Origin of the sequence: Solibacillus silvestris (assembly GCF_051967575.1) — a bacterium.
GTDB classification, from domain to species: Bacteria; Bacillota; Bacilli; order Bacillales_A; family Planococcaceae; genus Solibacillus; species Solibacillus silvestris_B.
The window spans coordinates 18,300-75,970 of the sequence record NZ_JBQCJW010000005.1; the positions used below are offsets into that span (position 1 = coordinate 18,300).

Here is a 57,671-nt window from a genome sequence, read left to right on the forward strand (position 1 = left end):
CGCCGTTCTACTTTCTCCCGCTCAAGTTCTACATTCGGCACGAAAACTTCTACTTTCCGCTTAAAAGGTTCTACTTTTTCCGCCGCGAACTCTACTTTCGGGGAGAATTGTTCTAATAACCGCCCGCCGTTCTACTTTCTCCCGCTCAAGTTCTACATTCGGCACGAAAACTTCTACTTTCCGCTTAAAAGGTTCTACTTTCTCCGCCGCGAATTCTACTTTCAGGGAGAATTGTTCCAATAACCGCCCGCCGATCTACTTTCTCTTGCTCAAGTTCTACATTCGACGCGAAAACTTCTACTTTCCGCTCCAAAGGTTCTACTTTCTCCACCGCGAATTCTACTTTCAGGGAGAATTGTTCTAATAACCGCCCGCCGTTCTACTTTCTCCCGCTCAAGTTCTACATTCGACATGAAAACTTCTACTTTCCGCTTAAAAGCTTCTACTTTTTCCGCCGCGAGTTCTACTTTCGATGAGAACTGTTCTAATAACCGCCCGCCGTTCTACTTTCTCCCGCACCTGTTCTACATTTGGCACGAAAACTTCTACTTTCTCCCGCTCAAGTTCTACATTCGGCACGAAAATTTCTACTTTCCGCTTAAAAGGTTCTACTTTCTCCGCCGCGAATTCTACTTTCGGGGAGAATTGTTCTAATAACCGCCCGCCGTTCTACTTTCTCCCGCTCAAGTCTACATTCGACGGGAAAACTTCTACTTTCCGCTCAAAAGTTTCCACTTTATCCTCCGCTAGTTCTACTTTCGGGAAAAACTGTTCCACTTTCCGCCCGCCGTTTTACTTTTTCCCGCTTCTGTTCTACATTCGGCGCGGAAGATTCCACTTTCCTCCCCAAAGTTTCTACTTTCCCCATCGCTAGTTCTGCATCCCGTCCGCAAAACTGCATAAAATCTCCTCTCATCAGGGTCTATACACACTTTTGTCACGTATTTGTCGTATTTCCTATAAATAACTTCTGTAATCATAGCTAGGCGGATGCTTTTTTTGGTAAAATGACGGTGGATTGTATGCGAAAGAGAGGGAAATGAATTGGGATTTAATAAATGGCTTCGTGCACTGACTGCAGGTGTACTGCTTTCGGCTTCATTATCGGTTGCGACAACAGCAAATGCTAACGAAGAACGTACGATTGCAGATGAAAGTATATATGATATTTTAGTGGACCGCTTTTTTAATGGGACGGGTAAAAATGATGACCATACAGTGAATGCCCAAGATTCGGCGATGTTTGCCGGCGGGGACTTTGACGGGGTATTAAAGAAAATCGATTATGTAGCAGATATGGGCTATACGATGCTTTCGGTTGGTTCCGTATTTGCGACCGAAAAATATGATGGCTCAATGCCGACAAGCTACACAACAGTGGATGCCCGTTTCGGTACGGCAGAGGAATTCAAAAAAATGGTGGATGCATATCAAAAACGGGATATGAAGATCATGGTTGATTTCCCGATTACAAATGTCAGTCCGAATCATGAGCTTGCGGCGAAATCAGGATTTGCTGCGGGCACAAATGACGGGAAATTGCAGTGGGACTTAGCGAATGAAGAAGTGCAGAACGAATTAATAGACAGTGCTGTGCAATTTGTGAATACATATCAGCTCGATGGTGTGCGTTTGACGAATATCGAACAAGCCGATACAGCGTTTTTAAATCGCATCATTGAGCAATTAAAAGCAGCGGGCGTCTATGTGATCGCCAATGCGGAAAGCGATGCGGACTTTGATGCGAAATTTTATAATGATATGGCATTAAACTATACAAACGCTTTCAAAAATGTTGATTTGAATACGACGGTGCTTGAGCCTTATATCGAGGAAATGCTTTCGGGCACACCTGTATTGACGATGACTGACACAATTTGGTCAGACCGTTTTACATTAGCTGCAACAGCGGAAGGCATGTATCCGCCGACACGGAGCAAAATATCCATTGCAAGCACACTGCTGCTGCCTGGCGTGCCGGTCGTGCAATACGGTTCTGAAATTGCGATGAATGGTAATGCCGGTGCCGAAGCACATCAATATTACAACTTCAAAACAGACTCGGAATTAGCCGATTATGTAGGACAGCTTCAATCATTAAGAAATGATTCGGAGACATTGCGCAATGGTGAGTTCAAATGGCTTGAAAACGAAGACGGCTATATCGTGTTTGAACGGAAATCCGATAAGGAAACATGGATCGTCGTTATTAATAATAGTAGTAAAACGAAGCGTGTCCATATTCCAGTAGCCGAGTTTGGTGAAGGAAAAGAGATACGCGGAATGTTCAACAGTGAAATCATTCGCGAAAATAAAGACGGCAATTATACGATTATTTTGGATCGTGAGATGGTGGAAGTGTATCAAGTAATCGATGCTCGAGGCATTAACACTTCCTATGTCGTTGCTCTTGCACTTGTCGTTGTGCTGTATGCCGCATTCATGGTAGTCATCATGAAACGCGGAAAAAAACGTCGTGCTAATTCTTCTTCAAAATAATGGCAAAACAGCCTAGAGAAGCAGCTATCCCGCTTTTCTAGGCTGTTTTTAATGGACAAGTAAGGCCGGTCCTTGCCAATTGAAGCTTCATTTTATAACTTCAGCCGATCCTGTAAAAACTTCGCAATGCCGTCTTCATTATTGGATAATGTAATTTCATTGGCGATACCCTTCAAATCATCAATTCCATTGCTCATCGCTACACCTACACCTGCATATTCAATCATTTCCAAGTCATTGTCCTCGTCCCCAAATGCGATAATACGCTCGCGGGGGATACCCATTTCCTTTGCAATATGGTCGATGCCAACCGCTTTGCTCAATCCTTTATGAACAATTTCGATGATCGGGAAAGGCGCGCCCCAGCGGCGGTGTTCGATTAACTCTGCGTGGACATCTTGAAGATGCTGGCGAATGATCGGTGTATTGACATCATCTGCTTGAATCAATAAGCTTGTCGGGTTTTGCAATAATGTACGCGTCAAATCCCCGGTTAAAATATTCGGGCTGCCCATATGGAGCATTTGGAGCATTCCTTCATCTTCGCGATGGAGATACACATCATCCATCACTTCAGCAATTAGATTATCATATTCGTATTTATGAACCGATTCCACAACATCATGGACAACGCTTAAATTTACAGTTGTATGAATTGATTGCCACATCGGATTTTTAGGATGGTGAATGAGTGCCCCGTTGAAATTCACAATCGGAGTCGTTAAGTTCAATTCATTATAGTAAAGCTGACTCGCACGATACGGACGTCCAGTCGCAATCATCACTTGATGACCTGCTTGCTTAGCTTTAAATAATGTTTCCTTTGTAAGCGAGGAAATCGTTTTATCGTCCGTTAATAAAGTACCGTCTAAGTCTAATACAATTAAATGTTCGTTCATGAGAGTAAGCCTCCTTTAGCATGGGTATAATTGTAACGTGTAAAAATAACATTCGTCAAAGTTTTGAAACAATGACAAAGTTTTGTTAAGGTAAACGAAGAGGTGAGAAATATGATAGTAAAGCAAGAGCGATGGAAGGCGATTCCATTATTGCATGTATATGATGAAACGATGGACGAGCAAACACCAGTCGTCATTTTTCTGCATGGTTTTTTAAGCGCAAAGGAGCATAATTTGCATTACGCTTATCAGTTTGTGCAACAAGGTGTGCGTGTTATACTGCCTGACGCATTAATGCACGGAGAGCGATCCAATAATTTAACGGAAGACCAGATGAATTATAACTTCTGGAAAATTGTATTGAAGTCAGTTGAAGAAGTACATACTATTTATGAAGAATTGAAACTGAAAAAATTAGTAACGAGCGACAAAATAGGGATCGCCGGAACATCAATGGGAGGGATTGTGACGTCAGGATGCTTAGCCATTTATCCATGGATTCAATCTGCAGGGATTTGCATGGGAACGACAAGCTATACAAAGCTCGCTCTTCACCAAGCTGAAGAACTGAAGCAAAAAGGGGTCGCATTTCCGATGTCGGAAGAACAGCAAATCGGCTTAATCCGGATGCTTGAAAAATTCGATATGGAAAAACATGCTGCATTTTGGGCAAACAAGCCGATCATTTTTTGGCATGGCCAGCGGGATACGGTCGTTCCTTATTGTATGAGCCGAGATTATTATGAGCAACTTGAAAAGGCCAAAAAAACAGAGCATATTATTTATTTATCAGAGTCTAAAGCAGGACATGCCGTATCGAGAAACGGAATTTTGCAAGTGACGAAATTTATGGCGCAACGTTTGGCATAAATCATTCGTTCTGATATGATAGACGTTAACACCATGTCGAAAGGGGAAACAAAAAATGGCAATTGATCAAGATATGAAAGACAGCATGCTTGGAGCTTTAGAGAACGTAATCGACCCTGAGCTGGGCATCGATATTGTCAACTTAGGTTTAGTATATGAAGTGGATTTAACAGATGAAGGCTTGGCAATTGTCACAATGACATTAACATCAATGGGCTGCCCTCTTGCTCCGGTAATTGTTGACCAAGTAACTACTGCATTAAGCGAACTGCCTGAAGTAAAGGAAGTTAAAGTTGATATCGTATGGCAACCAGCATGGTCTAAGGACAACATGTCCCGCTATGCAAAAATGGCGCTGGGTATTCGTTAAGCCTCAAAAACAGGGCTGTCCGGAAAAATCGATTTCATCGGTTTTACCGGACAGCTTCTTTTTTATATCGTTTTTTGTTGAGCGAAGAAAATAAACCACGTTTTTCTAATCTATCCTGCAAATAGCAAGCGGACAGTTTTCGCATTCGATTTCACGCTTTAAATAATTTAAATCCAATATTGTAATATAGCTTTTTTCGATTGCAATGACTTTATCCTTCCGCAAATCGCCCAACATACGGTTAATCATTTCCCGGCTTGTCGCGCATAAATTGGCGAGCTCGGTATTTGTCAATGCTATTTTTATATTCGCTTCGTTTGGAGATGGAAATTCGCCAAATGTGTTCGCAAGGCGGATTAATGTTGAGTAGAGCGCACCTTTTTTGCCGTGCAGCACTAAATCGCGAAGGCGTGTTTGATTTTTCATATTTTCCGTTTGCAGCCAGGTTAAATAAGCGGACATCATAGTAGGCTCTGCAATAAAAAATTTTTCCAGAATATCGTGATGGATTGAAAAAAGCTCCGTATTTGTTAGCGACTTTGCAGTTGTCGTATGAAATGGACATGAGCAAAAAATCAAATTTTCGCCGATTAGGCTGTTCGCTCCGCAAATGCGGAGTGTCAATTCTTTGCCGCTTTCGGATTCTTTGCTTATTTGAACATTCCCGCTTTTAATAAGGAAAAGATGATCAGAGCGCCCGCCTTCTTGAAAAATATGCATCCCTTTTTCCAGCTTTAAAGCAGTCCCTTCCGTTTGGATAAGCGACATAATTTGTTCAGGAATTGTTTGCAGCAAATGGATCATCACCTCTTCTCCCGTAATTTTGGAAACTGAATATTCCAGTTTATTCTAAAAGTATCATACTAAAAAATTAGAGTCAAACTGGTTTATTTCTAATTCTTTATGTTGATGATGGGGGCAATTTATCACGGTTCACGCATAAGCTTCTGAAATTTCTCAAAAAAGAGTGCAAAAATTTGAGATTTGACTAAATTTGACCTATAATCAAATTAGTCAATAAAGGTCAAACTATTGAAGGGGTGCACTATATGCAATTTAATCAAACACAAGATAATCGTCCGCCATTAGAGCAGTTCGGACGCAATCTAATTGAACAAGTAAAGAGCGGCAAGATGGATCCGGTCATTGGGCGCGATGAAGAAATCCGCAATGTCATTCGAATCTTATCACGCAAAACAAAAAACAATCCAGTATTAATAGGCGAACCCGGTGTTGGTAAAACAGCAATCGTCGAAGGTCTGGCACAGCGCATTGTCCGAAAAGATGTACCTGAAGGGTTAAAGGATGCAGAGCTGTATGAGTTGGATATGAGCGCACTTATTGCGGGGGCGTCATATCGGGGGCAATTTGAAGAGCGTTTAAAATCCGTGTTAAAGCAAGTGAAGGAATCTGAAGGACGCATCATTTTATTTATTGATGAAATTCATACAATTGTCGGTGCCGGAAAAACAGATGGAGCAATGGATGCAGGAAATATGCTGAAGCCAATGCTGGCACGCGGTGAACTGCATTGTATAGGGGCAACGACATTAGATGAATATCGCATGTACATCGAAAAAGATCCGGCTTTGGAACGTCGCTTCCAGCAAGTAATGGTGCGAGAACCTTCCATTGAAGATACAGTTTCGATTTTACGCGGCATTAAAGACCGCTTTGAAGAGCATCACCGCGGTGTACGCATCCATGACCGCGCGATCATCGCAGCCGCCCAACTGGCAAACCGTTATATTACGGACCGTTTTTTACCGGACAAGGCAATTGATTTAATCGATGAAGCATGTGCGATGATCCGTATTGAAATCGATTCGATGCCACAGGAGCTCGACCAATTAACACGTCGTCTCACACAGCTTAAAATTGAGCAGCAAGCATTGAAAAAAGAAAAAGACGATGCGAGCAAAAAGCGGCTTGAAATCATTACAGATGAAATTGACGCTTTGGAAAGCTCGATGAAATCAATGAAAGATCAGTGGGAAATCGAGAAAAATGGATTACAAATCGTACGGGATAAAAAAGACGAACTGAAAAAATATGAAGCAGAACGTGATAGCTTATTCGTCTCAGGCAACAATCTGGCCCGGGCAAGCGAATTGCAATACAGCAAAATTCCGAAGCTCGAAAAGGAAATTGCGGAACTGGAAAAGCAATTAAAAGAATCGGAAGGCAATCGGATGCTGCGTGAAGAAGTAACGGAAGAGGAAATCGCTAAAATCATTTCCCGCTGGACAGGCATTCCTGTAACGAAGCTTGTGGAAGGCGAGCGCGAAAAGCTGCTGCGCTTAAAAGATACATTGCATGAACGTGTAGTTGGCCAGGATGATGCGGTGACATATGTAACCGAAGCAGTATGGCGAGCGCGTTCCGGCATTAAAGATCCAAACAAGCCGATCGGAAGCTTTCTGTTCCTCGGTCCTACAGGCGTCGGTAAAACAGAATTGGCAAAAGCATTGGCTGAACAGTTATTTGATTCGGAAGACCACTTCATCCGCATTGATATGAGCGAATATATGGAAAAGCATTCCGTATCGCGTCTTGTCGGAGCACCTCCAGGCTATATCGGCTATGAAGAGGGCGGCCAATTGACGGAAGCGGTCCGCCGTAACCCGTATTCGGTTGTATTGCTCGATGAAATTGAGAAGGCGCATCCGGATGTGGCGAATATTTTATTGCAAGTGCTGGACGATGGACGCATTACGGACAGCCAAGGACGTATCGTGAACTTCACGAACACGGTCATTATTTTAACGTCGAATATTGGCTCACAGTTTTTATTGGAAGTGTCCGCGGAGTCGGAGCAGCTTGTGCAAACAGCATTGCGCCAGCATTTCAAGCCGGAGCTATTAAACCGGATGGACGATATTATAATGTTCCACGCATTATCGGGCGAACATTTCCACGCGATTGCCTGGAAATATGTAAAGCAGCTGCAAGACCGGGTTGCGGAACAGGAAATTTCATTGCAGGTGGGCGATGAGGTTATTGATTGGATTGTAAAGCACGGCATTGATCCACAATTTGGTGCGCGTCCGTTAAAACGCTTCGTGCAGCGACATTTGGAAACAGTAGTTGCACGCGAGCTATTAAAAGGAAATGTCGTGGCAGGCGGTATGCTGGTGATTACGCTCGAAAACGGCGAAATAGCCATTTCTCAAAAGTAATGTGAAAAACAGCTTGTACATCGTATATGTATGGGCTGTTTTTAACGCTGGAAGAGAGAGGACTCCAGTGAAAGCGGAATGTCTATTGAAACTAAACTGTCCATTTTTTCCAAATCTCCTTTTTTACGATAAATAACAAGGGGCTGCCCGGTATTGAATACTGGACAGCCCCTTGTTATCTATTAGTGGTGCTCTGCTTCTGCGTCTGGAGTTGATTCGTTTGGAATGATTGCAGCGATAATAATAACTAACACGCTGAATACTAATGATACGATTACGCCATTCATGAAGTTAAAATCTACACCTAATACAGAACTTACTACATAGTTTAGCATTGAAACTAATAAGAATGACCAAAAGAAAGTAATAATATATTGCATCAAATTCACCTCATTGAACATATTTAAAACGTTATTATAAAATTACATCTTCAATATCATACCACATGCATTCATGAAAATAAAAGAGGGAATGCGATTTTTCGCCAAGTTGTCATAAATACCTCGTCTCATAGGTTTTCAGCGGCTGAAGAGTTGCTTTAAAGTGAGCTGAAAAAACAGTTTCCCTTGTTTTTTCATAAATTTTAATTGTGTTCAAAATAAATTTACTTTATAATTAGTACCAACTACTAATAATAAGTGATTATTTTATCGTGGTTCAGTAAAACTTTCGGCTTTAATAAGCAAAGAGCTGACTGCGATACTGCTTTTTTTCTGCAGTTGTCCTGACATTTGCTGAACCAACAGCAGACGTTGACGGATGGTCACAAAATTTTAAAGGGAATTTCTCGTCATAAACGAAAAAGCCGGGCGTAATTATGCCTTGGCGAAATGGATCGGTATGCTTTAAAACAAGGGGGACAATAAATGAATGCTGGTATTATAGGAATGGGTAAGTATGTTCCGGAAAAAGCTATGACAAATACGGATATTGAAAAAATTTTAGATACATCTGATGAATGGATCCGCTCACGGACAGGCATTGAAAACCGTTTTATTGCAGAGGGTGAGGAAACATCGGATTTGGCTTATAAAGCAGCAGAGCAAGCAATCAAAAATGCGGGCATTTCAGCTAATGACATCGGTTTAATTATCGTAGCTACCGTTACGCAAGATCAAAACTTTCCAAGTGTCGCATGTCAAATACAGGAACGACTTGGCATATCAGGGACAGGGGCAATGGATATTTCCGCTGCATGTTCCGGGTTTATATATGCAACGACAATTGCTAAACAATTTATTGAGGCTAATAGCTATGAATATATATTAGTAGTAGGTGTAGAAAAGTTATCAAAAGTAGTCGATTGGGATGATCGTAACACTGCGGTATTATTTGGCGATGGCGCGAGTGCCGCGGTGATCGGGAAAGTTTCGGAAGGCCGGGGAATTTTGGCATTTGAACTTGGCGCTGACGGAACTGGCGGAAAGCATTTGTATTTAGATCAGGAAAATCACATTATGATGAATGGACGCGAAGTATTTAAATTTGCTGTTCGTCAAATGGGGGAGTCGGCTGTTAGCGTGCTTGAAAAAGCGGGATTGACGAAGGAAGATGTCGATTATTTAGTGCCGCATCAAGCGAATATCCGCATTATGGAGGCGGCGAGAGAGCGTCTTGGCTTACCGGAAGAAAAAATGTCGAAAACGATTCAGAAATACGGCAATACTTCAGCCGCTTCTATCGGCATTTCCATTGTGGACGATTTGGAAGCAGGGAAAATCAAGGATGATGATATTGTTGTTTTAGTCGGTTTTGGCGGCGGGCTTACTTGGGGAGCGCTCGCATTAAAATGGGGAAAATAAATGTCGATTAAATAAAAGAGAAGGGTGTTAAATGATGGAAAAAAGAAGAGTTGTTGTAACAGGAATCGGTGCAGTGACGCCAGTAGGAAATAATGCAGAGCAATCTTGGGAAAATGTATTGGCAGGCAAATCGGGTATTGGGCCGCTAACACGCGTGGATACAAGTAAATTTACAGTATCCGTGGCGGCGGAAGTAAAAGATTTTAATATAGAAGATTATATCGAACGTAAAGAAGCGCGTAAGATGGACCGCTTTACACATTACGCAATCGCTGCTTCAATGATGGCGGCAAAAGATGCGGACTTGACGATTACTGAGGAAATGGCCCCTCGGGTAGGAGTGTGGATCGGTTCAGGAATCGGCGGAATGGAAACACATGAGCAGCAATTCTTAACATTCCAAGAGCGCGGTGTTCGCCGTGTCAGCCCGTTTTTCGTCCCCATGATGATTCCGGACATGGCTTCAGGGCAAGTATCGATCTATTTGGGCGCAAAAGGGGTTAACTCGTGCTCGGTGACAGCTTGTGCATCGGGTACAAACTCAATTGGCGATGCGTTTAAAGTGATTGAGCGCGGTGATGCAGATGTGATGATTACAGGCGGCACAGAAGCGCCGATCGTGACGATGGCAATTGCGGGCTTTAGTGCAAATACTGCATTATCGTTAAATCCGGATACTGCGACGGCTTCGCGTCCATTCGATAAAAATCGTGACGGCTTCGTTATTGGCGAAGGCGCGGGAATTTTGATTTTGGAAGAATACGAACATGCAAAAGCACGGGGTGCAAAAATTTATGGGGAAGTAGTCGGCTATGGGGCAACAGGGGATGCTCATCATATTACCGCACCAGCTCCAAATGGCGAAGGGGCAGCACGCGCAATGCAAATGGCGCTTGATGATGCGTCGGTATCTCCAGAACAAGTGGGTTATATTAATGCACACGGCACAAGCACGCCATACAATGACCTATTTGAAACACAGGCGGTTAAAACGGTGTTTGGCGATCATGCATACAAGCTGGCAATGAGCTCGACAAAAAGCATGACTGGCCATTTATTAGGTGCTGCTGGCGGCATTGAGGCAATCTTTACTGTGCTTGCTTTGAAGGAAGGCATTTTACCGCCGACGATGAATTTACTTGAGCCAGATCCAGAGTGCGATTTGGATTATGTGCCAAATGCCGCGCGCAAGGCGGATGTAGAATACGCATTAAGCAACTCATTAGGCTTTGGCGGGCATAATGCATGTTTATTGTTCAAAAAATATACAGCGCAATAAGAAATATAAAAAAACGAACGTGCGAATTCTATCGTACGTTCGTTTTTCGTATAGTTGTACGAAGGATGGTGTATTGACACGTTTCGTACTTTTTTTATTTTTTTATGGCCTTTGTGTCATGTCGATCAGTAATATGATTTTATATTTAAACTATCGCACACTCGGTTATTCTTGGCATGCTGTATTAATGTATATTGTTCATGGGGCGGAATTGTATTTAGTGCTTATCGCCATTGGTGGCATGATTAGCGTCGTTTACGGCCTAAGCCCATCGCGTTCTCCATTTTCTTGACAGTTTTAGAGGCGATGGCATTTGCTTTAGCAGCGCCTTCGTCTAAAATTTCATCAAGTTCCGGGGAATCAATCAATTCGTAGTAGCGTTCTTGAATTGGTGTTAAATGTTCAATGACGGCTTGCGCAACACCTGCTTTAAAGTCGCCATAGCCTTTGCCTTCGTATTTTACCTCTAAATCTGCAATTGAAGCACCTGTTAAAGCGGATTCGATGATGAGCAAGTTGGATACACCCGGCTTGTTTTCAACGTCAAATTTAACAAGCCCTTCAGAATCCGTCACAGCTGATTTGATTTTCTTTTCAATTTCTTTTGGTGTATCAAGTAAACGAATTGTCGCTTTTGTATTTGGGTCTGATTTTGACATTTTTTTCGTCGGTTCTTGCAGTGACTTTATGCGTGCGCCTTCTTTTGGCAATTGAATATCGGGAAGCGTTAAAACATCATTGAAACGCTTGTTGAAGCGCTCTGCCAAATCGCGTGTCAGCTCAATATGCTGTTTCTGGTCATCCCCTACCGGCACGATGTCTGTATTGTATAAAAGAATGTCTGCTGCCATGAGCGGCGGGTATGTCAACAGGGCGGCGGAAACGGATTCTTTCCCCGATGATTTATCTTTAAATTGTGTCATGCGCTCCAATTCACCGATTGAAGCGACACATTGCAGCATCCACCCTGCCTGTGCGTGTGCCGGCACTTCTGATTGGATGAATAATGTGGATTTTTTAGGATCGATGCCGACCGCAATATACATCGCTGCCAATGACCGTATATTTTTGCGCAATTCTAATCGATCTTGCGGCACCGTGATGGCATGCTGGTCAACGATACAGTAAATGGCATTGTTATCGTCTTGTAAAGCCGGGAACTGCTTGATTGCGCCGATATAGTTCCCTAAAGTGATTGTTCCTGTTGGCTGTACGCCTGAAAAAATTGTTTTCATAGGTAAGACCCCCCTTTAATAAATAAAAAAACATCATGCGTCCTCTATTCGAAAATAGAAGGGACGAATGATGTTGAAATCCGCGGTACCACCCAGCTTGCCAAAATTGGCCACTCTTCTTCGTAACGTGAAGGAGACGAGCGAAACTACTGGATAACCACATATCGGGTCCGTTCGTAAAGCTAACTCGGAAGTCCATTCCATTTAACGAATGATCTGTTTGCACCAACCACAGATTCTCTATGCATTCTTGTTAAATGTACTACTCTTCGTCATCGTTTTTCATGATCTTGAAAGTGATTATAACGCAAGTAATGAAAAGAAAGCAATTATTTTATTAAAGAAACAGGAATAAAATGATGCGGAATTGGAAATAGTAGTAAGTATCATTTGATATTTATGAAATTGAAGTGCATTGTTCAGTGTTTTCTCAATTATCATTTATTAAATGAGAAAAAATATACATTTCATAGAAGTTTATATTTAGGAATTTCTGGGTAAAAAAATGCCATATAACAAAATTATGAAATACGCGTTTATTAGAGAAAATATTGTAATAAAAATTATTACGATAGTTGAATTATTTATTGACATTGTGTATTCAAACATGCGGTATTCATGTATAATAGGTACAGAATCTTAAATTAAATTAATTCTAAATTAAGTTTTATGTAAACGGTTATGCTTCCAATTGAGGAAGCAGCATATAGCAATTTAATTGAAATCAATTAGAGAGGGAGTGAGACAATGTTAGTAACATTATTTACTTCACCAAGTTGTACTTCATGTCGAAAAGCAAAAGCATGGTTAGAGGAACATGATATCCCATATACAGAGCGCAATATTTTTTCCGAGCCACTCACAATTAGTGAAATCAAAGAGATTTTACGTATGACTGAGGATGGCACCGATGAAATCATTTCAACACGCTCGAAAATTTTCCAAAAGTTGAATGTAGATGTTGAGACATTACCATTACAACGACTATACGAGCTGATTCAAGAATACCCGGGTCTTTTACGTCGTCCGATTATTTTAGACGAAAAACGTTTGCAAGTAGGCTATAACGAAGATGAAATTCGTCGATTCCTGCCTCGTAAAGTACGGGCATACCAGCTGCAGGAAGCGCAGCGCATGGTCAACTAAATATAGAAACTCATGATGTTACGGATGCATACTGTGCACTTGTAGCATCTTTTTTTTATTTTCGAACATATTATATATACATGATTAGCACTTGATTTAACATGACGCTTGCAATACAATTTCAATTATTCAAATAATTTACTCTGAATAATGTTTTTCCTTTTCATTTTAATCCAATCCGTCATACAATAGAGTTATAGATACTTAATTACGGATATTACGAATTCGGCTGCAATTACGCGGATGTGTAATTGATAAGTATCTAAGTTCCGATGCAATAGGACGCCATATTGTATGCTAATTGAAATTTATGTGACGTTCTATACAATGACTGTGAAGGGAGTTGAGGTCTAATGGACATCGAACGCATTAATGAACATACGTTAAAACTATTTATTACGTATAGTGATATCGAGGACCGTGGTTATACGCGCGAAGAGATTTGGTACAATCGCGCAAAAGGAGAAGAGCTTTTCTGGGATGTCATTAGCGAAGTAAATACCGATGATTATTTCGACTTGGATGGTCCAATTTGGATTCATATTAACGCTTCAGAAAGTGGGCTAGAAGTCGTTGTTACGCGTGCATCTGTAGGGAATGATTCCGAAACGTCTTCGATGGTTGGCAATTTTGAAGACGACCTTCATATATCAGATCAATTAAACGAAATGGAAGAATCGATTTTCAATGCAATTGGCAAATCAGCGAAAGAGGAAGAGCAGCCGCTTGAAAATGCCCGATTCCGATTTAAAGATATTGATGAGCTAGTACCTCTTGCAAAGCGCGCAGCACCATTAGGAGTAAAATCTGTGTTGTATAAATGGGAGGAATACTACTATTTATATGTAGATTTAAAAGAGATGGAAAGCCAGGAAGCGAAAAATGTCATCGCTGTATGCAGTGAATATTTGCCGGCTTCCAAAACGACGATTCACCGCCTTGAAGAATATGCGGAAGTTATCATTCCAGAAGACTGCTTCGAAACGATTCTCAGCTATTTTGAATAGTGAAGCAGCTTAAAGCAGGTCGCCTGAAATTATGAGGCGGCCTTTTTTGCATTTGCTTGGAAAAAAGGGAGGAGTTGGGACATGGGGATTCGAAAGTGGAACATTTTTTCCGTAAAGTAGAATATTTCGGTTGAAAAGTGGAAACTTGGACCGCGAAAGTAGAAAACTTTTTAGAAAAAGTGGAACTATTCCGATGAAAAGTAGAATGTTTCCGAAAAAAAGCGGAAATACGCCCAAGTTAAAGTAACGACGAAGTGATTTTTAAAACATGCCGAAAAAAACAGTTTGCCAATAGTTACTTTCCGTAAGTTGAAACACGCTCCCAAAATGCGTACGATTGATGAAAAGGAGTGGTATCGATGCTTGTTGCCATGACGAAAGAACAGCAGCTTTTTCAATTGCATGCACAGCTGTCGCAACAGGAACTGCAAACATTAAAAAAACAGCATCAATTTTTTTGCCCTCAATGCAGCGAGCAGCTTTTATTAAAGGTAGGGCAAATTAAAATACCCCATTTCGCACATCAAAAAAATAGCAGCTGCCATTCTTTATTTTCTGAAGGTGAATCGGCCGCCCATTTATTAGGGAAACAGCAGCTCTTTCAACTGTTTAAAAAACTTCAGCTAAACCCTTTTCTGGAGCCGTATTTACCCTCCCTAAAGCAGCGCCCCGACATTCTGATCCGCAAAAATGACCGACAATACGCGATTGAATTCCAGTGCAGCCCCATCTCTCATGACCTATTTCGGCAAAGAACGAATGGTTACAGGAAAGCCGATATTATCCCGATTTGGCTATTGCATACACCCGAGCAGTTTAAAACGCCTGGTATGTTTAAAATTTCGATTAATCATACAAATGCCCAGTACACCCAGCACTATAAAAGCCAAAAGTTTCTCATCACTTACGATGTGGGCAGCAAAACATTCTATTATGCAAGTAATTTAATCCATATCCATAAGCGCCAGTATTTTGCATTGGTCAATGTGTTGCCGCTTCATCATCAGCATTTTCCTTTCCTGATCCCCGAAAAAATTTCAAATGCAAAATTCTGCCTTCTCCTTTCAAGTTTTACAAAATTCCGCGACCAATATTTACGGCCGCGTCTATTACTAAGCAAAAAAGGTGTAAAGGATCGATTTTTGCGTGCGATTTATGAAATGCGATTGACGATGGCAAGTTTGCCGGCTTTTTTAGGGATTCCTGTACGAAATACGAATGCATTTGATATATTTTGTTTAGAATGGCAAATCCAGCTGTTTTATTTTATGAAATGCCACGAGCTCACTCCTGGAACGATGAATTTAAGGGCAATACCGTACTTTTTTGAGTGGAGCCGTATGGAGCTGACGAATGAACGGGAAATGGCGGTGGAACATTATATAAATATATTAAGAAAGCTTGATATTCATCATGTGCATGAAAAGATTGCCTTAAAACAATTATTTGATGTTCTATACGACGAATTGGTTGCAATTGGATAGTGAAATTGTTTAAATAGACTTATAATTTCGAATTTCGGAATAGTAGGAGGCAATTGGATGACAAAGCAAATTTTAACACGTGAAGAAGTACCGGAGCATTTAACTTGGGATTTAACATCCATTTTTGAATCGGATGAAGCTTGGGATGCTGAGCTAAAAGAAGTTGAACAATTATCGAAGCAGGCGCCGGATTTTAAGGGGAAAGTAGCAGACAGCGCCGAAAGCTTATACAAGACGCTGCAATTCAGTGATGCGTTATATGAGCGTCTATACAGATTGTACGTTTATTCTCATTTAAAGCATGACCAAGATACGACGAACAGTAAATACCAGGACTTGGACGGTCGTGTACAATCCGTTGTGACGAATGTCGGTGCGGCATGGTCATTCATTACACCTGAAATTTTAGCGCTGGATGAAGAGACATTGAACAGCTATGTTGCAAGTTATGAGCCGCTTTCTTTATACGAACAAAGTTTAAAGGAAATCAACTTAGGTCGCCCGCACGTATTATCTGCCGAAAAAGAAGAGTTATTGGCGCAAATGTCCGAAGTTGCATCAACAGCGGGCAAAACGTTCAGCGCTTTAAACAATGCAGATTTGGAATTCCCGAAAATTAAAGGGGAAGATGGCGAAGAAGTGCAAATCACGCATGGCAACTATATTACAATGCTTGAAAGCGATAATCGCGAAGTACGAGAAGCAGCATTTAAAGCTGTATACAAAACATATGGCCAATATAAAAATACATTTGCAACAACGCTGGCAGGGAATGTGAAAGCACATAATGCCAACGCGAAAATTCGCAATTACAATTCGGCGCGCCATGCAGCACTTAGCAACAACTTCATTCCTGAAAAAGTGTACGATCAATTAATTTCAACAATTCATGACTATTTACCGGCGCTTCACCGTTATGTGGAGCTGCGCAAACAAGTGCTGGGCGTCGATGAGCTGCATATGTACGACTTATTTACACCGCTTGTAAAAGAGGTGAAAATGGAAGTGACATATGATGAGGCGAAGAAAACAATGGTTGAAAGCTTCGCGCCGCTTGGCAAGGAATATCAGGAAACTGTACAAAAAGGTCTCGATAGCCGCTGGGTAGACGTGCTTGAAAACAAAGGGAAACGCAGCGGTGCCTATTCTTCAGGTACATTCGGCACAAACCCGTATGTATTAATGAACTGGCAAAATAACGTCAACAACTTATACACATTGGCACATGAATTTGGCCATTCAATGCATAGCTATTATTCACGTGAAAACCAGCCGTACCAATATGCGGATTATTCGATTTTTGTAGCTGAAGTAGCATCAACTTGCAACGAGGAGCTATTATTCGATCATTTAATGAACACATTGGATGATGAGAAGCAAAAAATTTATTTATTGAATCAATGGTTGGATGGTTTCCGCGGCACAGTATTCCGTCAAACAATGTTCGCTGAGTTTGAACATATTATCCACGAAATGGATGCAAAAGGCGAAGCGATTACGGCCGAGAAGTTAACTTCGATCTATTATGATTTAAATAAACAATATTTCGGCGAAGCGATGACAGTCGATGAGGAAATCGGTTTGGAGTGGGCTCGTATTCCGCACTTCTACTACAACTATTACGTATACCAATACGCGACAGGCCAATCTGCTGCAACAGCATTATCGAAGCAAATTTTGGAAGAGGGCGAACCGGCAGTTGAACGTTATATTAACAACTTCCTTAAAGCTGGCTGCTCAAACTTCCCGATTGAAGTATTAAAGGCGGCAGGTGTCGATATGGAATCGCCAGAACCAATCGCACTTGCATGCAAAGTATTTGAAGAGAAGCTAAATGAGCTTGAAAAATTATTATTAAATAATTAATTGTTTGTGAAAACGCATCTGTTTAAGGTGCGTTTTTTGCTCTATAGGATGATGGTTTTGCTGTTTCGAGCATAAAATTGAACGGGCTTAATGGTCATGTCCATTCCTCTTGGTGGTGACGTGAATCATTGATTTGTCAGTGGTTGAAGCGGTATTGATGCTCTTGGATTCTCCTTTTGCTTTATAAAACGGCCATTTTGATTATGGAAACGCTTACTATATGACGAATTTGTGAAAAAACGAAAGATTCATTGCAACTATTATTATTCCATGATAGAGTAATAAACGTGAAATAAATCACATAACAAACATACACCCCTTTGTTTGAACGTGAACATTTCTCCCATCCCCTTTGTGAAAAAGAGGCGTCCTATCTGTCGAGGATAGAGACGCCTCTTTTGTTTTTTTTGAGGAATTGACGCGACTGAGAGAGTGTGCATGTGCTTTCGGCATGGTTTGTTCCGCTTTCTTAAGTGAAGCGGTGAATATGAGGACGCGGATCTACTTTTCGGGCGAAGTGTTCTACTTTCGACAGGTTTAGTTCTACTTTTCTGGCAAAGTGTTCTACTTTCGGCCAACTTAGTACCACTTTCCCGATTGAAGCGCGAATATGAGGGCACGGTTCTACTTTCTCCGGTGAAGGTTCTACTTTTCGGGCAAAGTGTTCTACTTTCGGCCAACTTAGTACCACTTACCTGATTGAAGTGGCGAATATGAGGGAGCAATTCCACTTTTCCCTAAGACAGTTCTACTTTCTCAGTGAACGGTTCTACTTTCTGCATAGTTCGTTCCACATATACCAGTGAGGTGATGAATATGACAGCCTCTCCTCCGATGCCCCAATTCCACGCAACAAAAAAACCAGCTCGCTTGAATATGCAGCTGGTTGAAATAATATTATAAGTGCGATTAATTATATAATGGTGTATGGCTCTGCTTTATTTTGCGCGCCATAATGTAATATCATCGGTCATGATGCGTTCCACTTTTTGTTGAAGCATCCGTTTTTTTAATTCACGCTCGGCCAATTGTTCATTGATCGAATAAATTTCAGCTACTTCCGCTGTTGTAAGTGCACTGAAGCGATCGAATAACTCATCCAATGCTGGGATCGGCTGGCGAATTAATTTTTCCCCAAGTAATTCTGCTAAAATATGCTCATATACTTCATAATTGTAGGAGCCGCTTACTTTTAAGCCCTCATCTTCTATGCATTCATTGAAAAATACAATGCTTGGGATTTCGTCTACTTCCATTTCGCGCGTTAAGTATAAATCGCACTGAAAGGCACGGGCCGCCTCTTTGGAGCCGAAGTCAGACATAAATTCATCCATATCCAGATTAACATGCTGTGCAATTTCGATTAATGTTGCATGAGAATTGATATTGCGTGTGTTGAGAGCCGCCACTTCCTGAACTTTGTTTAAATAGCGGAATCCTGAGCGCTTACCTTGCAGTTCAGCGGCTTTAATAGCAATTGAAGGTAATGCTGGATGCGTAATATCCAATTCTGCTCCGGAAACACAGCCTTTCATTCGGCTCGTAATGCTGTTTAAAGCAGCGAGTTCCGTACTAAGGACATATCGACATGTAAAGTAATGACCATACTCCACTTGAAGCTTGCGCAATGTCATCTGCATGAGCAGCGCTTTTTCGCAAAGGGGGTCAATGAAAATATAAAGCTCAATCGGTTTATTACATGTAGACGGTGTTGCAGGTTGCTGTAAAAGTTGGACATTATTCACTCAAATCCCTCCTCATCATTCGGGGCATTGACCATATGGTGAGCAGTCATAACGAGCCGCTTATAGTAAACTTCGCGGAATTTACCATCCAAGCCGACTTCGTCCATTGCCTCCGCCATACATTCTAGCCATGCCTGGGCACGATCGGGTGTAATTTTAAAATGCATATGTCGCGCACGCATCATTGGGTGGCCATGCTCTTCGGTGAAAAGGTTGGGGCCGCCAAGATACTGCGTTTGAAATTGTATTTGTTTACGAATTGTTTCAGTTAAATCTTCTGGGAAAATAGGAATTAATAATGGATGCTTCGCCACTCGAGAGTAGAACGCGTTAATTAATTCAGAAAGCTTTTCAGCGCCGAGTTCCTCATAAGGAATCGTATAATTTCGATTCATTAGTTATACTCCTTTGTGTCTTTCTTCGTCCATTTGTGAAATACGAATGTCATGTAAGTAACGAAAAATTCATTTGGACGATACAATCATTCTAGCAACGTAATGATGTTTTAACAAATAAAGTGCCCTACAAAAAAATTTGAAGGGCATTTCACATTCATATAAAGTACGTTGAAACAGTATATATGTTAGGCTTTAATGTGCATTAATTGCGCTTTCCTGTTTGTGGAATTTCCGCTTAAATCAATGAAATCCCGGTGAAAATTGCAGCCGATTTAGGCATTGCCATGCAAACAACGAATCAATAGCTACACATTCATATAGTTCAACACTTTTTTTACGTAATTTTGAGTTTCTTGGAAAGGCGGGATGCCCCCATACTTCTTCACATTACCTGGCCCGGCATTATATGCAGCAAGCGCTGTTTCTATATTGTTGTCAAATTGGTCCAGCATTTGACGTAAATATTTGGCGCCACCCATAATATTTTGCCCGGGATCAAAGCGATCTGCAACACCTAGATAGCTCGCGGTTGTCGGCATTAACTGCATTAAGCCAGATGCGCCGGCTGAACTAGTGGCCGATGCGTTGAAGTTTGATTCCTGTTTCATCACTGCGGCAATCAGTTTTTCTGGTAAGTTGTATTTTTTTGCAGCAGCCGCAATTTCGGAGCGGTATATTTCTGCACCGGCAAGGAAATTACTCGCATCGGATTGACGTGTAAAATCCGTCATATATTGTTTGAGCTTTGATGTAAGCTCATTCGCTGGAAGGGAACTATTTGTGCCTTCCAAATTCGTCAAATTCGCCGAGTTATTCAGCATAAATGAAGCAATATAGTTGTTGGCAGCTGTACTTTGCTGCTCTGCGCTGGAAGATTGAACAGACTCCAATAAAGAGCTTACCCCACCAAGACCTTCAGCAGATCCTGCCGTTTGACTATTTAAAATATCGCTCATTAAATCAGAAAACAATGTCGAGTCGGATGATGATAATACACTCGAATTTGTTTGATTTGATGTATTTAAGTTTTGTATTGCCTGAAGCTCCAGCAATGACTTCATCGATGAAATATCCATGACAGCACCTAGCCTTTCCGATTATTTAATGCCATCATAAAACGCACAATTTTCTTTTGCGCTGTTTGTGGCTCGATTGCGTATTGTGCCAGAAACGCGGAAAAAGTATTTTTTCCAATTGTTTCATCATTTGTTTCATATTCTACCTCATAATCGTCACACTGCAAATAAAAAGAATGGTCAAACACAAGCAAACCGCCTTCATAAGGAACTTCAACCCGGTCAGTTGTCAATGTTCCGTAGCAGTGCAGCTCGTTCATAGGAATGTCAAAAAGTGCTAATCTTTCACCGACAGAATATTCCGGGATCGCTCCACCCGCAAGCATCCTATCCGCTTCTTCACGTGTTAAGCGGTCCGTTGTTTCCAAATGCTGGTGTTCCGAAGTCTTTTCTTTCAATGTACATTCGATCAACTTGTCGAATTCCCGAATGCGGAGAGCGCTTTGCCTATTTTTTAAATGGTGCTCCGGTGTATCAAAATAATGATTTACTTGACGTATAATTTGCCCGGGCCGTATTGAAAATGCTTGGAGAAGTTGCTCGTATTGCGTTTTCGTTAACATATTTTTAAATTCTATTTCGATATGCTGTGTCATTGGGTATCGTCCTTTGCCATCATAAATTTTCGGTCATTTCATTAAAACGCTTCTGCACCAAATGATTGTCCTATGGTAAAATATGAAGAGAATGCTTAAAAAAAGGTTTTTCATCATGATATGAAGTTGGTTTCAATTTCGGTCCGAAAAGCCAAAAAAAGGAGTTCAATTCATTGAGAAACGTATATTTGATTGATCAATTTGAAGCAGTACAAAATGAAATCCATTTTATTTTAAATGAAAAGAAACAACTTAGCCAACTGCAATCGACAGGGCAAGTCATTGTTGATTCGGATAATGAGGCGTTTCTTTATATCATAGAAGAAAATGATGCATATAGTTACATAAGCTTTTCACATGTTGTTTGGCCGCAATTATTGCAAATGCTAATGTCGGGACAGCAGCCTTATTTGAAAGTGGAAGACGGTACCATGCCGCTTGCGCAGTTTGTCGATGAATTAAAGGGGCTGCTGTACAATATTGAAGGCAACAGCAATTATGGCGATCATTTTGTAGAAGCTGTGGAAAAGGCGTTTGCCGATTTTTTTAGAGAATAAGAAAGCATAGGCTATTCAAGGAAATCGACATAGGAAAAGACATCATTTTACGCTATTTGGCGCAAAACATGTTTTTCTAATGAATAATGAAGAATAAGTTTTCAACGTAATCTGCAAAAATACAACATCATTTCCCGCGAATTTGGCGTGAAATGTGTTTTTTTGAGGTACAAGAAGTATAATTGTTTGAAACAACGTGTTTTTGGAATAGTGTGACAGGAAAACGCTATTTCAAGTTGGGGGGTTTTGTAAATGGGGCAGTGGGAAGTATTTTTAAGTCCATATCGACAAGCTGTGGACGAATTAAAAATTAAGTTAAAAGGGATGCGCTCACAATTTGGCATCATGAGTGCGAATTCACCGATTGAATTTGTTACAGGTCGTGTAAAGCCACTTGCTAGTATATATGACAAATCGCTTGATAAAGAGATACCATTTGAACCGACTGCGCGTTTAGGGAATGAATTGCAAGATATTGCAGGTGTGCGCATCATGTGCCAATTCGTCGATGATATTGCGACAGTAACAGAGCTCATCCGCCAGCGCAATGATATGAAGGTTATTGAAGAAAAGGATTATATAACACATAGTAAACCGAGTGGCTACCGCTCGCATCATATGATCGTCGAATACCCGGTAGAAACGATCCAGGGGCGAATTGTTGTCGTGGCGGAAATCCAAATCCGTACATTGGCGATGAATTTCTGGGCATCGATCGAGCATTCCATGAACTATAAATATAAAGGGGTCTTCCCGGAAGAAATTAAAAATCGATTGCAGAGCGCGGCTGAGGCGGCCTTTCGTCTGGATGAGGAAATGTCGTCGATCCGCAGTGAGATTCAAGAAGCACAAGCATACTTTAGCGAAATAAAAGAAGCAACGAATACAGCTATCCATAAGTCAACTGACAAAGAGGAGCGTGACAGCCAATGAAGTTTGCAATTCAATCACGCAGAGACGACCAATCAAATGAATTGATGGAGCTCGCAAAATCTTACTTAATTGATTTCGGTCTAAAATTTGATGAGGAAGAGCCTGAAATTGTCCTTTCCATCGGCGGAGATGGGACACTTCTGCATGCCTTCCACCGCTATTTGCATCGTTTGGACAAAACGGCATTTGTCGGCATCCATACAGGTCATTTAGGCTTTTATGCGGATTGGAAGCCATCTGAACTGGAAAAGCTCGTGTTATCAATCGCCAAAAAGGAGTTCAATGTAGTGGAATATCCGCTATTGGAAGTGCAAGTACATCGTCACCATTCGGAATCAAGCACATTTTTAGCGCTGAATGAAGCAACAATCAAATCACCTGATGTGACGCTCGTAATGGATGTTGAACTGAATGGCGAGCATTTTGAGCGTTTCCGCGGAGATGGTCTATGTATTTCAACACCGTCCGGCAGTACAGCATACAATAAGGCGCTTGGCGGGGCGATCATCCATCCGACATTGCAGGCGTTCCAGCTTACGGAGATGGCATCGATCAACAACCGTGTCTTCCGTACAGTAGGCTCATCGCTAGTATTGCCGGCACATCATAACTGTGTATTAAAACCTGTGAATGAGCAGCAATTTAATATGACGGTCGATCATATAAATATGACGGAAACAGATGTGAAGTCGATTACGTTCAATGTAGCGAATGAGAAGGTCCGGTTTGCAAGGTTCAGACCATTTCCGTTTTGGGAACGTGTTCATGATTCATTTGTCTCGAATGAATAGAATGGAGACATATGGATAAACGATTTCAAGTACAATTTGTAAATACGGCCGAAAACGAGCTTTTGCGCGACGCCATTGCTCGTTGGGGAATATCAAGGCGTGCCCTTACCGCCATCAAGTTTAATGGGGGTGCGATTTTTGTGAATGGCGAAGAAAAAAATGTGCGACAACGGCTAGCAGCAGGAGATGTCGTGACGATTCTTTTCCCGCTTGAGGAAGCAAGTGAAGGCTTGGTCGCGCAACATGGAGCACTATCTGTTGTATACGAAGATGAGGCATTGCTCGTAGTGGATAAGCCGGCTTTTATGAGCTCGATTCCGTCAAGGGAGCACCCAGACGGCAGTATCGCGAATTTCGTATATGGCTATTTTGAGCAACAGCAGCTTGCTTCTACTGTGCATATTGTGACGCGTCTTGACCGTGATACTTCAGGATTGATGATCATTGCAAAGCACCGCCATATACATCATTTAATGAGCGGGCAGCAAAAAAAGGGCTGTATTCACCGTGAATATGAAGCGATTGCAGAGGGCAGCATTTTAAAAGATCAGCAGTCCATTATTGCACCGATCGGACGTAAAGATACGAGCATTATTGAACGGGAAGTTCGGGAAGATGGCCAATTTGCCCATACGGATGTGACCGTGTTGGCACGCAATAACGAACTGACCCATATTCGTCTTAAACTTCATACAGGAAGGACGCATCAAATTCGCGTCCACATGGCCTATATCGGTCATCCATTAGCAGGCGACGAATTATATGGAGGCAGTCGATCATTATTAAACCGCCAAGCACTCCATTGCCGCTTCATCCAATTTGAACACCCAATAACAAAAGAAAGAATGCAATTCGAAAGCAAGCTCCCAAAAGAAATGACAACACTAATTTATTGATATAAGATGCCAATGTTTTAATTGGCGTCTTTTATTTTTTTGGAAAAGTGGGAATATACTGTTGGGAAGGATTTTACAATTTTCCTGATGCATCTTCATAAAAATGAGTAAAATAAGGATAATCAGAAACAGGGCTTGACGAGTTTCAATCATTAGGAATAGAATTATTCGTTATGAGTAGTCGAGAGGAGGGGACAAGCATGATAGAGGAAAAAAATAATGAAGTACAATACGATGAGGCGTTTTTGCGAATGCTGCTTGATGAAGAAAATATTGAAGCATTCCGCGAGCATTTTTTAGTACTACATCCATATGATCAAGCACAGTTTTATGAAGAGGTGGGCCCTGACATACGACAGATTATTTATCGTTACTTGTCTCCTCAGGAAATGGCTGTTATTTTTGAGTCGACGGAAATTGATGACGATGAATATGAAAACTATCTGAATGAAATGGATCAGTCATACGGTGCTGCAATGCTCGGCTTCATGTATACCGATAATGCAGTGGATATTTTAAACGAACTGGATACTGAGCAACGTGAAAATTACTTGGACATGATGGATGAGGAAACCGTTGATGAAATTAATGAGCTTTTAGGCTATGAGGAATATACAGCCGGGGCCATTATGACAACCGAATATGTTTCGGTGCTGGAAAGTGCAACGGTTCGTGAGGCGATGCGTGTATTACGTCAAGAAGCGCAGACTGCCGAAACGATTTACTACATTTTCGTAGTTGATAATGAACATCGACTGCTCGGTGTTATGTCTCTGCGTGAATTGATCGTCGCAGAAGGAGATTTATATATCCGCGACATTATGAGTGATCGTATCGTAGCGGTTAAAGTTACGGACGACCAGGAAAATGTCGCAACCCTAATGAAAGACTATGACTTTTTAGCGATCCCTGTCGTCAATGACTATCGGGAGCTTCAAGGAATTATTACGGTCGATGATATTATTGACGTTATTGAAGAAGAAGCAGAGGACGATTACTCAAAGCTGGCAGGTATTTCGGATATGGATGACAATGATGCGGGTCCGATTCGCGCGGCGGGAAAACGTTTGCCATGGCTTATTATCTTATTGTTTTTAGGGATGCTTACATCAGGATTGATGGGGATTTTTGAGGCGACCCTCGATAAAGTCGCACTGCTCGCAACTTTTATTCCACTTATTTCAGGAACTTCAGGAAATAGCGGAACACAAGCTTTAGCCGTCGCTATCCGCGGTATTGCGACAGGGGATATTGGCGGGAAAAGTAAGTTTAAGCTTGTGCTAAGGGAATTAAGCACAGGGATTATAATGGGATTAGTGAGTGGTGCTATCGTCGTTGGTATTATTTTCTTTTGGAAGGGCACCCTTATGATTGGTTTACTTGTCGGGGCATCGATATGCTGCTCGATTATTGTAGCCACATTAGCTGGTTCATTCATCCCGATTTTAATGCATAAGCTTGGTGTTGACCCCGCTGTCGCGTCAGGACCGTTTATTACGACGTTGAATGACGTTACAAGTATTATTATTTATTTAGGGCTTGCTTCAACTTTTATTAGTCGTATTCTGTAAGGAACGAATTGTCCCGGGTTTGCATATTGTATGAAAAAGGATGTGGAATGTGGAAATTCATCCATTACTTTTTATTGCAAGTCCGAGTTATGTTCATCCGATACAAGATGAAGAAAGTACATCGGTTTATGTGCGGCCCGCCCCTGAAAAAATCGAAAATGCCCTTGTCGCCCGTCAGCTTTACTATTTTTCCAGACCGGCAAAGGAGCCAAGGATGCTATCGTTTATATTAAATTCAGGTGAAAGAATTTATGCTTCAATCGATAAAATGAATGGTTGCAATGTATTGTTGAATTGTGTTCAAACGAAGCGTTGGATTCATGCAAATGATATTGTCATGATTCATCACACCCTTTAAAATGAGGAGCCAAAATAATTGGCTCTTCTTTTTTGTATGAACGGTGTGGTGTGGATAAATTTAAAGATAAAACTATTCGGTGGGAAAGTGTGGAAAGTAGAACAAAGTGTGCCGAAAGTAGATTATTTTGCCTGAAAAGTAGAACTAAACCTGTTGAAAGTAGAACACTTCGCCCGAAAAGGAGAACCTTTACCGGAGAAAGTAGAACCGCGCCGCAATAATCGCCGCTTCAATCAGGAAAGTACAACAAAGTGTGCCGAAAGTAGATTATTTTGCCTGAAAAGTAGAACTAAACCTGTCGAAAGTAGAACACTCCGTCCGAAAAGTAGAAGCTTCCCGGGAGAAAGTAGAATCCTCCTCCCGAAAAGTAGAACCTTCACCGGAGAAAGTAGAACCGCGCCGCAATAATTATCGCTTCCCCGGAGAAAGTGGAATCGCCGCGGCCGAAAGTAGAACGCTCCTCCCGAAAAGTCCCCTCCTTAACACATGCGAGCTTTAAAATTTCAAAATATGTAAGCTAAAGTGCCTTTGCCCTCTATTTCGGGCGAAACAGGTCACTTTAGCGATTTTCATGTACTTATACGTATTATTAGTTACAAATACCAAGATCCACATCATCAATACATTGAACCGCGCAGAAGCAATCTAAATCAACTGTGATACAGCTATCCGATGCAGCAAATTGTGTAACACAGCATACTTCACGGAAGGAGATTTCAGTACCTTCACCATTTAGTAAGTCTACTGGATCATCGTTATCGTCTAATGGTATGAGCACACGCAATGTTGCACAGCAGCCATCAAAAATGTCTTCTACACGGAAATAAATCGATACACATGGTGAAGGCGCTCCATTAGCTGTCGTAAATGTAGCAAAGAATGGTGAACCATCTTTATTTAATAATGTGAATACCCGTGTATCCGCATTCGAACGAGCTGGACTAACGATACCTCCAAGCGGCTCTAAAAAACAGTTTGTCGTACATCTAGAACACTCGTCTTGTACTGCAGCGTTTTGGATTTCTAAAATGGCACGCACAACTTCGCAAACGCAGCCCCGAGTCGATTGGCTGCCACCCTCACTATGTCCTCTTCCACAACCCATATTTTTCACCTCCTAATACTTAACTCTTTCTAAAATATGAGATTTTTTCCGGAAGAAGCGGGCGAATGATTGGTCTGCATGAAACTTCATTGTGTGATGAATAATTCAAAATACGACAGGCTATACTTGGAGAAAAATGGACATAAGGGGGGCTGTTATGAGGAAATTGCTTGTCGGAATGAGCTTGCTTCTATTGCTTGCTGGCTGCAACGAGCGCGAAAAAGTTTCGACGTATTCGATGACAGATAATGAGCAGCATCAGCATGAAGTAGAGCAGCTATTCGAAAAAGATCCCGAAGTGGAACAGGCGAATATCGTCGTTATCGAAAATGAACTTTTTGTTGCGATGCAACTTAAGCCTATGAAGAAATGGAATCGCAAGAAAATTGAGGAACGCTGGCAAAAAAAATTGGAAAAGCAATTTTCCGATAGTACAGTCAATGTTTCGGCGGATTTTAAAATGTTTTGGGAATCGTCCAAATTGATGGATGAAAAGGATCAACATAAAATGCTTCAAGAATTGCAGCATTTAAAAAAGCTATCGAAGGAGGAAACGTAATTTGAAACAGCAACAATACAATACTTTAAAAGATCAAATTACACCGAAAACACCTCTCGCAATGAATTGTCTAAAAGCATTTGCTGTTGGTGGTGTCATTTGCTCGCTAGGTCAAGCCATTTCTTACTTTTATATGATATTTTTCGATTTTACGGAAAAAACGGTCGGCAATCCGACAGTGGCGACGATGGTTTTCATCGCGATGCTTTTAACAGGATTCGGCCAATACCGGAAGCTTGGGCAATTTGCCGGGGCGGGAAGCGCTGTGCCAGTAACGGGGTTCGGCAATGCGGTCATCTCCGCGGCCATCGAACATAAATCGGAAGGGCTAGTTTTAGGAGTAGGCGGCAATATGTTCAAGCTTGCAGGCTCGGTTATTTTATTTGGGGTCGTATCCGCCTTTTTTGTCGCATTGATTAAATTATTGCTCGTGTCGGTAGGTGTCGTATCATGGTAATTGTATTTCAATCGAAGCCCGCCATTGTCGCATCTGCCACCGTTGTAGGTCCTCTAGAAAAGCGTAGTGTATTTCAAACGTATTTTGACAAAGTATTTAATGATGAACGTCTGCAGAAAGCGACGAATGAGCAAGGAAATGCAATGCTTGTTTCGGAAGCCTGCCAATTAATATTGAAAAAATCAAATTTGAATAATTTAGACATTGATTATTTATTGGGCGGGGATTTGGTCAATCAAATGACACCAACGAACTTTGCCGCACGGGAACTCGCCATTTCCTTTATCGGCATGTTTTCCGCATGTGCTACGTCTGTTTCATCGATGATCATTGCGGCATTATTGACAGAGCTTGGGGCTAGCGATTTTTCGATAGCAGGGGCGTCAAGTCAGCATAATGCAGTTGAACGCCAATTCCGCTACCCGATCGAATATGGCTCGCAAAAACCTGCCACATCTCAATGGACAGTGACAGCGGCAGGCTTTGTGCTAGTCGGGAAACATGAACCGAAGCTTCCGTATATAGAGGCGGCGACCGTCGGAAAAGTGGTTGATTACGGTGCGACGGATCCTTTTCATATGGGTGGTGCGATGGCGCCGGCTGCCTTTGATACGATTCAGGCACATTTACAAAAGCGTTCGCAAAAATTGCAGGATTATGATGTTATAATGACCGGTGACTTAGGGAAAATCGGTTTGAAAATTCTGATTGCGATGTTTGCCCAAAGCGGAGTGAAGAAGGAAGATTTATCAAGATTCCGTGATGCAGGTGCCGAATTTTACGGAGAAGATACAGCATTTTTGGCAGGTGCAAGTGGTGCGGGCTGTTCTGCTGCTGTGTATAGCGGCTATATGCTTGAGCAGTTTAAATCAGGTCGTTACAAACGTGTATTATTAGTGGCGACGGGTGCGCTTTTATCGCCGCTCTCTTTTCAGCAAGGTGATACAATTCCATGCACAGCACATGCAATTGAAATCGGGATGGGGTGAGGACAATCGGCTTTTCATTTTTATTGGCATTTGTGATTGGTGGCTTTATTTGCTTAATTGGTCAGTTATTAATGGATGTAGGGAAGTTAACTCCTGGTCATACGCTATCCATTTTAGTCGTTGTCGGCGCGATTTTGGACGGGCTTAATTTATACGAGCCTTTAATCGACCTGGCCGGGGCGGGCGCGACGATTCCGATTACCTCATTTGGGAATTCCCTTACACATGGGGCAATGGCAGAGGCGGAAAAACACGGATGGATCGGTGTTTTGACCGGTATGTTTGAAGTGACGAGCTCCGGTATAAGCGCGGCCATTTTATTTGGTTTTATTGCAGCGTTAATTTTTAAGCCAAAAGGTAAAGTAGACTAGACGATTACCCTCCTTTTTTTTGTGTGTATGCATACACTACAAATTAGAAAGGGGGGTTTAGCATGTCTGGATATGGTTGGCAGCAATGTGGCAATTATGAGTCTCCGGCATATGGTTGCAACAACAATAATAGCAGCACATTCGTACTAATCGTTGTACTATTCATCTTACTCATTATCGTAGGAAGCGTATTTATTTAAAGGAGGCATTTTGAGATGGAACGTTCGTTTTTTAAGCAAGTAGAGCGCAAAACCGGCGTTGATTTTGATGAAATTATGACGCTCGCTAATGCATTGACACATGCGAATTTCTCGGATGAAAAACAAGTTCGGAAAATCGTCAAAAAAGTGAGTCGTCTTGCAAAGAAGCCGATTACGGGTGAACTAGAAGATAAAATTGTCAAATCTATCCTCCAAGATGGAAAATCATTAGACTTTTCAAAAATCGAGAAGATGATGAAGTAGTATTTTATTGAGCTCTATTGTATTCAAAGCCAAAAGCCACCAAGCGTATTCACTTGGTGGCTTTCATTTCTTCAGCAGATGTCGCTATTTTGGATAAAAATTACTGAATAAATATAAAAGTGCGGATGCGCTTAAATCTCGCCATAAAGGATGGGCATTCTAAATATTCTTTTCCATTGCGCGATGGGGAATGCCGGCGTCCATGAATTCAGGAGATGTTACGGAAAATTCCAGTTTTTCATAGAAAGGTACAGCATAGCTTTGGGCATTCAGTTTGAGCTTTTTAAATTCCGCGTTTTTTGCGTGTTGCTCAACTGCTTCCATAATCAATACACCGAGACGTTTTCCGCGATAGCTATTTAACACGCAAACACGTTCAACCTTTCCGATTTTTGGTTCGATTTCCCGAAGACGAGCTGTGGCAATCGTATCTTCGCCATCATTCACTAAAAAATGAATGGCCGTTTCATCATATTCGTCCAACTCCAAACTTAGCGGGACTCCTTGCTCTTTGACGAAAACTTCCTTACGCAAAGCAAATGCGCGCTCGCGGTCTTCGTCGGTTGTTACTAGTTTTACTTCAAACACGTATTACTCAGCTCCAGTCAATTTGTATGTTTCATAAGTTGTCCATGAGCCATCTTCTAATTGGTATAGTAAGTGGAAACGGTCAATTACATCCTTTTCATCTACACCAACCATGCGCAGCTGACCATAAATATCATCATGCTCTGAGGCGCTCATCTTTTGTGCGATTGTAATATGCGGCACAAACACATGCTTTGTTTCACCGAAATTGATTTTTTCTTGAACTGACTGGTGAATGCTTTCTAACTGCGATGTTGGTTCAACACGGAAAAAAATAGCATTTGTCGTTGGATAAAATGAACTAATCCGGGATGCATGAATTTGTAAAGGCGCAAATTGTAATGCCACCTCTTGCAAATGTTTAGAAATATCTTCAATTTGAGATTCATCCGCATCAAATGCATCCTTTAATGTGATGTGAGGAGTAATTAAAGCATAATGCGGGTCGTAGCGTTTGCGATAAGTGTTCGCCAAATCTTGAACTTTTTTAGATGGAAAAGCAACAATACCATATTTCAAATTCATTACCTCCTAAGAATTAATCAAATTTTACTTTCATTCAACAGTCATCTGGCTAAATGCTGAATGAGGAGAAAGCCTCCGACGGATATCGCGAATTTGGAAAGGAATTATGCATGCAAGCACAAAACCGAATTCGGACACAAATATGCTGAGGCATAATTGATATAAGTATAACAGAAAAGAATGTGAATAAACATTTCCAGAACACGCCATTATCCGAAAATTTCAATTAGTGCGCGTTTTAAATCAGGCTTCCAATATGTCCATGTATGATTGCCATCAAATTCTTCATAAAATGTTTCGACACCAAGCTGCACGAATAGTTCATGCAATTCACGGTTCGGTGTTAAAAAATCCTTGACCGAGTTGTCTTTTAATACAACTTCATTTTCCTGTAACCCGATAATATGATATAAGGAAAGAATTTCAATGTTTTTCGCACTGCGAACTGCCTGCAATACATGTTCGTCTACATAAGGTGATTGCAAAATGGCTTTGCCGAAAATATTTGGATAATGGACTGCTGTCATCAGCGAAATCGTCGCAGCCATGGAATCGCCTATTAATGCACGTCCGCCTCCAATTTGTGCCGTTGAAAATTCTTCATCTAAATATGGCACAAGTTCATGCGCCAAAAATCGCATATACGCATCAAATTGATCGCCTTTTGGAGTATATTTGCGCTTGCGGTCTTCATAATTTTTGTATGGAACACCGACGATTATTGTATTATCAATCATATAGCCATCAATAAGTTCATCCGCCAAACGCGGGATTCCGCCTAGCTGGAAGTAATCTTTGCCATCGGATGCGATTAAAACGTTATATTCATATAATGGGGAATAATTTGCTGGAATATAAATCAACAGCTCTAATTCTTCATTTAGTGCATTACTAAAAAAAGCTACGTCCTTTACTATGCCTTTTTCCAATGTTGTCACTCCTGTCTATTGTTGTACCCAAAATTGTATCATAAAGAAAAATAAAGGTGTAATATAGAAAGTGGGCAAGTAAATGTGCGCTTAATATAAATAAAGGTGAGGATTAATTCATGCATAATAAAAGAATTCGTGTACACTCTGATGAGGTGACAAAAGCCACGCGCGACGCATTGGAACGTCGCCACGTAACTATTGATGATATTGCTGAAATCGTTTATACGATGCAATCACCATATAATGAAGGATTGACGATTGAGCATTGTGTTCAATCTGTTGAGCGTGTGCTTGATAAACGTGAAGTGCAGCACGCTGTATTAGTAGGAATTGAATTAGATGAACTAGCCGAAAAGCGGTTGCTGTCTGCGCCGCTCCAAGCGATTATTGAATCTGATGAAGGTTTATTTGGAGTGGATGAAACGCTGGCATTAGGGGCTGTATTTACGTATGGAAGCATTGCGGTAACAACGTTCGGTCATTTGGATAAGCAAAAAATTGGAATCATTGAAAAGCTCGATACTAAAGCCGGGGAATCAGTCAATACATTTTTGGACGATTTAGTAGGAAGCATCGCTGCTTGTGCGGCATCGCGTCTGGCACACCGTATGCGCGATCTGGAAGAAGAAGGCGAAACATTCGCAGACATCCCGCCGAATGAACTAGGGCCAAGTCCAAAGGCAAACACGGAGATTTAGAAAGGATTCAGCTAATGAAATTAAAAGATATAAAAACGCTCATTACAAGTGGAACAATCATTTTAGCAGTAGGATTATATTTAGTATTCAGTGAACCGAAAGAAGAAACAGGAGAAACGACATCTTCGGTTATTACGGAACAAAATGTAGTGTATAAACTCACACCAGAGCTGGCGATGGACAAAACGGGAAAGCAATTAATCGATGTGAAGTTTTTAAATGCCAATGACGGCGATACATTCAATGTCGAAATAGATGGGGAAAAGCAGCGAGTGCGTCTTCTGATGATTGATACACCGGAAATGAATTACAATAAAGGCGAACCGATGCCATATGCAGAAGATGCGAAAGTGCGCACTGCTGCATTGCTGGAGCAGGCGGATTCCGTGCAGCTATTGTTCGACAAAGGACCTGAAACGGATAATTATGACCGCCTTTTAGCCTATGCATTTGTCGATGGTGTCAGCTTGCACGAGGTTTTATTAAGCGAAGGACTCGCGGCAGTGCGCTATGTCAACAAACCGAACGACACACTTGAAAAAGAGCTGTTGGAAATTCAGCAGCAAGCCGAACAAAAAAAGCTGAAAATTTGGGCACACGAAAACTATTTGCAGCGCGACGGTTTCCATCCCGAAGAAGCGGGCAAATAAAATATAGGGGGAATTTTATTAGAAAGAAACTGTTGATAGGCTTAATCGTTTTAATAATGATTTCTCCTATCCTATATGTGCAAATCAACAAAGTTATGTATGCGAGTAAAGTATCCGATTATCTTATTGAAGAAAAGGGATATAAAAAAGAAGAAATCAAGTCAATAGAGGGCGTATGGGGAAAAAAGCTTCCCGCATTTTATGTAGTCGTCATTTTCAAAAATGAACCGAATATCGAATATACATATTTCGCACATAGCGGTGTAGGGCAATTCGAATTTCGAGCAGTAGATGGTAAAGAGATAACGACGGATGAGTTAACAAATTATGATCCAAAAAACTGAAATAAATATTTTGAAAGAACGCGAAAATGATGGAGAGGGTGACATTGAGATTGCCCATTTCCATCTTTTTTATTGTATTTTTCAAAGTTTCTTGTTGTTATAAATTATCAGAAATATACCCTGATAACTTATGAAACTTTCGTCAACTATTAATTACGACAAATTCATGAAATTTCCGGGGAAATGTGAAAAATTTATGCGAAATGAGAATGTTGTCATTTGAGAAACATCCAATTTTGTGGCATGCTATATTATGGTATTGAGAAATGTTCTCTATTAGACAATTGGCATTTTATGAAGAAAAGGAGGAATGTGACTTGAAAAAATATTTCTTCATCATTTTTGCTGCTCTTTTTTTGGTAGCGTTTACTTTGCCTAATCAGTCTTTTGCTGTCATTGCGGATGGTACATATGAAGTGAATTATCAAGTGAACAAGCCTGGCAGTAATTCGGCATCCATGGCTAACGATTATTTTTTAAAGCCCGCAAAAATTATAGTGAAAAATGGTAAAACGACAATGCAGCTTACCATTAAAAAAAGTGCCTGGGTTACAGAGTTTAATCCACCGGGCGGGGCAAAAGTAATCAGTTCGAATGAATCTGCAGATCAGCGTACAGTTCAATTTTCTGCTGCGAATGCAAACTTGGTCACAATCGCGATGAAGATCGATATTGATGAAATCGACTACCATCATGGCTATAGTGTGGATTTTGTATTTGATAGCACAGGCTTACCAGAAGCAAAAGTTGAGGAGCCAAAAGAGGCAGAAAAGCAGGAAACAACGCAAACGGCCCCAGCTAAGGAGCCGCCAAAACAGTCGTCAGGAAGTAATACTTCTTCAAATAAAACAGCAACATCAACTGAAGCACAAAAAACAGAATCATCCAATCAGCTAGCGAGTGCAGCAACAAAATCAGATGATTCCATAAATTCAGATGAAAAAAATGCATCTGAAATGACGCAAGCTGAGGATTCTGAGGCAGTAGAAAATCCGGAGACGAGCGATGAATTACCGCTTATGGCGATTATTTTCTTCATCGTAGCGGTGATTGTATTCATTCGCACAAAGCAAACAAAAACTAGATAGACAATTGGAGGAAATGGAAAATGGCTAAAAGTTCAAAAGCAACAAAAGCAGTATTAGCTTCATTATTAGCAACATCGGCAATCGTGCCTGCAATGGCAGTATCCGCTGAAGCGGGCGGCGAAACAACTCGCACAGGAGAAGCAGCAACTGCTGCAGCGGCAAAGACGATTGATTTTAAAGTGGAAGATGCAACTGGTCAATTAGCTAAATATGTACCAGGTACGGGTAATCTAGTAGAGCGTGGAGGCCAAAAGTATATTCAACTTAATTTAGCTGAAAATGTACTGGCGATGATTGAAGAAGTTTTAGTGGATGGCAAGACAGCTGTATACAACTATGGTTCAAAAATGATTTTAATCCCTATTTCTGATGATTTTAAAACTGTAGAAGCGACATTTACATTAAATACACCTGCTGGGAAAATGGACGCAAAAGGAACAATTACACCAGACGCAAAGTCAATTAAAGAAGCAGCTGAAACAGCAAAACCTTCTGAAGAAGCAAAAGAAGAAAAAGTGTTCACAGTAGGTAAAACTTTCGAGTCAGTAGCAGACGGCACTTATGATATTAAGTGGGATGCCTACAAGGAGAAGGTCGGCAACTATAAAGCGATTAGCAGCCATTTCTCACCAGATGCAAAGTTAATCGTTAAAGATGGCAAATATTCGGTGCAGCTAACTGTTACTGAGTCATCGAAATCCATGGTGCAAGATGTAACAATTGCCGGCAAAAATGCAGTGGCGGAAAATGGTATCGTTACTATAGAAATCCCATCAATTAGCGATTTACATGAAGCATCAGTTCATGTTGTTGTACCTGCTATGAATATGGATAAACCATACCCATTCGGCTTCGCTGTCGAAACAGCTAATTTGGAACTGCCAAAAGCAGATGCGGCAACGGTTCCGACTACTCCTGCAGCAACAACTGAGCCAGTTTACGTATATAAAGATGGCACAAAAGAATTATCCATCATGCAAGGCAAATACTTAACGGATAAAGTGACAATTACAGCTACTGAAGGCGGATATGATGTAGATGTTACATTCCCTGAAGGTCAATGGATTAACGAATTCAAAGTTGAAGGCGCAACAGTCGCATTAAAATCAGAAGAAACTGTGGATGCTAACAAAGTAAAAATTTACACAGTATCTGTAAAAGATTTAAGCAAATTATATACTGCATCCCTTGATTTATCTGTAAACCAAGGTCCAGTCGTATATAACAGTGTACACGAAGTACAATTACAATTCGGCGGCAAACAGGCAACAGATACAACAACTGCTGTTCCATTCAAAGATATCGCAAGCAACGGGAACAAAGATGCAATCATTAATCTTTACAACAAAGGCATTTTCAAAGGGGCGGATAAGTTCAATCCTGGCAATAACTTAACTCGTTCTCAATTTGCGTTAATGTTGAACCGTGCGTTAAATTTGGACATTCCGGCAGCACAAAAATTCGCTGATCTTCCAAAAGACGCTGAAGCAGTAAAAGCGATTAACGCTTTAAACGGCTATGGAATCATCAATGGTACATCCACTACTACGTTCTCGCCTGGCAAAGATATTACACGCAAACAAGCGGCTTTAATGATTTACCGTTTATTGGAGAAAAACGGTTACCAATCAACAGGTGCAACAGCGAACTTCTCGGATATGCCAAAAGATAAAGAAGCGGCAAAAGCAATTGCTGAATTAAACAAATTAGGCATCATCTCTGGTTTTGAAGGAAAGTTCAACCCGGAAAATAAATTAACGCGCTCTCAAATGGCAAAAATTTTAAACAATACATTAACAGCTGTTGATGGCTTGAAAAAATAAGAAAATAAAGTGCAAGGGGTTTTCCGTAAAGGAAAGTGATTTCGGATAAGCCCCTGGCGACATGCAGCTGTATGAACATTATTTTTTTAGTGAATATTTATTAGAGGATAGGGTTGTGTTAAAAGTTCTTGGCTTTTAGCACAGCCCCAGTCCTATTTTCAAGCAGGAGAGTGAAAGTTGATGTTTAAGTTGAACTAAACTTCCATCTGTGCAGAGATGTAGTTTACTTCAGTTTAAACAACTAGGAGGAAAACGAATGAAAAAGTGGCTTATAGGACTCGCATTCAGCATAGCTGTACTTGCGGGCTGCGGAAATGGAAATGAAGAAGGAACGGCGGAAAAGGAAGCATCAGCCGAAAATAATGCAGCAGAACTAGCTTCGCCAGTGGAGGAGGAGCACCGCATTATTGCAGGAACGGTCGTAATCGCGCAAATTTTGGATCGCTTAAATTTGGATGCAGTGGCGGTTCCTGAGACAATCAAAGACTTGCCGGCACGCTTTGACGGACTTCCTGATATCGGGAATGCGATGGACCCGGACGCGGAAATTATAAAGTCGCTCAACCCGACAGAAGTATTATCTGTATCGACATTGGAATACGATTTAAAGGATAAATTCGAGCAATTGAGAATTCCCGTAGATTTCATCGATTTAACAAGCATTGAATCTATGATGGGGGAAATTACAGCAATTGGAGAACGCTATAATCGCGCAGAAGAGGCAAAGGCGTTGAATGCGGAGCTGCAGGCAGAAATGGATGCGGTGGAAGTAGCCGCTAGTGATAAAGAAAAGCCGCGTGTACTTATTTTGCTCGGTGTACCGGGTAGCTATTTAGTGGCGACGGAAAATTCATATGCGGGGGATTTAGTCCGTTTAGCGGGCGGCGAAAATGTAATGGGTGGCCAGGATGCTGAATATTTGCCGTCCAACACGGAATATTTATATTCGTCTAATCCTGATATCATTTTGCGTCTGGCGCATGGAATGCCGGATGAAGTAATTGAGATGTTTGACGAGGAATTTTTAACAAATGATGTTTGGAAGCATTTTAATGCTGTGAAAGATGGGCAAGTATACGATTTGGAGGAAGAGCTTTTCGGTACAACGGCAGCGCTGAATGTACCTGAGGCGCTAAATCGCTTAGTGGAAATTTTCTATCAATAATGCTATGCAAGAAGCAAAATGTAGGGGAAGAAATAGTTTGGAGGATGAAAAACACTAAATAAGAAAAACTTCAGCTTGCACTAAGTTGGCGTGGAATGTTTTTTCTGATTCATTCATTTATAAAGGATGTTTGCTGTGACAAAAAAAATTATTAGCTTTATAGCTATCGCTGTTTTATTGGTCATCACCGTTATTTATGCGGCGACAACCGGAAGTATTCAAATGTCGTTTATCGATTTTATAACGAATTTTTTCAATGCTGATAATGCGAATATGGCTGCAATCAAAGATTTACGCTTCCCTCGTATTATCGTCGCATTGTTTGCCGGAGCTGCACTATCGGTTGCCGGTGTGCTGCTACAGGCGATTATGCGTAATCCGTTGGCAGATGCCGGCTTTATCGGAATTTCAGCCGGTGCCGCCTTTACAAAATTATTTATTGTAAGCTTTGTGCCGACAATGTTTTTCTTTTCGCCGATCGCGGCATTTATCGGCGGGGCATTGGCATGTTTCTTCGTCTTCTTACTTTCATGGAAATCAGGATTAAATCCATTGAAATTAATTTTAGTCGGAATTGCGATTAATGCGATGTTCTCTGGCCTTACAGAAGCGATGATTAGCTTCGGTGCCTCCGCATCAGGGGCGATTACGTCGAACTTAACATTAAAAACCTGGGATGACGTATCATTAATTGTTACATATGGCTCAATCGGCCTTATTCTTGCATTTATTTTATATGCATCATGCAATGTGCTCGTATTATCGGATAAAACAGCGAAAAGTGTCGGCTTTAATGTAACGGCAGCAAGAATTATTATTGCTGCGGCGGCAGTTCTTTTGGCGGCCGCATCTGTTGTCGTGGCAGGCGTCATTTCATTTGTAGGAATTTTAGTGCCGCATATTGCACGCCGGCTTGTCGGTTATGACCATAAAGTATTAATACCTTTTACAGCACTTTTGGGCGCATTCATAATATTGTTGGCAGATACGCTCGGTCGTACTTTGTTTAGTCCGATGGAAGTGCCGGCATCGACGATTATGGCGATTATCGGAGGACCATTCCTCATATTTTTACTTAGGAAAGAGTGACAAGCATAATGGAAATTAAACAAGTGGTAGTTTCGCATGATGGTGCTACACGGCATTTAAATGAAGTATCGACAGCAATTCCAAAGGGGAAGATTACGACAATTATCGGACCGAATGGCTGCGGAAAATCAACATTATTAAGTGTCATGTCACGAAATAATAAACCGCTCCAAGGACAGGCAACATTTGAAAACCGTGATTTAGTTGAATATAGGCCGAAAGAATTTGCCAAAAAATTTGCGATTGTTTATCAGCAAAACGATATTCCGGCAGATTTAACGGTTGAAAAGCTTGTCATGTATGGTCGGATGCCGCATACATCGTTATTCAAAAAAAGTGCACCGGAAGATGAGGAGGCCGTTGCATGGGCGCTTGCTTGTACGAATTTGCTCGAAAAGCGGTATAAAGAATTATCGGCATTATCAGGCGGGGAACGGCAGCGTGTATGGATTGCGATGGCGCTCGCCCAAAAATCGGAAATGCTATGCTTGGACGAACCGACAACATATTTGGATATTTATTATCAATTGGAGCTTTTGGAGCTGGTCAAGCAATTGAACGAACAATACGGATTAACAATCGTGATGGTGCTTCATGATATTAATCAGGCAATTCGTTACAGCGACCATATTATTTTAATGAAAGCCGGCAAAATTATCGCGGAGGGCGCACCGCGTGAGGTGATAACGAAGGAAGTCATCAAGGAAGTATATGGCGTCAATTCTGTGTTTCATGAAGACGAACAGCTTGGGCTCTATATGATGCCGTTAAGTATTTAATATGCGAAAATCGATTCGGGCTTTAAGTTTAATCGCCATGATTATTTGTGCGACCATCATTATCCGCCATTATTTTAGCTATCATGAAGTAACAGGGCAGCTGGAAGAAGCAAAGCAAATGATGGCAAAAGACAAGCTTTCCACCCTCCAGCAGCAAAACGCCAATATTATCGGGTGGCTTGCATTGGAAAATAGCAGGCTTGATAATCCCGTATTGCAAACTTCCGACAATGACTTTTACTTAAAGCATAATTATTTGGATGAAAAAAGCCGTGGCGGCAGTATATTCGCCGATTTTCGCAATGAAGTGATGGAAGATCGCCATACGATTTTTTATGGCCATGTTTTGCGGAATGGGACGATGTTCGGGAATTTGCCGAAGTTTCGCGAGCAAGCATATGCGGAAGCACATCCGGTTTTTTATTATGAAACGAATGATAAAAAATATGCCCTTCATGTATTTGCTGCCTATGAAACGACAACAGAATTTTATTATATTGAAACCGAATTTACAGATGAAACATATGCACAGTTTTTATCGGAAATTCAGCAACGTTCCGACATTGAAATGTCTGTGCAAATGACAGTGGCAGACAAAATGGCGACTTTTTCGACGTGTACGACATCCCAAAATGACAAAGAGCGTTTTGTTGTTCATGTAAAGATAGTCGAACTAGAAAAACAAGAGGTGGAATGAGCATGAAAAACAGTAAGAAACTAATGACAGCCTTACTTGCGGTCTCTATATTGGCTGCATGTGGTCAAAAAGAGGACGAGCAAGCGGCAGAACCGTCTGAACAACAGGAAGCAATAATAGATACAGCGACTGAAACCGATCAGTTCAAAGCATTTGCGGAAAAACAAATGGATGATTTTGCAGCAGATACAGAACTTTTAGCCGCATATATTAAGGACGGTAAACTGGAAGAAGCGCAAAAACTATACCCGTTAGTAACGATGTATTATGAGCGCATACAGCCGCTTGCCCCGAGTTTTCCAAAGCTTGCCGCGAAAATCGGCGGTGAGCTTGCAGAAGGAAAAGAGACGGACACGACAGGCTTTCAACGTTTAGCATACGGATTGTTTACAGAGAAAAAAACGGCGGGTTATGAGGAAACGGCAAATGAACTTGCAGCAAATATAAAAGCATTGCAAACAGAGCTTCCAGCGATTGATAGCTCAGAAAACAATGTGCTGGCATCTGCCGTGGCGATGTTCAATAATATGGCGAATGATCGTTTAACTTCCTCAAGCATTGCCGGCAATGAAGTGTATGCAGTAAAGGCACAAACAGAAGCGGCAGAAGCAATAGCGGAAATATTCATGCCGCGTGTATCGGCAGAAAGTGCAGCATCAGCAGCTGAAGCGATTGCAGCATTAAATGATATGAGCGCTTATTTTGAAGTCGGAAAAGAAGATTATGTGAACTATAGCTTCTTCACATCGAAACAAAAACAAGAGCTGCAAACAGCGGTAGCGAATGTCGAATCAGCGTTGCAGCAAATGAATGAATCATTGAAATAGTTTTGGAAATGAGCTTTTAACAGTAATAAAAAAATGGAAATATTTCAAAGCGCATATTTAGCTTTAGCCTGACAACTGGATGGTTTTGGCATTCAAGTTGTTGAACAGGCTAATGGAAAGTGCTGAAAACGGCGGTTATTCATTTTTAATAAGCCCCTCTCTATCGGGGTGAACAAAATTCATATTTACTTATAGAGATCCCGGCTCTTAATTAAATGTTGAGGGAAAAAATAAGCGGAGTTTTTCCGGTTATTTACGTAATAAAGCTCGTTTCGAGGGGAATAAGGGGAGATTTTCCGGTTATCCAAAGAAAATCCCTCCATTTTCATGTTTTTCGGATCGACAAGCGGAATTTCTCCGTCTATTTAAGGTATTTTTTAATGTATTTTTTTAATAAGGGGAATTTTTCCTTCTATTTATTGGAGTGGGCAGGCGCTTAAACTGATCTCCTCCCAGCCAATCGGTAATAGAGGCCCCCTTCATCTCAAATTGAGGGAACCCGACTCTTTTTCCGTCACCGTCTTCCGCCCAGCTGCAAATCCGCCTTGATTTTCTCGGGGATTTTCAGCTGGCGGATAAAATATACAGACAAACTTCCTGAAGAAAAGGGACCGATTGTTGAGCCGGTAAAAAACTGTAAATTGAAGTCCATAATAAAAATGACAGATTTCAGCACACCCGTGCAAAAGGAAGGCACTTAAAAAGGAAAGAACGTTTACTTCCTTTACTTTTGTGTCCTGTCCTCCAATAATCGCGGCTCGCACGATGTGGGTATTGGGATTATACCGCAAGGATGCGCTATCATTTCTCGGAGTTGGAAGGGCGCAACAATCCGTATTGCAATTTGCATGAAATGTTATATGAAGTATTCTGAAGCTAAAAATGCCGATGAAGAGCGTTGTTCGCTTAATCATCGGCATTTTTTAGTTGAATGCTTCATGTTTTATATATTGTTCTGCGGCTTCGGGTATGTCTTTGTATGAAATTTCATTGATTGATGCAAGTTTTTGTTCATCGAATGTTATCGTTAATACTTCGGTGTTTTTATTCCGCACAGGCATAAGCCATTTTAAAGTGATGTTATTCAATGCTTCAACATGCTGTATTTCCTTCAATAAATTATAGCTGTCCTTCAGCAATGTGCTTTCCTTAATAAATTCGGATGCCTGCAGTGAAATGGCTACATTTTGCTTGTCATCAATTGGTGTTATTTCGATATTGAGCATAATATTTTCAACGAATTGCTGGAGTACAATTTCCGACATCGCAATCATCGTTTGTGATTTTAATTGCTCTGGGGCAATCGCGGCTTTTGCCTCATCGATTGCTTCTTGCTGTTCTGAAGCATTTTTTTTCATAATGTATTGTACTGAAACGACGCAGACAAAAATGAGCAGAGCGAGCATCATGAATTTCAGCAATTTATTTAAAATAAGGATGACCTCCTATAAACATTGCATAATAATTTATATTATATAGTCATTATGCCACAAAAAAATACTAAAAAGGACTGCCAAATGTGACAGTCCTTTTACGGGTTAAGTATTTTGTTCTTCATTAGGAATTGTAGCAACAAATTCGTCGAAGTATAAAAATGATTCATCCTCTAATTGTTTAATCTTTTGTTCATTTAATCCAATAGATAATGGTCCAGAAAAAATCTCGCCCCACCAAGTCTCAGTAATCATCATTTATATAGCCTCCTTGTACGATTGTTATCCAGTACGTATTATGTCCGTTTAAATAGTTAGTTATGAAATTCCCAGCTGTGCTTCTTTATAAACCTTATACTAAAATTTCATACGATTGCACCACCTAGCCTCCTTAAATTGGAAGGAATAATGATTAACTTTGTAGTAGTTATTACTATAGTTAATATGTGTGAACAGCTATAATTTATGCATACATTTATAAATGAAAGGATGAAAAAAATGAAATTTACTGTGCAGGATGTTGAACAAATGATTGAGAATCAACGCTCCTTTTACTATACGGGCGCAACGAAAGATGTGGAATTCCGCAAGCAGCAGCTCGTATTATTGAAAGAAACAATTAAAAAATATGAGGCGCAAGTAATAGAAGCGTTAGCATCGGATTTGCGAAAAAGCGAATTTGAAGCATATTCCACAGAAATCGGTATTGTATATGATAGTATTTCCTATTTTATAAAAAATATAAATAGCTGGATGGAGCCGCAGCTTGTAAAAACGCCGCTTCATTTCCAGCCTGCGAAAAGCTATATTGTACGCGAACCATATGGTGTCACATTAATTATCGGTCCGTTCAACTATCCGTTTCAATTAATAATGGAGCCATTGATCGGAGCGATTATCGGTGGGAATACAGCGATTGTAAAGCCATCTGAATCCGCTTTGCATACAGCCCAAATCGTCAAGAAAATTGTGGAGGAAACGTTCCCGACGAATTATGTACGTGTTGTCGAAGGAGAAAAAGAGGAAGTGACGGCTTTAATCCATGCACCGTTTGATTATATTTTTTTTACGGGAAGTGTCGCGGTCGGAAAAGTTATCGCTAAAGCTGCTGCAGAGCGTCTCACACCGATTGCATTGGAGCTAGGTGGTAAAAGCCCTGCCATCATAGATCAAACGGCTAATTTAGACGTGGCGGCAAAGAGAATTGCATGGGGAAAATTCAACAACACAGGACAAACATGTGTAGCGCCTGATTATGTGCTCGTTCATACAGCGGTTGCGAAAAAATTTACACGTCTATTGAAGAAGACAATCCGTGAATTTTTTGGCGATGATCCACAGCAAAGTCCGGATTACGGGCGTATTATTAATGCGCGCCAGTTTGACCGCCTGCAAAATATATTGGATAAGGAACGGGATACAGTCACATTTGGAGGACGTACTGAACGTGAGGACTTATATATGGAGCCGACGATATTAGAGCATATTACGTGGGATCATCCATCGATGGAAGATGAGCTGTTCGGTCCGATTTTGCCGATTATGACATATGAGCAATTGCCAAGAGCGATCCATGAAATTCGCCAATTGCCTAAGCCATTAAGTGCATATTTGTTCTCGGAGAATGAAAAGGCCGTTTCCTACTTTTTACAAGAACTTCCATTTGGCGGCGGCTGCATCAATGATGTCATAACACATGTAGGAAACAGTCATCTGCCGTTTGGAGGGGTAGGTCCTTCAGGGGTGAAAGCATATCACGGGAAAGCGAGCTTCGAGAACTTCACCCACCCTAAATCGATTATGCAACGCTCTAATAAACTGGCAAATAGCTTACTATATCCACCATATAAACAAAAAGTGAAGCTTGTTCGTACGATAATGAAATAATATTATACAAGTAAAAAAGGCTTTCTTGAAAAACAAATTCAAGAAAGCTTTTTCATATTATTCTTCAACTATCGGGAAGGACAGCAGAATATCTGTTCCTGCATGTTGCTGGCTCGCTATTTTGATTGAACCGTTATGATCTTGGATAATTTTGTTGATAATGACCATTCCGAGCCCGGTTCCTTTTGTTTTCGTCGTATAGAAAGGTTCGAAAATATGTTCCAGCACATGTGGAGGAATACCGCAGCCTGTATCGATTATCCGAATGAAAATTTCTTTTCCATCATCGCTTTTGCACACTTTTAGCGTAATTGTCCCATCGTTATGAATCGCTTCAATGGCATTTTTAAATAAATTAATGAATATTTGTTTAATTTGATTTTTATTGCCTAAAATAATCGTATTTGGATATTCATTCACTGTGTGCAGCTGAATGATTCTTTGTTGGAGTTCGTATTGGAAAAAACTCGCAACTTCCGTTAAAGCTTCCGCTAGATTAATCGGTACAAACTGATTTGCCTGGGGTTTCGATAATACAAGAAACTCCGATAAAATCAATTCGATCCGCTCTGTTTCATTTTGGATGAGCTTCGTATATTCATAGTAAGGCGAATTTTTGTCTTCGTTCATCATTTGCACATAGCCTGAAATGACAGTCATTGGATTTCGGATTTCATGGGCAACACCGGCAGCCAGTTCGCCGACAAGCTTTAATTTTTCGGATTGCAAAATCAGATTTTCGTTTTCCTTAATATAAGAAATGTCCCGTGAAATGACGGAAGCCGCAATAATTTCGCCGTGGGGGCTTAAAATAGGGGTCAATGAGATTTGCGCATCAAACACTGTCCCATCTTTTCTCATATCGGTCGTTTCGAATAGATGGTAGCTTTTTCCGCGCTTTAAATCCTTTGTCCGCTGTTTTGCCCCTTCTTCATTTTCCGGCGGGACGAGCGGCAATGAACGTCCGATCGCTTCTGCCTTGGACCAGCCATATAATTTCTCGAATGCTGGATTGACGGCAATGACACGTTCCTCCAAATCAAATACAGCAATCGCATCTTTCGCTTGCTCAAAAAAGAGATTCAAATAAGCGTGTTTCGAGTTAAGATTATATTCACGGTCAATTGCCTTTTTCTCCACCTTTGACCAAATGCTTTTTATGAAAAAGCTTTGAGCCAAACTTACGATGCAAATAACGAGCAGAAAACTAAAGAACAAATAGTTTTCCTGGGACTCGAATATTTTAAGCGAAATAATCGAGCATTTATATAAAACAAAAATTTCAAGTAGCACGAGAAATATATTAATGAACGAAATTGCCAATGAACGATAAATAGTCAAAACCGCGATTAAGTATATAAATGCATAAAACGTAATATTGTTTAAGCTTTGAAAATTAAAAAGAAAAGCAAGTATATGCCAATTGCTGATCAGAATGAATTGAAAAGCCTGTGGTGGCATTTTAAAAAAATATAAGGCGACAAGTACAATACTGCTGCCAGCACAAAAAAATAAATTAGCCGGGTGATGGTGGAACTGCTGTGAAAAAATCACGATTGCAAAAACAGCGGCAGAAAAGATATAGGTGATCAACGTAAGCAAGTTTCGCTTATTTAAAATTTCGTGTTGCTGCATAAAACACCTCAAATAAGTAATGTTAACTATTATGATACAGGAATTTACGATGTCGATAAATGGCGAATTTTGTTATGATAGAGATATCGTATAAATAGACGAAATATGTGAGTGAACAGGAATTCTTTATTGAAAAGCGTGGAAATTTCAATCCATGCGCAGTATGATGGTTATTACATAGAAAGAAATAATCTTAAACGAAAAAATTTTCATTCGCAAGTATATTGTAAGTGTGGGGGAAAGAATTATGTATGCAGAAGAGCTTTTAAGTACACTCATGCAAAAGAAGATAGTAGGACAATTACCTAAGTTAATTACAGATATTGCGATTGACTCGCGTAGTGTACAGCCGAGCAGTCTGTTTATTTGTATAAAAGGGTATACAGTGGATGGCCATGATTATGCGCAAATGGCTGTCGATGCGGGTGCAACTGTTATCGTAACAGAACGTCTATTACAATTAGAGGGCGAAATTGCACAAGTTATCGTAAAAAATACAACGCGTACACTCGGTATTTTAGCTGCGAAGTTTTTTGATTATCCGTCAAAGGATATTATGATGATTGGAGTAACAGGCACAAACGGCAAAACGAGCGTATCCGGCATCATTCATAATATTTTAATCGGGCTTGGGGAAAAATCGGCATTGTCAGGCACAATCGGTTTTAATTTAAATGGAGTATTGTATGAATCGGCAAACACGACAAGCGATTCCTTAAATACACAGCAAATGATTTTCCGTGCCAAAAGCGAGGGCTGCCGTGCGATGGTCATGGAAGTTTCGTCGCATGGTTTGGCGCTTGGGCGTTTAGCCGGTGTAGATTATGATGTGGCGGTTTTTACAAATTTAACTCATGATCATCTCGATTTCCATGGAACGATGGAAAACTACGGCAATACGAAAGGCTTGTTGTTCTCTCAGCTCGGACAGGATTTGGAAAAGAACAAGCATGTCGTATTAAATGCGGATGATCCTTGGTCTGAGCGCTATGCGGAAATGACGCCATTTCCTATTTGGACGTATGGCTTAAAAAACAATGCCATTTTCCGTGCGGTGAATTGCCGCTATGAAGACGGGATGACGCATTTTGATATGGAAACGCCTGAAGGCACATTTCCAGTGTCCATGCACTTATTAGGCGAATTTAATATTTACAATGTGCTTGCGGCAACAGCTGTATTTTATGCACGCAGTTTCCCGATAGAAGTCATTATTGAGCAAATTGAAATGCTTCCGCCGGTAAAGGGACGTATGGAAAAGGTAGATACGGATTTACCGATTCAAATTTTTATCGATTATGCACATACGCCGGACGCCATTGAAAAGGCGATCAATGCCGCACTTCCTTATAAAAAACCGGAAAACAAATTGATTTTCCTAGTTGGCACAGGAGGCGGGCGCGACAAAACAAAGCGTCCAACGATGGCGGAAAAAGCATCTGTTGCAGATTATGTTATATTGACGACGGACGATCCGCGCTATGAGGAATTCGAGAGCATTACAGGCGACTTGGCAAAAGGGATGCTGCACGAAAATTATGCATGTATCGGAGACAGGGCGGAAGCTGTAAAATATGCTGTAGATATAGCAAATCCGGGCGATATTATTATTTTTGCCGGTAAAGGCCATGAAGATTACCAAATTATTGAAAATACGAAATATCCGCATAGTGATGCGCAAATTGCGATTGAAGCTGGGAAGTTAAAATTTGTATAAATAACTGTTTAATTTTTTCAAATCCACCGAATTAACGTGAATTGCGTTAATGGTGGATTTTTTTAGGAGGTGGAAGAAAAATGATTCAGTCATTTTTAGTGAGCATGTTCGGTTATTGTCTTGCAAGTTTACCGATATATATAATATTACGTGTGCTTTATTTGAGAAATAAGGAAAAAGACTGGCTAAGGGAATTTGTTATGCTATTATTTTTCTTCTATTGTGTCAGTATATTTTCACAAACGATTATCCCGAATTTTTATTTTATGGATGGACGCATCATTTTTGATACTTCGACCGCTTATGCTAGAAGCAATTTCACCCCATTGCAAACGATTCGACTGTATTATGATCAATTAAATGGACCGTTAGCTAATATTGCTTTTTACAATTTGGCAGGCAATATTGTATTGTTTATTCCTTTTGGCTTTTTCATCCCATTGCTATGGAAAAAGTTTCGGGGCTGGCGCATGATGCATGTCGTCGCATTTAGCATCCCGCTATTTATAGAAGGGACACAATATTTTATAGGACGAAGCATCGATGTTGATGATGTATTGTTAAATGCAATTGCAATTGTTGTAGGTTTTGTCCTATTTAAAGTAATCAGGCGACTTTGTAAAATGTTCTTTTAAAATTAAAAAGGTTGTAACGGATGATGGTTGTCTTTTAAAATAAGAAAGTATGAAAAAAGGAGACGAAAACAATGACTTTAGAACAAGATATATTATCGCGTCGCACATTCGCCATCATTAGTCACCCTGACGCTGGTAAAACGACGATTACAGAAAAATTATTATTATTCGGCGGTGCAATCCGTGACGCGGGTACAGTAAAAGGAAAGAAATCAGGTAAATTCGCAACATCTGACTGGATGGAAATCGAGAAGCAACGCGGAATCTCGGTTACATCTTCTGTTATGCAGTTTGATTATTCCGGCTGCCGTGTAAACATTCTCGATACACCAGGACACCAAGACTTCTCGGAAGATACGTATCGTACATTAATGGCGGTGGATTCTGCAGTCATGGTAGTCGATGCGGCAAAAGGTATTGAGGCCCAAACATTAAAGCTGTTCAAAGTATGTAAAATGCGCGGTATTCCAATCTTTACATTTATTAATAAATTGGACCGTCAAGGGAAAGAGCCGTTGGAATTGATAGAAGAACTAGAAGAAGTTCTTGGTATCTCGGCATATCCGATGAACTGGCCGATCGGTATGGGGAAAGAATTCCTTGGTATTTATGACCGTTACAATCGCCGCATCGAACAGTTCCGCACAGAAGAAGAGGAACGTTATTTACCGCTGAATGAAGAAGGCGGTCTTGCAGTCGAGCACCCAATGAAAGTGACATCTTACTATACACAGGCACTTGACGATATTGAGTTATTGAACGAAGCCGGGAATGCATACTCGGAAGAGAAAATCCGCCGCGGTGAGTTGACGCCCGTATTTTTCGGTTCAGCATTAACAAACTTCGGGGTGCAAACTTTCCTTGATACGTATTTGAAATTTGCTCCAACACCGCAGCCTCGTATTACAGAGGACGAGCAATTTATTGATCCGGTGGAATACAAAGATTTCTCTGGTTTTATTTTCAAAATTCAAGCGAACATGAATCCTGCCCACCGCGACCGTATTGCATTTGTGCGAATTGTTTCCGGGAAATTCGAGCGCGGAATGAATATGACGCTTGCACGCACAGGCAAATCTTTTAAAGTGACACAGTCGACGCAATTTTTGGCAGATGACCGCGAGACGGTTGAAGAAGCGGTTGCAGGCGATATTATTGGTCTTTATGATACAGGTACGTACCAAATAGGCGACACGGTAGTAGGCGGTAAAAAAGGGTTTAACTTTGAAAAGCTGCCTCAATTCACACCGGAAATTTTCATGCGCGTTTCGGCGAAAAACGTAATGAAAGGGAAGCAATTCCAAAAAGGAGTACTGCAATTGGTGCAAGAAGGGGCAATTCAATATTTCAAAACATTGCACACTGAAGAAGTCATTCTAGGTGCGGTTGGTCAACTGCAGTTTGAAGTTTTCCAGCACCGTATGATCAACGAATACAATGTAGAAGTCATAATGGAGCCAATCGGCAGCAAAATAGCGCGTTGGATTGAAAACGAGGAAGATGTAAAAGATTCAATGCATTCACAGCGTTCAATGCTCGTGCGCGACCGTTTTGACAATAAAGTATTTTTATTCGAAAATGAATTTGCGATGCGCTGGTTCTCTGAAAAGAACGAGCAAATTCAACTATATAGCCTGTTATAATTTTTAAAAGTCCCGGCGATTTTCTGTGATGGAAAATTGCCGGGGCTTTTGTGTGGAGGGAGTTCAAGCCGAGGGGGGAGGAAAGATGCGGTGTGGCGCGGCGGGGGGAGTGGGACATTTCGCCCGGAAAGTGGAACGAAAGCCGGGGAAAGGAGAACACGCGCCCGGAAAAGTAGAACATTTGGGGCGAAAAGTAGAACGAAAGCGTGCGGAAGAAGAAGCCGAAGCATTTATTAGAAGTCTCCGCATGAAATGGAGAACGAAAGCCGGGGAAAGTGGAACGCCCGTCCGGAAAACTATAACATCTGAGATGAAAAATAGAACCATTCGCCCCTAATACATAACTCCCCCTCTCGCCGCCTTCCCCGGATCAAACCCGGCACTCCCAAATAATTGCCCCTACCCTACAATTACCTCACCTTTAATTTATTCTTCCGTATTTATGAGATAGGACCTGTCAAATTTATATTTTCCATCCTCATATGTGCGTTCAAGAAAATCGATTTGTCCATTTTTATGATAAGCAATTGCCGTTGAACAGCGTGTTCCATAGTTCGGCAGCTTTACAAATTGAGCCGATAGTGCACGTTCTAAATGAATGCCAACACCCGTATCCGGCAATACTTCATCTTGTGCGATTTCTTCGTTTGCCAATAGGGAGATTAAGTCCCTTGCTTCAAGTTTCCCGTTTTTGCTTGTTTCTTCCAGCATATTTTTCGCAAGATCTGTTTTTGGCCATGAGGTATTAATAGTGGCATTGCTCACGCTATATGTACCGCTTTCGATATTATTGTGCTCATCGAAAATATTATTGTAATGCTGCATCTCCTGACCATCATAAAGCAAAACATTGAAACCGCCGTACAAAGCTTTTTTCTCCCGCAAAGATGCTATAAATTGTTCAGCCGATTCGTTCGAGATTAAAAACTGTTGTACGATTTCACCGCGTGACAACAGACCAGTTACAGGAAGGGGGGGGTCGCGGAAATTAGTGATAGCAGCAAAACGGCCACTTTTCGATACACCAAGCCAGCTGCCATGCTGACGCAAATCCCGGCCTGCCAATATAGAAGGCTCATCTTCCCAAAAATGTGCCGCCGCTGTCGGACGGTCGTAAAATTCGTCCCGGTTCGCAATAATAACAAGAGGATATTGTGGATGAACGTTGTATGAAAATGCAATTAAACACATAGTTTAACCCCCAGCGTATATTGTTTGATAATTTGTAACATTTTGGCGCAGCAAAGTAAGTTTCGACAAAGAAGCAAAGGGAAATAGTGCGCTTTAAACGAATTTTAAATAATATGATGACAAAATGAAAGGATTTTACATCCATGAATATAAGCAAGTTTTCAATTAAACGTCCAGTATTTACAATCGTCTCGATGCTATTTGTATTAATAATCGGGATTGTTTCGTTATTTAAAATACCCGTTACGCTGATACCCGACTTAAATCCGCCGATCGGAGTCGTTGTGACAAGCTATCCGGGTGCAAGTCCGGTTGAAGTGAATGAAAAGGTGACAAAGCCATTGGAAGCTTCACTTTCGACATTGCCAGGGATAAAAAAATTGCAGTCGACATCACTTGAAAGCTCCAATTTAATTATTTTGGAATTTAACTGGTCGACAAATATGGATGAAGTTCAAACTGATATATTGCAGCGTATCGATTTGGTCCCTCTGCCGGAAGACGCGGGTAGACCTAGCTTTTTGAAGTTTGATCCATCACAGTTTCCGGTTATACAGCTAGCATTGGCAGCTGACGCCGAAGCGGTGAACATACGGCAAGTCGCGGAATCATTGGAGCAGGAGCTGCAGCGGACAGATGGTGTAGCAAGCGTAACCGTATCAGGGAAAATTGTGGAGGAAATTCAAATTGAGCTTGATGAAAAAAAGCTTGAGCAAAATGGTTTAACGCAAAATGATGTAATGCAGATTGTCCAGGCAAGCAATATTTCGATGCCGGGTGCTGAGCTAAATACAGTCGATAATCAACTTTTGACTACCCGGGTAGTGAGCCTCTTTAACAGTCCTGAGGAATTGGCGGATCTTGTCCTTTCCGTGAATCCGCTAACAGGGGTACCTCTTAAAATTCAAGATGTCGCCACTGTTGAACGAAAAGAGCAGGCAGCGAATTCCATTACTCGCGCAAATGATCAGCCAGCCGTATTAATTTCTGTTCTTCAAGAGTCTGGCGCAAATACAGCGAGCGTTTCGGAAACATTTCAAAAAGAGCTCGACCGCTTATTAAGTGAGCCGCAATATGAAGGCATAGAAGCGACGATTTTATTTGACCAAGGGGATTATGTACGATTGGCCATCAGTAATATTAGCTCGTCTCTCATTTTTGGCGGCTTGTTTGCAATGCTTGTGCTTTTCGTCTTTTTATCAAGTATAAAAAGTCCGCTCATTATCGGGATCGCAATTCCATATTCAGTCATCGTTACATTTGTATTAATGTATTTTGCGGATTTTTCATTGAATATTATGACGCTTGGAGCTCTTGCATTAGGAATTGGGATGCTTGTGGATAATGCGATTGTCGTCATTGAAAATATTGAGCGGCATTTGGAGTTAGGCGAAAGCCCGGTAGAAGCTGCGATAAGTGGGACAAAGGAAGTTGCCTTAGCGATTACGGCTTCCACTGTAACGACGATTGCCGTATTTGTGCCGGTTATTTTCATAAGCGGGTTGATCGGGAAAATTTTCACGGAATTCGCTTTGACGATTTCATTTAGTTTAATCGCCTCGCTCATTGTCGCTTTAACGGTTGTTCCGATGCTGGCGAGTCGTTTATTGCGCGCGAAGTCGATGGATTTAGTCGAAAAGCGCCAAAATTCATGGCTGTATCGAAATTATACGGAAGCATTAAAATGGGGGTTGGCGAGACGTGCCCTTATTTTATCGATTACGGTTTGTTTACTCGGTCTATCCGGGTTCGGCTTATATAAAACGGGCACAGAGTTTTTACCGCCGACCGACGAGGGTTTTGTATCATTATCGGTAAAGCTGCCGCGCAGTGCAGCCGTCCAGAAAACTGAGCAGATCGTGTCGGAAATTGAAGAAATTGCAGAACAGTTTGAGGAAGTCGAGGTTGTTGTCAGTTTAATCGGGGGCAATCAACAATCATTGTCACGGGGGACGAGCAGTCAAAACGAAGGGGAAATTTCCGTAAAGCTTGTTCCATTATCGGAACGCGAAAGCTCGATATTTGATTTTGTGGAGCATTTTGAAAAGCAAGTACAGCAACAAATTGGGGAACGTGCCGAAATATCTTTTTCGCTTTCTTCTTCATCAGGCTCGACACCGAATACATTATCGTTCCGGGTAACAGATAGTGATGAGCTGCGTTTAAAAGATACGGTCATTGCTATTGGGCAGCAACTTGCAAAAATCGATTCGCTTGTCGAGACTACGACAGATCTGGACGAAGTAAAAGAAGAAATCCAAATTGAAGTAAATCGTGATGAAGCACTCCAATATGGGCTAATGCCTGCACAAATTGCCCAAACAGTAAATATGATGACACGCGGCGCATTCACAACGCAAATTATTGCAGAAGATGGTGAAGTGCTAGGTGTGTATACAGGGTTTGGCAAGGCTTATCGGGAAGATTTAGAAGCGGTTAAAAAGATGAAGCTGCGGACAAATGCAGGTGTATTTGTTGAATTGCAGCAGCTGGCGAATATCGAAATTAAGGAAACTCAAACAGCGCTCCGCAGATCTGATCAAGCATCGGCCATTGCCGTTTTTGTGAAATATAAAACGTCGGAATCCCTTAGCGGCATTTCGGCAAAAGTGGATAAAGCAATTGAGCAAGCTGCAATTCCTCCCGCAACGAAAATTGTTTTTGGCGGCGACCGGGAGCTTTTTGATAGCGCGAAGCATGATATGATTTTAGCTATTCTGCTTGCCGTTGTGCTTATTTATCTCGTTATGGGAGCGCAATTTGAATCGTTCAAGCTTCCATTTGTCATGATGTTCAGTGTACCGCTTATGATAATAGGTGTGGCGGCATCGTTATTTTTAACTGATACTTTGCTCGGTGTAACGGCGATTATCGGGATACTTATATTAGTGGGGATTGTCGTGAATAACGGCATTGTGCTCGTTGATTATATTAATCAAAAACGCCGGGAAGGATTGAATATTGCCGAAGCCATCATCATAGGTGCGCAAGATCGTATGCGGCCGATTTTAATGACCGCATTAACGACAATTTTAGGTCTGGTCCCATTGGCATTAGGCATTGGGGAAGGCACGGAAATGAACCAGCCAATGGCGATTGTTGTTATTGGAGGGTTAATAAGCTCGACGATTTTAACATTATTTATCGTGCCGATTATATACAGCCTAATTGAAAAAGAAAGAAATTAGTGTTTGCAAAAGGAAAAATCATTGGGGAGTCAATTTATAACGGACTTTCAAGGATTTTCTGCAACAGAAATTGTTCATGCGCTTTTTATACAAAGATGAACGAATGAAATCATGGCGGTAATGCTCCCTTCACAATTAGCGAACGTAAAATTTATTTTCCAAGAAATTGAACGGCGACATGGTGGCTGCTAAATCGTGCTGTTTGAAGGGGATGCTACATTTCCGAATTTAGTGCAATTTTATGAGGAAAATAGGCATTTGCATAGTTTCCGTGTAAAAATTTAATAAATATTGAAGGAATGATTTGATTTTTTTATAAAATATCGTTAAAATAGCAATATAATTGAATTGAATATCCAATTGACATTTGTCAAAGGGGAGTAGCTATAAGGGATTTAAGTAGGAGCATGTCGACTTTAGACGAGCACTATTTTCAAATGCACTTATTTCACATTCGTCATTACATGGTCAGGAGCCATCGGGTGTGATAGCATCATTTTTATTTTGCTTAGCAAGACCTTTGCCTATATTTATAGGCAGAGGTCTTTTCTTTTTTGGCAAAAATGGATATTTTTTCAACTTTATATTATTTAGATGCCTAAATTATTGGGTACAAGTAAATCATAAGGAGGAGAACTTTCATGGAAGCAATTTTATTGGAATATGCATGGGTATTGCTTGTGTTAATATTCCTTGAAGGACTATTGGCTGCAGATAATGCAGTCGTTATGGCGGTAATGGTTAAGCATTTACCGAAAGAGCAACAGAAAAAAGCATTATTTTACGGATTATTCGGTGCATTCTTGTTTCGTTTCATCGCACTATTCCTTATTACGTTTTTGGCGAAATATTGGGAAATCCAAGCGCTGGGTGCGGCGTATTTATTGTTCATATCGATCAAGCATTTATATGATAACCACTTTAAGAAGCAAGATGACAGTTCGGAAGTGAAGGAAGGTAAGGGCTCCGGCTTCTGGATGACTGTTTTAAAAGTTGAGCTAGCCGATATTGCATTCGCGATTGACTCAATGCTTGCTGCGGTAGCAATTGCAATCACATTGCCGCATATTGGGGACATGCATATCGGGGGTATTAACGCAGGACCGTTCGCTGTTATGTTCTTAGGCGGATTTATCGGTCTTGTCATCATGCGATTTGCTGCACAAATGTTCGTTAAGCTATTAAACGACTATCCAACACTGGAAACAGCTGCTTTCCTAATTGTAGGCTGGGTAGGTGTAAAATTGGCGGTATTAGCATTAGGCCATGAAAACTTGGCAATTATCGACCCGCACTTCCCGCACTCCACAATGTGGAAAGTCATTTTCTGGATTGTCTTGCTCGGCCTTGCGATAGGCGGCTATGTAGTAAGCATGTATAAAAATAAAAAATCAAACGCAAATTAATGTAGCAAGGGCTGTCCGGGAAATTGTTCCGGGGCAGCCCTTTATAATTAAAATGGATAAAATTCAGCCTTATTTACTTTAAGAACAATGAATTTTCACGTGTTATCCTGTTTGATTAAAAGTCTTTTTGGCTTTTAATATAGCCCCATCTTTTCATTTACACAGTAATTCATTATACTAGAAAAAATGTCAACAATTACGGGAGGCGATGTTTATGTCTTTTAAGCAGCGAGAAAAGCGGAGTATCACGCCTTTCCGATTATTGCTCACTTATTATTCCTTTGCGATTCTTATTTCATATTTATTGCTGCGTATTCCTGGTGTTCATCTAGAAGGGGTGAACGTGTCCCATCTAGACAGTTTTTTCACGGCGGTGAGTGCGGTAAGTGTCACAGGACTGACAACTGTTACTGTCGCGGAAACGTATAGTAGCTTTGGACTTGCCATGATTTTACTAATATTGCAGTTTGGTGCGATCGGCATTATGTCAATTGGTACCTTTTTATGGCTATTATTTGGGAGAAAAATCGGAATGCGCGAACGACAGCTCATTATGATTGACCATAATCAATATAATTTATCAGGTGTCGTAGCATTAATTCGCCAAATCACGAAGTTGCTATTTATGATTGAATTTACCGGTGCATTCATTTTAACGATCCATTTTAAACGCTATTTTGGGACATGGGAAGAGGCTGCGATCAACGGTATATTTGCATCGATTTCTGCCACGACGAATGGAGGCTTTGATATTACGGGAATGAGCCTGCAACCGTTTCACCACGATTATTTCATCCAATTTGTTTGTATGATTTTGATTTTCCTGGGTGCAATCGGATTTCCTGTACTAATCGAAGTGAAGACGTATTTAATGAAAAAAGATCCGTCATTTCGTTTTAGCTTGTTTACAAAGCTTACAACAGTCACATATGCTGCTTTGTTTGCCTTTGGTTCGATCGTCATTTTTATTATAGAGGCGTTTCAATCATTTAGAGGAATGCGGTGGCATGAGGCGATATTTTCGGCAATGTTCCACTCTGTATCCACAAGGTCTGCGGGTTTAACAACTTTTGATGTTACTTTGTTTAATGAAGCGACACAGCTTTTTATGAGTGTGCTCATGTTCATCGGTGCCTCACCAAGCTCTGTCGGCGGCGGGATCCGTACGACAACGTTCGCCATTGTCATTTTGTTTTTAATTACGTTTTCCCGAGGCCAGTCGGATATTC

55 protein-coding genes and 1 other annotated feature (1 of these 56 only partly in view) are annotated in these 57,671 nt (G+C 41.0%); of the genes, 39 read left to right on the forward strand and 16 right to left on the reverse strand.

The genetic code is table 11. The features are described from left to right. Nucleotides 1–1,044 precede the first annotated feature (1,044 nt). Nucleotides 1,045–2,499 (forward strand): alpha-amylase family glycosyl hydrolase, encoded by a 1,455-nt coding sequence (locus tag ACTHOQ_RS04450; protein WP_440494471.1) that lies wholly within the window; start codon nt 1,045–1,047, stop codon nt 2,497–2,499. 92 nt (nt 2,500–2,591) lie between these two features. On the opposite strand, the gene ACTHOQ_RS04455 is transcribed toward ACTHOQ_RS04450, so the two are convergent. Continuing rightward, entirely contained in the window at nt 2,592–3,398 is an 807-nt protein-coding gene (locus ACTHOQ_RS04455; RefSeq protein WP_440494472.1) for a Cof-type HAD-IIB family hydrolase, read from the reverse strand. 111 nt (nt 3,399–3,509) lie between these two features. Between ACTHOQ_RS04455 and ACTHOQ_RS04460 the strand changes: the two genes are divergently transcribed. Together ACTHOQ_RS04460 and ACTHOQ_RS04465 are read left to right on the forward strand one after the other, a co-directional pair. Next, entirely contained in the window at nt 3,510–4,268 is a 759-nt protein-coding gene (locus tag ACTHOQ_RS04460) for a prolyl oligopeptidase family serine peptidase (RefSeq protein WP_440494473.1), read from the forward strand. A 55-nt stretch (nt 4,269–4,323) separates the two neighbouring features. Continuing rightward, nucleotides 4,324–4,638 (forward strand): metal-sulfur cluster assembly factor, encoded by a 315-nt coding sequence (locus ACTHOQ_RS04465; RefSeq protein WP_440494474.1) that lies wholly within the window; start codon nt 4,324–4,326, stop codon nt 4,636–4,638. A 105-nt stretch (nt 4,639–4,743) separates the two neighbouring features. Here the strand turns inward: ACTHOQ_RS04465 and ACTHOQ_RS04470 are convergent, their stop codons facing one another. Further along, the gene (locus ACTHOQ_RS04470) at nt 4,744–5,442 is read right to left on the reverse strand and encodes a Crp/Fnr family transcriptional regulator (protein ID WP_440494475.1); all 699 of its coding nucleotides are present in this window, start codon (nt 5,440–5,442) and stop codon (nt 4,744–4,746) included. A gap of 245 nt (nt 5,443–5,687) precedes the next feature. Here ACTHOQ_RS04470 and ACTHOQ_RS04475 point away from each other — a divergent pair, with 245 nt between their 5' ends. Then, nucleotides 5,688–7,817, forward strand: a complete 2,130-nt coding sequence (locus tag ACTHOQ_RS04475) for an ATP-dependent Clp protease ATP-binding subunit (protein ID WP_440494476.1) — start codon at nt 5,688–5,690, stop codon at nt 7,815–7,817. A 182-nt stretch (nt 7,818–7,999) separates the two neighbouring features. Here ACTHOQ_RS04475 and ACTHOQ_RS04480 read toward each other — a convergent pair whose 3' ends face one another. After that, entirely contained in the window at nt 8,000–8,197 is a 198-nt protein-coding gene (locus tag ACTHOQ_RS04480; protein WP_440494477.1) for a YjzD family protein, read from the reverse strand. A gap of 486 nt (nt 8,198–8,683) precedes the next feature. Here ACTHOQ_RS04480 and ACTHOQ_RS04485 point away from each other — a divergent pair, with 486 nt between their 5' ends. After that, complete coding sequence (locus tag ACTHOQ_RS04485) at nt 8,684–9,619, forward strand: beta-ketoacyl-ACP synthase III (protein WP_440494478.1); 936 nt, start codon at nt 8,684–8,686, stop codon at nt 9,617–9,619. Nucleotides 9,620–9,653: 34 nt separating this feature from the next. Further along, complete coding sequence (fabF, locus tag ACTHOQ_RS04490) at nt 9,654–10,898, forward strand: beta-ketoacyl-ACP synthase II (RefSeq protein ID WP_440494479.1); 1,245 nt, start codon at nt 9,654–9,656, stop codon at nt 10,896–10,898. Between the two features lie 245 nt (nt 10,899–11,143). Here the strand turns inward: fabF and trpS are convergent, their stop codons facing one another. Then, nucleotides 11,144–12,133 carry a tryptophan--tRNA ligase gene (gene trpS, locus ACTHOQ_RS04495; RefSeq protein WP_440494480.1) on the reverse strand — a complete coding sequence of 330 codons (990 nt, stop codon included), beginning with the start codon at nt 12,131–12,133 and terminating at the stop codon, nt 11,144–11,146. A gap of 56 nt (nt 12,134–12,189) precedes the next feature. Beyond that, nucleotides 12,190–12,418, reverse strand: a binding site (T-box leader). A gap of 462 nt (nt 12,419–12,880) precedes the next feature. Between trpS and spxA the strand changes: the two genes are divergently transcribed. From spxA to pepF, 4 genes are all read left to right on the forward strand, one after another. Then, nucleotides 12,881–13,279: a transcriptional regulator SpxA gene (spxA, locus tag ACTHOQ_RS04500; protein ID WP_008403575.1), complete on the forward strand. Its 399-nt coding sequence runs from the start codon at nt 12,881–12,883 to the stop codon at nt 13,277–13,279. Nucleotides 13,280–13,632: 353 nt separating this feature from the next. Then, a complete protein-coding gene (gene mecA, locus ACTHOQ_RS04505; RefSeq protein ID WP_440494481.1) occupies nt 13,633–14,286 on the forward strand; it encodes an adaptor protein MecA in 654 nt (217 codons plus the stop codon). Nucleotides 14,287–14,645: 359 nt separating this feature from the next. Beyond that, nucleotides 14,646–15,770: a competence protein CoiA gene (locus tag ACTHOQ_RS04510; RefSeq protein WP_440494482.1), complete on the forward strand. Its 1,125-nt coding sequence runs from the start codon at nt 14,646–14,648 to the stop codon at nt 15,768–15,770. A 57-nt stretch (nt 15,771–15,827) separates the two neighbouring features. Next, entirely contained in the window at nt 15,828–17,636 is a 1,809-nt protein-coding gene (gene pepF, locus ACTHOQ_RS04515) for an oligoendopeptidase F (protein WP_440494483.1), read from the forward strand. A 938-nt stretch (nt 17,637–18,574) separates the two neighbouring features. Here pepF and ACTHOQ_RS04520 read toward each other — a convergent pair. The 4 genes from ACTHOQ_RS04520 to ACTHOQ_RS04535 all read right to left on the reverse strand — a co-directional run bounded on the left by ACTHOQ_RS04520 (nt 18,575) and on the right by ACTHOQ_RS04535 (nt 21,451). Next, nucleotides 18,575–19,381, reverse strand: coding sequence for a DsbA family protein (locus ACTHOQ_RS04520; protein ID WP_440494484.1), 807 nt, complete (start codon nt 19,379–19,381; stop codon nt 18,575–18,577). Next, nucleotides 19,378–19,776: a globin domain-containing protein gene (locus ACTHOQ_RS04525; RefSeq protein ID WP_440494485.1), complete on the reverse strand. Its 399-nt coding sequence runs from the start codon at nt 19,774–19,776 to the stop codon at nt 19,378–19,380. Before ACTHOQ_RS04525 ends, ACTHOQ_RS04520 begins: the two co-directional genes overlap by 4 nt. A gap of 308 nt (nt 19,777–20,084) precedes the next feature. Then, on the reverse strand, nt 20,085–20,855 hold the full coding sequence (locus tag ACTHOQ_RS04530; RefSeq protein WP_440494486.1) for a lytic transglycosylase domain-containing protein: 771 nt from the start codon (nt 20,853–20,855) through the stop codon (nt 20,085–20,087). A gap of 8 nt (nt 20,856–20,863) precedes the next feature. Next, a complete protein-coding gene (locus tag ACTHOQ_RS04535; RefSeq protein ID WP_440494487.1) occupies nt 20,864–21,451 on the reverse strand; it encodes a CYTH domain-containing protein in 588 nt (195 codons plus the stop codon). A 173-nt stretch (nt 21,452–21,624) separates the two neighbouring features. Here ACTHOQ_RS04535 and ACTHOQ_RS04540 point away from each other — a divergent pair, with 173 nt between their 5' ends. The 6 genes from ACTHOQ_RS04540 (at nt 21,625) to ACTHOQ_RS04565 (ending at nt 26,557) form a co-directional block, all read left to right on the forward strand. After that, nucleotides 21,625–22,008, forward strand: a complete 384-nt coding sequence (locus ACTHOQ_RS04540; protein WP_440494488.1) for a UPF0738 family protein — start codon at nt 21,625–21,627, stop codon at nt 22,006–22,008. 252 nt (nt 22,009–22,260) lie between these two features. After that, nucleotides 22,261–22,941 (forward strand): GTP diphosphokinase, encoded by a 681-nt coding sequence (gene yjbM, locus ACTHOQ_RS04545; protein ID WP_440494489.1) that lies wholly within the window; start codon nt 22,261–22,263, stop codon nt 22,939–22,941. Continuing rightward, nucleotides 22,938–23,732 (forward strand): NAD kinase, encoded by a 795-nt coding sequence (locus ACTHOQ_RS04550; RefSeq protein ID WP_440494490.1) that lies wholly within the window; start codon nt 22,938–22,940, stop codon nt 23,730–23,732. The genes yjbM and ACTHOQ_RS04550 overlap by 4 nt, the downstream gene beginning before the upstream one ends. Before the next feature lie 11 nt (nt 23,733–23,743). Further along, nucleotides 23,744–24,628 carry an RluA family pseudouridine synthase gene (locus ACTHOQ_RS04555; protein WP_440494491.1) on the forward strand — a complete coding sequence of 295 codons (885 nt, stop codon included), beginning with the start codon at nt 23,744–23,746 and terminating at the stop codon, nt 24,626–24,628. A gap of 200 nt (nt 24,629–24,828) precedes the next feature. Then, entirely contained in the window at nt 24,829–26,199 is a 1,371-nt protein-coding gene (gene mgtE, locus ACTHOQ_RS04560; protein WP_440494492.1) for a magnesium transporter, read from the forward strand. A gap of 40 nt (nt 26,200–26,239) precedes the next feature. Then, nucleotides 26,240–26,557 carry a 4-diphosphocytidyl-2C-methyl-D-erythritol kinase gene (locus tag ACTHOQ_RS04565; RefSeq protein ID WP_440494493.1) on the forward strand — a complete coding sequence of 106 codons (318 nt, stop codon included), beginning with the start codon at nt 26,240–26,242 and terminating at the stop codon, nt 26,555–26,557. Between the two features lie 589 nt (nt 26,558–27,146). On the opposite strand, the gene ACTHOQ_RS04570 is transcribed toward ACTHOQ_RS04565, so the two are convergent. Continuing rightward, a complete protein-coding gene (locus ACTHOQ_RS04570; protein ID WP_440494494.1) occupies nt 27,147–27,662 on the reverse strand; it encodes a CotY/CotZ family spore coat protein in 516 nt (171 codons plus the stop codon). A gap of 157 nt (nt 27,663–27,819) precedes the next feature. Between ACTHOQ_RS04570 and ACTHOQ_RS04575 the strand changes: the two genes are divergently transcribed. The 6 genes from ACTHOQ_RS04575 to ACTHOQ_RS04600 all read left to right on the forward strand — a co-directional run bounded on the left by ACTHOQ_RS04575 (nt 27,820) and on the right by ACTHOQ_RS04600 (nt 30,502). Beyond that, the gene (locus ACTHOQ_RS04575) at nt 27,820–28,221 is read left to right on the forward strand and encodes a YhcN/YlaJ family sporulation lipoprotein (protein ID WP_440494495.1); all 402 of its coding nucleotides are present in this window, start codon (nt 27,820–27,822) and stop codon (nt 28,219–28,221) included. Nucleotide 28,222: 1 nt separating this feature from the next. Next, nucleotides 28,223–28,678, forward strand: a complete 456-nt coding sequence (gene spoVAC, locus ACTHOQ_RS04580; RefSeq protein WP_440494496.1) for a stage V sporulation protein AC — start codon at nt 28,223–28,225, stop codon at nt 28,676–28,678. After that, nucleotides 28,672–29,667 (forward strand): stage V sporulation protein AD, encoded by a 996-nt coding sequence (locus tag ACTHOQ_RS04585; RefSeq protein ID WP_440494497.1) that lies wholly within the window; start codon nt 28,672–28,674, stop codon nt 29,665–29,667. Before spoVAC ends, ACTHOQ_RS04585 begins: the two co-directional genes overlap by 7 nt. Beyond that, nucleotides 29,664–30,038, forward strand: a complete 375-nt coding sequence (gene spoVAE, locus ACTHOQ_RS04590) for a stage V sporulation protein AE (protein ID WP_440494498.1) — start codon at nt 29,664–29,666, stop codon at nt 30,036–30,038. The genes ACTHOQ_RS04585 and spoVAE overlap by 4 nt, the downstream gene beginning before the upstream one ends. A gap of 62 nt (nt 30,039–30,100) precedes the next feature. Next, nucleotides 30,101–30,238, forward strand: a complete 138-nt coding sequence (locus tag ACTHOQ_RS04595) for a YjcZ family sporulation protein (RefSeq protein ID WP_440494499.1) — start codon at nt 30,101–30,103, stop codon at nt 30,236–30,238. Between the two features lie 15 nt (nt 30,239–30,253). After that, on the forward strand, nt 30,254–30,502 hold the full coding sequence (locus ACTHOQ_RS04600; RefSeq protein WP_440494500.1) for a stage VI sporulation protein F: 249 nt from the start codon (nt 30,254–30,256) through the stop codon (nt 30,500–30,502). A 159-nt stretch (nt 30,503–30,661) separates the two neighbouring features. Here ACTHOQ_RS04600 and ACTHOQ_RS04605 read toward each other — a convergent pair whose 3' ends face one another. The 3 genes from ACTHOQ_RS04605 to ACTHOQ_RS04615 all read right to left on the reverse strand — a co-directional run bounded on the left by ACTHOQ_RS04605 (nt 30,662) and on the right by ACTHOQ_RS04615 (nt 32,544). Next, nucleotides 30,662–31,090 carry a GNAT family N-acetyltransferase gene (locus tag ACTHOQ_RS04605; RefSeq protein ID WP_440494501.1) on the reverse strand — a complete coding sequence of 143 codons (429 nt, stop codon included), beginning with the start codon at nt 31,088–31,090 and terminating at the stop codon, nt 30,662–30,664. A 3-nt stretch (nt 31,091–31,093) separates the two neighbouring features. Next, nucleotides 31,094–31,609: a YjcG family protein gene (locus tag ACTHOQ_RS04610; RefSeq protein ID WP_440494502.1), complete on the reverse strand. Its 516-nt coding sequence runs from the start codon at nt 31,607–31,609 to the stop codon at nt 31,094–31,096. 215 nt (nt 31,610–31,824) lie between these two features. Continuing rightward, complete coding sequence (locus tag ACTHOQ_RS04615; RefSeq protein ID WP_440494503.1) at nt 31,825–32,544, reverse strand: alpha/beta hydrolase; 720 nt, start codon at nt 32,542–32,544, stop codon at nt 31,825–31,827. Nucleotides 32,545–32,663: 119 nt separating this feature from the next. Between ACTHOQ_RS04615 and ACTHOQ_RS04620 the strand changes: the two genes are divergently transcribed. From ACTHOQ_RS04620 to ACTHOQ_RS04665, 10 genes are all read left to right on the forward strand, one after another. Next, a complete protein-coding gene (locus ACTHOQ_RS04620) occupies nt 32,664–33,245 on the forward strand; it encodes a phosphatidylglycerophosphatase A family protein (RefSeq protein ID WP_440494504.1) in 582 nt (193 codons plus the stop codon). A 14-nt stretch (nt 33,246–33,259) separates the two neighbouring features. Further along, entirely contained in the window at nt 33,260–33,895 is a 636-nt protein-coding gene (locus ACTHOQ_RS04625) for a thermonuclease family protein (RefSeq protein WP_440494505.1), read from the forward strand. Between the two features lie 32 nt (nt 33,896–33,927). Further along, nucleotides 33,928–34,239: a DUF3139 domain-containing protein gene (locus ACTHOQ_RS04630; protein ID WP_440494506.1), complete on the forward strand. Its 312-nt coding sequence runs from the start codon at nt 33,928–33,930 to the stop codon at nt 34,237–34,239. Between the two features lie 317 nt (nt 34,240–34,556). Continuing rightward, complete coding sequence (locus tag ACTHOQ_RS04635; RefSeq protein ID WP_440494507.1) at nt 34,557–35,327, forward strand: NEAT domain-containing protein; 771 nt, start codon at nt 34,557–34,559, stop codon at nt 35,325–35,327. A 20-nt stretch (nt 35,328–35,347) separates the two neighbouring features. Beyond that, nucleotides 35,348–37,150 carry an S-layer homology domain-containing protein gene (locus ACTHOQ_RS04640; RefSeq protein ID WP_440494508.1) on the forward strand — a complete coding sequence of 601 codons (1,803 nt, stop codon included), beginning with the start codon at nt 35,348–35,350 and terminating at the stop codon, nt 37,148–37,150. A gap of 256 nt (nt 37,151–37,406) precedes the next feature. Next, nucleotides 37,407–38,315 carry a heme ABC transporter substrate-binding protein IsdE gene (gene isdE, locus ACTHOQ_RS04645; RefSeq protein WP_440494509.1) on the forward strand — a complete coding sequence of 303 codons (909 nt, stop codon included), beginning with the start codon at nt 37,407–37,409 and terminating at the stop codon, nt 38,313–38,315. A 135-nt stretch (nt 38,316–38,450) separates the two neighbouring features. Further along, the gene (locus ACTHOQ_RS04650) at nt 38,451–39,404 is read left to right on the forward strand and encodes a FecCD family ABC transporter permease (protein WP_440494510.1); all 954 of its coding nucleotides are present in this window, start codon (nt 38,451–38,453) and stop codon (nt 39,402–39,404) included. An 8-nt stretch (nt 39,405–39,412) separates the two neighbouring features. Further along, nucleotides 39,413–40,183: an ABC transporter ATP-binding protein gene (locus ACTHOQ_RS04655; RefSeq protein ID WP_440494511.1), complete on the forward strand. Its 771-nt coding sequence runs from the start codon at nt 39,413–39,415 to the stop codon at nt 40,181–40,183. Nucleotide 40,184: 1 nt separating this feature from the next. Then, a complete protein-coding gene (gene srtB / locus ACTHOQ_RS04660; RefSeq protein WP_440494512.1) occupies nt 40,185–40,880 on the forward strand; it encodes a class B sortase in 696 nt (231 codons plus the stop codon). 2 nt (nt 40,881–40,882) lie between these two features. Beyond that, the gene (locus ACTHOQ_RS04665; protein WP_440494513.1) at nt 40,883–41,707 is read left to right on the forward strand and encodes an EfeM/EfeO family lipoprotein; all 825 of its coding nucleotides are present in this window, start codon (nt 40,883–40,885) and stop codon (nt 41,705–41,707) included. Nucleotides 41,708–42,630: 923 nt separating this feature from the next. Here the strand turns inward: ACTHOQ_RS04665 and ACTHOQ_RS04670 are convergent. Beyond that, complete coding sequence (locus ACTHOQ_RS04670; RefSeq protein ID WP_440494514.1) at nt 42,631–43,065, reverse strand: hypothetical protein; 435 nt, start codon at nt 43,063–43,065, stop codon at nt 42,631–42,633. A gap of 180 nt (nt 43,066–43,245) precedes the next feature. After that, entirely contained in the window at nt 43,246–43,398 is a 153-nt protein-coding gene (locus tag ACTHOQ_RS04675; RefSeq protein ID WP_440494515.1) for a hypothetical protein, read from the reverse strand. Between the two features lie 240 nt (nt 43,399–43,638). Between ACTHOQ_RS04675 and ACTHOQ_RS04680 the strand changes: the two genes are divergently transcribed. Continuing rightward, complete coding sequence (locus ACTHOQ_RS04680; RefSeq protein WP_440494516.1) at nt 43,639–45,027, forward strand: aldehyde dehydrogenase; 1,389 nt, start codon at nt 43,639–43,641, stop codon at nt 45,025–45,027. Between the two features lie 57 nt (nt 45,028–45,084). Here ACTHOQ_RS04680 and ACTHOQ_RS04685 read toward each other — a convergent pair whose 3' ends face one another. Beyond that, nucleotides 45,085–46,662, reverse strand: coding sequence for a two-component system sensor histidine kinase NtrB (locus ACTHOQ_RS04685; RefSeq protein ID WP_440494517.1), 1,578 nt, complete (start codon nt 46,660–46,662; stop codon nt 45,085–45,087). Between the two features lie 247 nt (nt 46,663–46,909). Between ACTHOQ_RS04685 and ACTHOQ_RS04690 the strand changes: the two genes are divergently transcribed. From ACTHOQ_RS04690 to ACTHOQ_RS04700, 3 genes are all read left to right on the forward strand, one after another. Next, nucleotides 46,910–48,379 (forward strand): UDP-N-acetylmuramoyl-L-alanyl-D-glutamate--2,6-diaminopimelate ligase, encoded by a 1,470-nt coding sequence (locus tag ACTHOQ_RS04690; protein ID WP_440494518.1) that lies wholly within the window; start codon nt 46,910–46,912, stop codon nt 48,377–48,379. An 80-nt stretch (nt 48,380–48,459) separates the two neighbouring features. Continuing rightward, nucleotides 48,460–49,014, forward strand: a complete 555-nt coding sequence (locus ACTHOQ_RS04695; protein WP_440494519.1) for a VanZ family protein — start codon at nt 48,460–48,462, stop codon at nt 49,012–49,014. A 71-nt stretch (nt 49,015–49,085) separates the two neighbouring features. After that, complete coding sequence (locus tag ACTHOQ_RS04700; RefSeq protein ID WP_440494520.1) at nt 49,086–50,657, forward strand: peptide chain release factor 3; 1,572 nt, start codon at nt 49,086–49,088, stop codon at nt 50,655–50,657. A 426-nt stretch (nt 50,658–51,083) separates the two neighbouring features. Here the strand turns inward: ACTHOQ_RS04700 and ACTHOQ_RS04705 are convergent, their stop codons facing one another. Then, nucleotides 51,084–51,848: an NRDE family protein gene (locus ACTHOQ_RS04705; RefSeq protein ID WP_440494521.1), complete on the reverse strand. Its 765-nt coding sequence runs from the start codon at nt 51,846–51,848 to the stop codon at nt 51,084–51,086. A 143-nt stretch (nt 51,849–51,991) separates the two neighbouring features. Between ACTHOQ_RS04705 and ACTHOQ_RS04710 the strand changes: the two genes are divergently transcribed. The 3 genes from ACTHOQ_RS04710 to ACTHOQ_RS04720 all read left to right on the forward strand — a co-directional run. Beyond that, nucleotides 51,992–55,036 (forward strand): efflux RND transporter permease subunit, encoded by a 3,045-nt coding sequence (locus tag ACTHOQ_RS04710; protein WP_440494522.1) that lies wholly within the window; start codon nt 51,992–51,994, stop codon nt 55,034–55,036. A 641-nt stretch (nt 55,037–55,677) separates the two neighbouring features. Beyond that, a complete protein-coding gene (locus tag ACTHOQ_RS04715; protein ID WP_440494523.1) occupies nt 55,678–56,442 on the forward strand; it encodes a TerC family protein in 765 nt (254 codons plus the stop codon). A gap of 214 nt (nt 56,443–56,656) precedes the next feature. Further along, nucleotides 56,657–57,671, forward strand: the 5' portion of a protein-coding gene (locus ACTHOQ_RS04720) for a TrkH family potassium uptake protein (protein WP_440494524.1). It continues 335 nt past the right edge of the window; the window shows 1,015 of its 1,350 coding nt (coding positions 1–1,015); the start codon lies at nt 56,657–56,659; the stop codon falls past the right edge of the window.

What these genes read in the sequence shown, in the direction of transcription:
- ACTHOQ_RS04455 (WP_440494472.1), bottom strand. Translation starts at nt 3,398, where the DNA reads ATGAACGAACATTTAATTGTATTAGACTTAGACGGTACTTTATTAACG.
- ACTHOQ_RS04460 (WP_440494473.1), top strand. Translation starts at nt 3,510, where the DNA reads ATGATAGTAAAGCAAGAGCGATGGAAGGCGATTCCATTATTGCATGTA.
- ACTHOQ_RS04465 (WP_440494474.1), top strand. Translation starts at nt 4,324, where the DNA reads ATGGCAATTGATCAAGATATGAAAGACAGCATGCTTGGAGCTTTAGAG.
- ACTHOQ_RS04470 (WP_440494475.1), bottom strand. Translation starts at nt 5,442, where the DNA reads ATGATCCATTTGCTGCAAACAATTCCTGAACAAATTATGTCGCTTATC.
- ACTHOQ_RS04475 (WP_440494476.1), top strand. Translation starts at nt 5,688, where the DNA reads ATGCAATTTAATCAAACACAAGATAATCGTCCGCCATTAGAGCAGTTC.
- ACTHOQ_RS04480 (WP_440494477.1), bottom strand. Translation starts at nt 8,197, where the DNA reads ATGCAATATATTATTACTTTCTTTTGGTCATTCTTATTAGTTTCAATG.
- ACTHOQ_RS04485 (WP_440494478.1), top strand. Translation starts at nt 8,684, where the DNA reads ATGAATGCTGGTATTATAGGAATGGGTAAGTATGTTCCGGAAAAAGCT.
- fabF (WP_440494479.1), top strand. Translation starts at nt 9,654, where the DNA reads ATGGAAAAAAGAAGAGTTGTTGTAACAGGAATCGGTGCAGTGACGCCA.
- trpS (WP_440494480.1), bottom strand. Translation starts at nt 12,133, where the DNA reads ATGAAAACAATTTTTTCAGGCGTACAGCCAACAGGAACAATCACTTTA.
- spxA (WP_008403575.1), top strand. Translation starts at nt 12,881, where the DNA reads ATGTTAGTAACATTATTTACTTCACCAAGTTGTACTTCATGTCGAAAA.
- mecA (WP_440494481.1), top strand. Translation starts at nt 13,633, where the DNA reads ATGGACATCGAACGCATTAATGAACATACGTTAAAACTATTTATTACG.
- ACTHOQ_RS04510 (WP_440494482.1), top strand. Translation starts at nt 14,646, where the DNA reads ATGCTTGTTGCCATGACGAAAGAACAGCAGCTTTTTCAATTGCATGCA.
- pepF (WP_440494483.1), top strand. Translation starts at nt 15,828, where the DNA reads ATGACAAAGCAAATTTTAACACGTGAAGAAGTACCGGAGCATTTAACT.
- ACTHOQ_RS04525 (WP_440494485.1), bottom strand. Translation starts at nt 19,776, where the DNA reads ATGAATCGAAATTATACGATTCCTTATGAGGAACTCGGCGCTGAAAAG.
- ACTHOQ_RS04530 (WP_440494486.1), bottom strand. Translation starts at nt 20,855, where the DNA reads ATGGATATTTCATCGATGAAGTCATTGCTGGAGCTTCAGGCAATACAA.
- ACTHOQ_RS04535 (WP_440494487.1), bottom strand. Translation starts at nt 21,451, where the DNA reads ATGACACAGCATATCGAAATAGAATTTAAAAATATGTTAACGAAAACG.
- yjbM (WP_440494489.1), top strand. Translation starts at nt 22,261, where the DNA reads ATGGGGCAGTGGGAAGTATTTTTAAGTCCATATCGACAAGCTGTGGAC.
- ACTHOQ_RS04550 (WP_440494490.1), top strand. Translation starts at nt 22,938, where the DNA reads ATGAAGTTTGCAATTCAATCACGCAGAGACGACCAATCAAATGAATTG.
- ACTHOQ_RS04555 (WP_440494491.1), top strand. Translation starts at nt 23,744, where the DNA reads ATGGATAAACGATTTCAAGTACAATTTGTAAATACGGCCGAAAACGAG.
- mgtE (WP_440494492.1), top strand. Translation starts at nt 24,829, where the DNA reads ATGATAGAGGAAAAAAATAATGAAGTACAATACGATGAGGCGTTTTTG.
- ACTHOQ_RS04565 (WP_440494493.1), top strand. Translation starts at nt 26,240, where the DNA reads ATGTGGAATGTGGAAATTCATCCATTACTTTTTATTGCAAGTCCGAGT.
- ACTHOQ_RS04570 (WP_440494494.1), bottom strand. Translation starts at nt 27,662, where the DNA reads ATGGGTTGTGGAAGAGGACATAGTGAGGGTGGCAGCCAATCGACTCGG.
- ACTHOQ_RS04575 (WP_440494495.1), top strand. Translation starts at nt 27,820, where the DNA reads ATGAGGAAATTGCTTGTCGGAATGAGCTTGCTTCTATTGCTTGCTGGC.
- ACTHOQ_RS04585 (WP_440494497.1), top strand. Translation starts at nt 28,672, where the DNA reads ATGGTAATTGTATTTCAATCGAAGCCCGCCATTGTCGCATCTGCCACC.
- ACTHOQ_RS04595 (WP_440494499.1), top strand. Translation starts at nt 30,101, where the DNA reads ATGTCTGGATATGGTTGGCAGCAATGTGGCAATTATGAGTCTCCGGCA.
- ACTHOQ_RS04600 (WP_440494500.1), top strand. Translation starts at nt 30,254, where the DNA reads ATGGAACGTTCGTTTTTTAAGCAAGTAGAGCGCAAAACCGGCGTTGAT.
- ACTHOQ_RS04620 (WP_440494504.1), top strand. Translation starts at nt 32,664, where the DNA reads ATGCATAATAAAAGAATTCGTGTACACTCTGATGAGGTGACAAAAGCC.
- ACTHOQ_RS04625 (WP_440494505.1), top strand. Translation starts at nt 33,260, where the DNA reads ATGAAATTAAAAGATATAAAAACGCTCATTACAAGTGGAACAATCATT.
- ACTHOQ_RS04640 (WP_440494508.1), top strand. Translation starts at nt 35,348, where the DNA reads ATGGCTAAAAGTTCAAAAGCAACAAAAGCAGTATTAGCTTCATTATTA.
- isdE (WP_440494509.1), top strand. Translation starts at nt 37,407, where the DNA reads ATGAAAAAGTGGCTTATAGGACTCGCATTCAGCATAGCTGTACTTGCG.
- ACTHOQ_RS04655 (WP_440494511.1), top strand. Translation starts at nt 39,413, where the DNA reads ATGGAAATTAAACAAGTGGTAGTTTCGCATGATGGTGCTACACGGCAT.
- srtB (WP_440494512.1), top strand. Translation starts at nt 40,185, where the DNA reads ATGCGAAAATCGATTCGGGCTTTAAGTTTAATCGCCATGATTATTTGT.
- ACTHOQ_RS04665 (WP_440494513.1), top strand. Translation starts at nt 40,883, where the DNA reads ATGAAAAACAGTAAGAAACTAATGACAGCCTTACTTGCGGTCTCTATA.
- ACTHOQ_RS04670 (WP_440494514.1), bottom strand. Translation starts at nt 43,065, where the DNA reads ATGAAAAAAAATGCTTCAGAACAGCAAGAAGCAATCGATGAGGCAAAA.
- ACTHOQ_RS04675 (WP_440494515.1), bottom strand. Translation starts at nt 43,398, where the DNA reads ATGATGATTACTGAGACTTGGTGGGGCGAGATTTTTTCTGGACCATTA.
- ACTHOQ_RS04680 (WP_440494516.1), top strand. Translation starts at nt 43,639, where the DNA reads ATGAAATTTACTGTGCAGGATGTTGAACAAATGATTGAGAATCAACGC.
- ACTHOQ_RS04685 (WP_440494517.1), bottom strand. Translation starts at nt 46,662, where the DNA reads ATGCAGCAACACGAAATTTTAAATAAGCGAAACTTGCTTACGTTGATC.
- ACTHOQ_RS04690 (WP_440494518.1), top strand. Translation starts at nt 46,910, where the DNA reads ATGTATGCAGAAGAGCTTTTAAGTACACTCATGCAAAAGAAGATAGTA.
- ACTHOQ_RS04695 (WP_440494519.1), top strand. Translation starts at nt 48,460, where the DNA reads ATGATTCAGTCATTTTTAGTGAGCATGTTCGGTTATTGTCTTGCAAGT.
- ACTHOQ_RS04700 (WP_440494520.1), top strand. Translation starts at nt 49,086, where the DNA reads ATGACTTTAGAACAAGATATATTATCGCGTCGCACATTCGCCATCATT.
- ACTHOQ_RS04705 (WP_440494521.1), bottom strand. Translation starts at nt 51,848, where the DNA reads ATGTGTTTAATTGCATTTTCATACAACGTTCATCCACAATATCCTCTT.
- ACTHOQ_RS04710 (WP_440494522.1), top strand. Translation starts at nt 51,992, where the DNA reads ATGAATATAAGCAAGTTTTCAATTAAACGTCCAGTATTTACAATCGTC.
- ACTHOQ_RS04715 (WP_440494523.1), top strand. Translation starts at nt 55,678, where the DNA reads ATGGAAGCAATTTTATTGGAATATGCATGGGTATTGCTTGTGTTAATA.